This window comes from Collimonas humicola, from assembly GCF_018304945.1.
GTDB classification, from domain to species: domain Bacteria; phylum Pseudomonadota; class Gammaproteobacteria; order Burkholderiales; family Burkholderiaceae_D; genus Collimonas; species Collimonas humicola.
Genome location: NZ_JAGQEE010000002.1, coordinates 283,723 through 341,393, shown reverse-complemented (window position 1 = coordinate 341,393; position 57,671 = coordinate 283,723). Strand labels below are relative to the sequence as shown.

General features: G+C 62.7%; 50 protein-coding genes and 1 riboswitch (2 of these 51 only partly in view). Of the genes, 31 read left to right on the top strand and 19 right to left on the bottom strand.

Annotated features, from left to right (window positions below):
• From KHU30_RS10260 to KHU30_RS10210, 11 genes are all read left to right on the top strand, one after another.
• Positions 1 to 619 carry the 3' portion of an enoyl-CoA hydratase/isomerase family protein gene (locus tag KHU30_RS10260; RefSeq protein ID WP_211442552.1) on the top strand. The gene continues 167 nt to the left of window position 1, outside the view, so the window shows 619 of its 786 coding nt (coding positions 168–786); its start codon lies off the left edge, out of view; it ends in the stop codon at positions 617 to 619.
• Positions 620 to 706: 87 nt separating this feature from the next.
• Positions 707 to 1,999 carry a cytochrome P450 gene (locus tag KHU30_RS10255; RefSeq protein WP_211442551.1) on the top strand — a complete coding sequence of 431 codons (1,293 nt, stop codon included), beginning with the start codon at positions 707 to 709 and terminating at the stop codon, positions 1,997 to 1,999.
• Positions 1,984 to 3,192, top strand: a complete 1,209-nt coding sequence (gene bioF, locus KHU30_RS10250; protein ID WP_211442550.1) for an 8-amino-7-oxononanoate synthase — start codon at positions 1,984 to 1,986, stop codon at positions 3,190 to 3,192. Before KHU30_RS10255 ends, bioF begins: the two co-directional genes overlap by 16 nt.
• Positions 3,185 to 4,579 carry an adenosylmethionine--8-amino-7-oxononanoate transaminase gene (gene bioA / locus KHU30_RS10245; RefSeq protein ID WP_230411123.1) on the top strand — a complete coding sequence of 465 codons (1,395 nt, stop codon included), beginning with the start codon at positions 3,185 to 3,187 and terminating at the stop codon, positions 4,577 to 4,579. Before bioF ends, bioA begins: the two co-directional genes overlap by 8 nt.
• Positions 4,572 to 5,315 carry a dethiobiotin synthase gene (gene bioD / locus KHU30_RS10240; protein ID WP_211442549.1) on the top strand — a complete coding sequence of 248 codons (744 nt, stop codon included), beginning with the start codon at positions 4,572 to 4,574 and terminating at the stop codon, positions 5,313 to 5,315. Before bioA ends, bioD begins: the two co-directional genes overlap by 8 nt.
• Positions 5,316 to 5,350: 35 nt before the next feature.
• Positions 5,351 to 6,406 (top strand): biotin synthase BioB, encoded by a 1,056-nt coding sequence (gene bioB, locus KHU30_RS10235; protein WP_211442548.1) that lies wholly within the window; start codon positions 5,351 to 5,353, stop codon positions 6,404 to 6,406.
• Positions 6,407 to 6,425: 19 nt separating this feature from the next.
• The gene (locus KHU30_RS25720; RefSeq protein ID WP_211442547.1) at positions 6,426 to 8,456 is read left to right on the top strand and encodes an acetyl/propionyl/methylcrotonyl-CoA carboxylase subunit alpha; all 2,031 of its coding nucleotides are present in this window, start codon (positions 6,426 to 6,428) and stop codon (positions 8,454 to 8,456) included.
• Between the two features lie 158 nt (positions 8,457 to 8,614).
• Complete coding sequence (locus tag KHU30_RS10225; RefSeq protein WP_211442546.1) at positions 8,615 to 9,556, top strand: 2-hydroxyacid dehydrogenase; 942 nt, start codon at positions 8,615 to 8,617, stop codon at positions 9,554 to 9,556.
• 22 nt (positions 9,557 to 9,578) lie between these two features.
• Positions 9,579 to 10,487: a hydroxymethylglutaryl-CoA lyase gene (locus KHU30_RS10220; protein WP_211442545.1), complete on the top strand. Its 909-nt coding sequence runs from the start codon at positions 9,579 to 9,581 to the stop codon at positions 10,485 to 10,487.
• 85 nt (positions 10,488 to 10,572) lie between these two features.
• Positions 10,573 to 11,358 (top strand): basic amino acid ABC transporter substrate-binding protein, encoded by a 786-nt coding sequence (locus KHU30_RS10215; RefSeq protein ID WP_211442544.1) that lies wholly within the window; start codon positions 10,573 to 10,575, stop codon positions 11,356 to 11,358.
• 54 nt (positions 11,359 to 11,412) lie between these two features.
• Positions 11,413 to 11,895 (top strand): YbaK/EbsC family protein, encoded by a 483-nt coding sequence (locus KHU30_RS10210; RefSeq protein WP_211442543.1) that lies wholly within the window; start codon positions 11,413 to 11,415, stop codon positions 11,893 to 11,895.
• Positions 11,896 to 11,922: 27 nt separating this feature from the next.
• Here KHU30_RS10210 and creD read toward each other — a convergent pair whose 3' ends face one another.
• The 3 genes from creD to creB all read right to left on the bottom strand — a co-directional run bounded on the left by creD (position 11,923) and on the right by creB (position 15,564).
• Positions 11,923 to 13,248 carry a cell envelope integrity protein CreD gene (gene creD / locus KHU30_RS10205; protein ID WP_230427305.1) on the bottom strand — a complete coding sequence of 442 codons (1,326 nt, stop codon included), beginning with the start codon at positions 13,246 to 13,248 and terminating at the stop codon, positions 11,923 to 11,925.
• A gap of 169 nt (positions 13,249 to 13,417) precedes the next feature.
• Positions 13,418 to 14,869 carry a two-component system sensor histidine kinase CreC gene (gene creC / locus KHU30_RS10200; protein WP_211442541.1) on the bottom strand — a complete coding sequence of 484 codons (1,452 nt, stop codon included), beginning with the start codon at positions 14,867 to 14,869 and terminating at the stop codon, positions 13,418 to 13,420.
• Positions 14,866 to 15,564 carry a two-component system response regulator CreB gene (gene creB / locus KHU30_RS10195; RefSeq protein WP_230427304.1) on the bottom strand — a complete coding sequence of 233 codons (699 nt, stop codon included), beginning with the start codon at positions 15,562 to 15,564 and terminating at the stop codon, positions 14,866 to 14,868. Before creB ends, creC begins: the two co-directional genes overlap by 4 nt.
• A gap of 107 nt (positions 15,565 to 15,671) precedes the next feature.
• Between creB and KHU30_RS10190 the strand changes: the two genes are divergently transcribed.
• The 3 genes from KHU30_RS10190 to KHU30_RS10180 all read left to right on the top strand — a co-directional run bounded on the left by KHU30_RS10190 (position 15,672) and on the right by KHU30_RS10180 (position 17,900).
• Entirely contained in the window at positions 15,672 to 15,896 is a 225-nt protein-coding gene (locus KHU30_RS10190; protein ID WP_329956668.1) for a DUF1289 domain-containing protein, read from the top strand.
• Positions 15,893 to 16,807: an MBL fold metallo-hydrolase gene (locus tag KHU30_RS10185; protein WP_211442539.1), complete on the top strand. Its 915-nt coding sequence runs from the start codon at positions 15,893 to 15,895 to the stop codon at positions 16,805 to 16,807. Before KHU30_RS10190 ends, KHU30_RS10185 begins: the two co-directional genes overlap by 4 nt.
• A gap of 133 nt (positions 16,808 to 16,940) precedes the next feature.
• The gene (locus KHU30_RS10180; protein ID WP_211442538.1) at positions 16,941 to 17,900 is read left to right on the top strand and encodes an NAD(P)H-dependent flavin oxidoreductase; all 960 of its coding nucleotides are present in this window, start codon (positions 16,941 to 16,943) and stop codon (positions 17,898 to 17,900) included.
• 30 nt (positions 17,901 to 17,930) lie between these two features.
• On the opposite strand, the gene KHU30_RS10175 is transcribed toward KHU30_RS10180, so the two are convergent.
• The 4 genes from KHU30_RS10175 to hisC all read right to left on the bottom strand — a co-directional run bounded on the left by KHU30_RS10175 (position 17,931) and on the right by hisC (position 21,808).
• A complete protein-coding gene (locus KHU30_RS10175) occupies positions 17,931 to 18,662 on the bottom strand; it encodes an alpha/beta fold hydrolase (protein WP_211442537.1) in 732 nt (243 codons plus the stop codon).
• The gene (locus tag KHU30_RS10170) at positions 18,662 to 19,411 is read right to left on the bottom strand and encodes an META and DUF4377 domain-containing protein (RefSeq protein ID WP_211442536.1); all 750 of its coding nucleotides are present in this window, start codon (positions 19,409 to 19,411) and stop codon (positions 18,662 to 18,664) included. Before KHU30_RS10170 ends, KHU30_RS10175 begins: the two co-directional genes overlap by 1 nt.
• 50 nt (positions 19,412 to 19,461) lie before the next feature.
• Entirely contained in the window at positions 19,462 to 20,622 is a 1,161-nt protein-coding gene (locus tag KHU30_RS10165) for an MFS transporter (RefSeq protein WP_211442535.1), read from the bottom strand.
• A 97-nt stretch (positions 20,623 to 20,719) separates the two neighbouring features.
• Positions 20,720 to 21,808 (bottom strand): histidinol-phosphate transaminase, encoded by a 1,089-nt coding sequence (hisC, locus tag KHU30_RS10160; protein ID WP_211442534.1) that lies wholly within the window; start codon positions 21,806 to 21,808, stop codon positions 20,720 to 20,722.
• A gap of 288 nt (positions 21,809 to 22,096) precedes the next feature.
• Between hisC and KHU30_RS10155 the strand changes: the two genes are divergently transcribed.
• The 3 genes from KHU30_RS10155 to KHU30_RS10145 all read left to right on the top strand — a co-directional run bounded on the left by KHU30_RS10155 (position 22,097) and on the right by KHU30_RS10145 (position 24,878).
• On the top strand, positions 22,097 to 22,948 hold the full coding sequence (locus tag KHU30_RS10155; protein WP_211442533.1) for a mechanosensitive ion channel family protein: 852 nt from the start codon (positions 22,097 to 22,099) through the stop codon (positions 22,946 to 22,948).
• Positions 22,949 to 23,245: 297 nt separating this feature from the next.
• Entirely contained in the window at positions 23,246 to 24,295 is a 1,050-nt protein-coding gene (locus KHU30_RS10150; protein WP_211442792.1) for a type II asparaginase, read from the top strand.
• A 184-nt stretch (positions 24,296 to 24,479) separates the two neighbouring features.
• Positions 24,480 to 24,878, top strand: coding sequence for a GtrA family protein (locus tag KHU30_RS10145; RefSeq protein ID WP_230427303.1), 399 nt, complete (start codon positions 24,480 to 24,482; stop codon positions 24,876 to 24,878).
• 15 nt (positions 24,879 to 24,893) lie between these two features.
• On the opposite strand, the gene KHU30_RS10140 is transcribed toward KHU30_RS10145, so the two are convergent.
• Together KHU30_RS10140 and KHU30_RS10135 are read right to left on the bottom strand one after the other, a co-directional pair.
• Complete coding sequence (locus tag KHU30_RS10140) at positions 24,894 to 25,886, bottom strand: glycosyltransferase family 2 protein (protein ID WP_211442532.1); 993 nt, start codon at positions 25,884 to 25,886, stop codon at positions 24,894 to 24,896.
• Positions 25,887 to 25,932: 46 nt separating this feature from the next.
• Entirely contained in the window at positions 25,933 to 28,230 is a 2,298-nt protein-coding gene (locus KHU30_RS10135; protein WP_211442531.1) for a YfhO family protein, read from the bottom strand.
• A 383-nt stretch (positions 28,231 to 28,613) separates the two neighbouring features.
• Between KHU30_RS10135 and KHU30_RS10130 the strand changes: the two genes are divergently transcribed.
• Positions 28,614 to 29,192: a DUF4337 domain-containing protein gene (locus KHU30_RS10130; protein ID WP_211442530.1), complete on the top strand. Its 579-nt coding sequence runs from the start codon at positions 28,614 to 28,616 to the stop codon at positions 29,190 to 29,192.
• 65 nt (positions 29,193 to 29,257) lie between these two features.
• On the opposite strand, the gene ettA is transcribed toward KHU30_RS10130, so the two are convergent.
• On the bottom strand, positions 29,258 to 30,925 hold the full coding sequence (gene ettA / locus KHU30_RS10125; RefSeq protein ID WP_211442529.1) for an energy-dependent translational throttle protein EttA: 1,668 nt from the start codon (positions 30,923 to 30,925) through the stop codon (positions 29,258 to 29,260).
• Between the two features lie 114 nt (positions 30,926 to 31,039).
• Positions 31,040 to 31,930 (bottom strand): EamA family transporter RarD, encoded by an 891-nt coding sequence (gene rarD / locus KHU30_RS10120; protein WP_211442528.1) that lies wholly within the window; start codon positions 31,928 to 31,930, stop codon positions 31,040 to 31,042.
• Between the two features lie 443 nt (positions 31,931 to 32,373).
• Between rarD and KHU30_RS10115 the strand changes: the two genes are divergently transcribed.
• The 7 genes from KHU30_RS10115 (at position 32,374) to KHU30_RS10085 (ending at position 42,096) form a co-directional block, all read left to right on the top strand.
• Positions 32,374 to 33,414, top strand: a complete 1,041-nt coding sequence (locus KHU30_RS10115) for a LacI family DNA-binding transcriptional regulator (protein ID WP_211442527.1) — start codon at positions 32,374 to 32,376, stop codon at positions 33,412 to 33,414.
• A 307-nt stretch (positions 33,415 to 33,721) separates the two neighbouring features.
• Positions 33,722 to 35,398, top strand: a complete 1,677-nt coding sequence (locus KHU30_RS10110) for a hypothetical protein (protein WP_211442526.1) — start codon at positions 33,722 to 33,724, stop codon at positions 35,396 to 35,398.
• A gap of 155 nt (positions 35,399 to 35,553) precedes the next feature.
• On the top strand, positions 35,554 to 36,705 hold the full coding sequence (locus KHU30_RS10105) for an ABC transporter ATP-binding protein (RefSeq protein ID WP_211442525.1): 1,152 nt from the start codon (positions 35,554 to 35,556) through the stop codon (positions 36,703 to 36,705).
• 102 nt (positions 36,706 to 36,807) lie between these two features.
• A complete protein-coding gene (locus tag KHU30_RS10100; RefSeq protein ID WP_230411126.1) occupies positions 36,808 to 38,046 on the top strand; it encodes an ABC transporter substrate-binding protein in 1,239 nt (412 codons plus the stop codon).
• 178 nt (positions 38,047 to 38,224) lie between these two features.
• A complete protein-coding gene (locus KHU30_RS10095) occupies positions 38,225 to 39,085 on the top strand; it encodes a carbohydrate ABC transporter permease (protein WP_407928062.1) in 861 nt (286 codons plus the stop codon).
• Positions 39,085 to 39,936: a carbohydrate ABC transporter permease gene (locus KHU30_RS10090; protein WP_211442522.1), complete on the top strand. Its 852-nt coding sequence runs from the start codon at positions 39,085 to 39,087 to the stop codon at positions 39,934 to 39,936. Before KHU30_RS10095 ends, KHU30_RS10090 begins: the two co-directional genes overlap by 1 nt.
• 15 nt (positions 39,937 to 39,951) lie before the next feature.
• Positions 39,952 to 42,096 carry an alpha-galactosidase gene (locus KHU30_RS10085; protein WP_211442521.1) on the top strand — a complete coding sequence of 715 codons (2,145 nt, stop codon included), beginning with the start codon at positions 39,952 to 39,954 and terminating at the stop codon, positions 42,094 to 42,096.
• A gap of 103 nt (positions 42,097 to 42,199) precedes the next feature.
• On the opposite strand, the gene KHU30_RS10080 is transcribed toward KHU30_RS10085, so the two are convergent.
• The 4 genes from KHU30_RS10080 to KHU30_RS10065 form a co-directional block, all read right to left on the bottom strand.
• On the bottom strand, positions 42,200 to 43,438 hold the full coding sequence (locus tag KHU30_RS10080; protein WP_211442520.1) for a Bcr/CflA family multidrug efflux MFS transporter: 1,239 nt from the start codon (positions 43,436 to 43,438) through the stop codon (positions 42,200 to 42,202).
• 209 nt (positions 43,439 to 43,647) lie between these two features.
• Entirely contained in the window at positions 43,648 to 44,886 is a 1,239-nt protein-coding gene (locus tag KHU30_RS10075; protein ID WP_211442519.1) for an ArgE/DapE family deacylase, read from the bottom strand.
• A gap of 101 nt (positions 44,887 to 44,987) precedes the next feature.
• The gene (alr, locus tag KHU30_RS10070; protein WP_211442518.1) at positions 44,988 to 46,094 is read right to left on the bottom strand and encodes an alanine racemase; all 1,107 of its coding nucleotides are present in this window, start codon (positions 46,092 to 46,094) and stop codon (positions 44,988 to 44,990) included.
• Positions 46,095 to 46,163: 69 nt separating this feature from the next.
• Positions 46,164 to 47,450: a D-amino acid dehydrogenase gene (locus tag KHU30_RS10065; RefSeq protein WP_211442517.1), complete on the bottom strand. Its 1,287-nt coding sequence runs from the start codon at positions 47,448 to 47,450 to the stop codon at positions 46,164 to 46,166.
• 197 nt (positions 47,451 to 47,647) lie between these two features.
• On the opposite strand from KHU30_RS10065, the gene KHU30_RS10060 reads away from it, so the two are divergent.
• Positions 47,648 to 48,139: an Lrp/AsnC ligand binding domain-containing protein gene (locus tag KHU30_RS10060; RefSeq protein WP_211442516.1), complete on the top strand. Its 492-nt coding sequence runs from the start codon at positions 47,648 to 47,650 to the stop codon at positions 48,137 to 48,139.
• Positions 48,140 to 48,242: 103 nt separating this feature from the next.
• Entirely contained in the window at positions 48,243 to 49,634 is a 1,392-nt protein-coding gene (locus tag KHU30_RS10055) for an amidohydrolase family protein (protein ID WP_211442515.1), read from the top strand.
• Between the two features lie 66 nt (positions 49,635 to 49,700).
• Here the strand turns inward: KHU30_RS10055 and KHU30_RS10050 are convergent, their stop codons facing one another.
• The gene (locus KHU30_RS10050; protein WP_211442514.1) at positions 49,701 to 50,546 is read right to left on the bottom strand and encodes a pirin family protein; all 846 of its coding nucleotides are present in this window, start codon (positions 50,544 to 50,546) and stop codon (positions 49,701 to 49,703) included.
• Between the two features lie 28 nt (positions 50,547 to 50,574).
• Complete coding sequence (locus tag KHU30_RS10045) at positions 50,575 to 50,967, bottom strand: DoxX family protein (protein WP_211442513.1); 393 nt, start codon at positions 50,965 to 50,967, stop codon at positions 50,575 to 50,577.
• Positions 50,968 to 51,155: 188 nt separating this feature from the next.
• Between KHU30_RS10045 and KHU30_RS10040 the strand changes: the two genes are divergently transcribed.
• Together KHU30_RS10040 and KHU30_RS10035 are read left to right on the top strand one after the other, a co-directional pair.
• Positions 51,156 to 52,067 carry a LysR family transcriptional regulator gene (locus tag KHU30_RS10040; protein ID WP_211442512.1) on the top strand — a complete coding sequence of 304 codons (912 nt, stop codon included), beginning with the start codon at positions 51,156 to 51,158 and terminating at the stop codon, positions 52,065 to 52,067.
• A gap of 42 nt (positions 52,068 to 52,109) precedes the next feature.
• Positions 52,110 to 52,175: riboswitch (Fluoride riboswitch) on the top strand.
• A gap of 88 nt (positions 52,176 to 52,263) precedes the next feature.
• Positions 52,264 to 53,526 (top strand): voltage-gated chloride channel family protein, encoded by a 1,263-nt coding sequence (locus KHU30_RS10035; RefSeq protein WP_211442790.1) that lies wholly within the window; start codon positions 52,264 to 52,266, stop codon positions 53,524 to 53,526.
• A 9-nt stretch (positions 53,527 to 53,535) separates the two neighbouring features.
• Here the strand turns inward: KHU30_RS10035 and KHU30_RS10030 are convergent, their stop codons facing one another.
• On the bottom strand, positions 53,536 to 54,786 hold the full coding sequence (locus KHU30_RS10030; RefSeq protein ID WP_211442511.1) for an Hsp70 family protein: 1,251 nt from the start codon (positions 54,784 to 54,786) through the stop codon (positions 53,536 to 53,538).
• A gap of 124 nt (positions 54,787 to 54,910) precedes the next feature.
• Complete coding sequence (locus tag KHU30_RS10025; RefSeq protein ID WP_211442510.1) at positions 54,911 to 55,915, bottom strand: DUF2804 domain-containing protein; 1,005 nt, start codon at positions 55,913 to 55,915, stop codon at positions 54,911 to 54,913.
• Between the two features lie 183 nt (positions 55,916 to 56,098).
• Here KHU30_RS10025 and KHU30_RS10020 point away from each other — a divergent pair, with 183 nt between their 5' ends.
• Together KHU30_RS10020 and KHU30_RS10015 are read left to right on the top strand one after the other, a co-directional pair.
• On the top strand, positions 56,099 to 57,562 hold the full coding sequence (locus KHU30_RS10020) for a Wadjet anti-phage system protein JetA family protein (protein WP_211442509.1): 1,464 nt from the start codon (positions 56,099 to 56,101) through the stop codon (positions 57,560 to 57,562).
• On the top strand, positions 57,549 to 57,671 hold the start of the coding sequence (locus KHU30_RS10015; protein ID WP_211442508.1) for a DUF4194 domain-containing protein. Its footprint extends 606 nt past the window's final position; 123 of the gene's 729 nt are visible here — the first part of the coding sequence; its start codon is at positions 57,549 to 57,551; the stop codon falls past the right edge of the window. The genes KHU30_RS10020 and KHU30_RS10015 overlap by 14 nt, the downstream gene beginning before the upstream one ends.

Genomic DNA, 57,671 nt, shown 5'->3' with positions numbered 1-57,671 from the left:
GGACGGTCCGGCATTCTGCGCCGGCGGCGACCTCAACTGGATGAAGGCGATGGCGGATTACACGCCGGAGCAGAACCGTGCCGACGCGGCACAGCTGGCAAGCATGCTGCGCACTATTTACCAATGCCCCAAGCCCGTAGTTGCTCGGGTGCAAGGCGACTGCTACGCCGGCGGCCTCGGACTGGTTGCCGCCTGTGATATCGTGGTGGCCGTCGAAACAGCGCAGTTTTGCCTGTCGGAAGTGAAAATCGGCCTGATCCCGGCGACCATTTCGCCTTATGTCATCAAGTCCATCGGCGAGTCGGCCGCGCGCCGTTACTTTATTACCGCCGAACGCTTCTCCGCCGAGACCGCCCAGCGCCTCGGCCTGGTGCATGAAGTCAGCACGGCGGAAAAACTCGATGACAACGTCAACCTGCTGCTCAAGGCCTTGTTGGCGGCAAGTCCGAACGCGGTCAGCGAAGCCAAGCGCCTGGTGCGCGCGATTGCCGGGCAGCCGCTGAGCGAAACCATGATCGCCGACACCGTCGAAGAGATTGCGAGAATCCGTGCTTCCGCCGAAGGGCGGGAGGGCGTACGCGCCTTCCTGGAGAAGCGTAAACCGTCCTGGCTGCAGTGATTGCGGCGCGATCACATACAATCTCGTCCTTGCACTGGCGATTTTGAGGAAGCAAGTGCCAGGAAAGAGATTAAATGCGGATGACAAATGATTAACGAAGCTTTTTTGCAAGATCCCTATCCCGCCTACCACGCCCTGCGTGCCGAGGGCGCGCTGCATTGGAGCCCGGAATTTTGCGGCGGCGCCTGGCTGCTGACCGGCCACGCCGATGTCGCCGGCGTGCTGCGCGATCCGCGCTTCTCGGTGCGCCGCGCCGGCGGCTGGGCCAACAGCAGCGGGCCGGAGGCGCTGACCGAGCTGCGCGAATTCAAGCGCATCTTTTCGCGCTCGCTGCTGTTCGTCGACGCCCCGCAGCACACCCGCCTGCGGCAGGTGATGAATGCCGGCTTCAAGCCGGCGGCATTGCAAGAACTGGCGCCACAGATACAAACCATTGTCGACCGTTTGCTGGATCAGGTACTGGCAAAAGCTGCCGCCACGCCATCCGGGCAGTTTGCGCAGTTTGATTTTATGCGCGATTTTGCCCGTCCGCTGCCAGCCCTGGTAATCGCCGGCATGCTCGGCATCGCCGCCGAAGACCGCAGCGAATTCGTCGCCTGGTCCGACGATATCGCGGCCTTCATCGGCAGCCCGACGCCGACCCTGGAGATTGCCCGCGCGGCGCAGGTCAGCCTGATCGCGATGAACGAGTATTTCCGCCAGCTGCTGCCGCAACGGCGCGCGGCCCTGGGCGACGACCTGATGAGCCAGCTGATCCGCGCGGAAGCGACGGGCGGCATCATCACCACCAAGGAATTGCTGGCGCAATGCTGCACCCTGCTGTTCGCCGGCCATGAAACCACCCGCAACCTGCTCGGCAACGGCATGCTGGCGCTGCTGCAGCATCCTCGGCAATGGCAAGCGCTGCAAGCCGATCCGGCGCTGCTGCCGTCGGCGCTGAAGGAATTGCTGCGGTTCGACAGCCCGGTGCAATACACCGGCCGCCGCCTCAAGGTCGACGTCGAGATGCATGGCAAGATAATGAAAAAGGGCGACCTGGTGATCCCGCTGATCGGCGCCGCCAACCGCGATCCGGCCAAGTTCAGCGAGCCGGACCGGCTCGACATCCGGCGCAACGAGGGCGCCCATCTGTCCTTCGGCTACGGCCCGCATGTCTGCATCGGCGCCACGCTGACTTACCTGGAAGCGGAAATCGCCATGCGCAGCGTGATGCGGCGCTTGCCGCAGTTGCGGCTGGCCGGCGCCACGCAGTCGTGGGGCGGCAATGCCGTCTACCGCAGCCTGAACGCCTTGCCCTTGCAATTCGCGCATCCAGCGCAGGCGGCAAGTACGCCGGCAGTGGAAGCCGAAGTGAAAGCCAGTCCATGCCTGAGCTGCTGAACCAGATCCGCGCCCAGCTGGATGCGCTGCAAGAGCAAAAGCTGCTGCGCAAGCGCCGCATCGTCGACGGTCCGCAGGGGCCCTTGCTGGAGGTCGACGGCCGCCAGTACCTGGCTTTCTGCAATAACGATTATCTCGGCCTGGCCAATCATCCCGCCCTGCATGCGGCGGCACAGGCGGGGCTGGACAAGTACGGCGTCGGCGCCAGCGCGTCGGCGCTGATCAGCGGCCATACCAGCGTGGTGGAAGAGCTGGAGGAGGCGCTGGCCGATTTCGTCGGCATGCCGCGCGCGCTGCATTTCTCCACCGGCTACATGGCCAATATGGGAACCATCCCGGCGCTGGTCGGCGCCGGCGACATCGTGTTTTCGGACAGGCTGAACCACGCTTGCCTGATCGACGGCGCCCGCCTGTCCGGCGCCCAGTTCCGTGTTTATCCGCACAACGATGTGGCGCGGCTGGAACAGCTGCTGGCAAAGAGCGCGCATCCGCGCAAGCTGGTGGTTACCGACGCCATTTTCAGCATGGACGGCGACATCGCACCGCTGCCTGAACTGCTGGCCCTGTGCGAGAAATACGACGCCTGGCTGCTGGTCGACGACGCCCACGGCTTCGGCGTGCTGGGGCCGCAAGGGCGCGGCAGCGTCGCCCATTTCGGCCTGAAGTCGCAACGCATCGTGTACATGGGGACGCTGGGCAAGGCTGCCGGCGTGGCCGGCGCCTTTGTCGCCGGCGACGCGACCTTGATAGAATGGCTGCTGCAGCGCGCCCGTACTTATGTCTTCACGACCGCCAGTCCGCCGCTGCTGGCCAGCGCCTTGCTGGCGGCAGTCCGGCTGATGCAGACGGAAGACTGGCGGCAGCAGCATCTGCAGCAGCTGATCGCGCGCTTGCGCAACGGCCTGGCCAGCTTGCCATGGCCATTGCTGCCGTCGGCAACGGCGGTGCAAGCCATGATCGTAAAAGACAACCAGCTTGCGCTGGACTTGATGGAAGGCTTGCGCGGGCAGGGCATCTGGGTGCCGGCGATCCGGCCGCCCACCGTGCCGAAAGATACGGCGCGCCTGCGCATCTCGCTGTCGGCGGCGCACAGTAACGAACAAGTAGATCAATTGATCAGCGCATTGCATGTGCTGGCAAAGCAACATGCCGGCGCTGATGCGGGCGGCATGGCAAGGAATACCGTTGAATAAAAATATACCTGCGCATATACCTGTACCCAAGCCGGACCTGGTCCGGCGCAGCCTGGACAGCGTCTGGCATCCGTGCACGCAAATGCAGCACCATGAATCGGTGCCGCTGATCCCGGTCAGCCGCGGCCGCGGCGCCTGGCTTTACGACACCGACGGCAAGCGCTACCTCGATGCGATCAGCTCCTGGTGGGTCAATCTGTTTGGCCATGCCAATCCACGCATCAATGCCGCCCTGAAGGACCAGCTCGACCAGCTGGAACATGCGATGCTGGCCGGCTTTACCCATGAACCGGTGGTGCAGCTGTCGGAACAGCTGGCGGCGCGCACCGGCCATGTGCTGGGGCATTGCTTCTATGCCTCGGACGGCGCTTCGGCGGTCGAGATTGCGTTGAAGATGAGTTTCCACGCCTGGCGCAATGCCGGCTACGGCGACAAGCAGGAATTCGTCTGCCTCAAGGGCAGCTACCACGGCGAAACCATCGGCGCGCTGGCAGTCACCGACGTGCCGCTTTTCCGCGACGCCTACGGCCCCCTGCTGCGGCAGGCGCATGTGGTGGCCTCGCCCGATGCGCGCGCCGCGCGTGACGGCGAAAGCGCCGCCGACGTCGCCCATCGCGCCGCCGCGGTGCTGGAAAAATTGCTGCAGCAGCGCTCCAGCCACATCGCCGCCGTCATCATCGAGCCGCTGGTGCAATGCGCCACCGGCATGGCGATGCACGACCCGGTTTACCTGCGCGAGCTGCGCGCCTTGTGCGACCGCTACAAAGTGCACCTGATCTTTGACGAGATCGCGGTCGGCTGCGGCCGCACCGGTACTTTCTTCGCTTCCGAACAGGCCGCGCTGCCTGGCGAAACACCGGGTATGCCACCATTGTGGCCGGATTTCCTCTGCCTGTCGAAAGGCATCAGCGGCGGTTACCTGCCCTTGTCGCTGGTGATGACGCGCGATGAAATCTACCAGGCCTTCTACGACAGCGACGTGGCGCGCGGCTTCCTGCATTCGCATTCCTACACCGGCAACCCGCTGGCCTGCCGCGCCGCCCTGGCGACGCTGGCGATCTTCGAGGAAGACGACGTGCTCAACGCCAACCGCCTGCGCGCGCAAAAGATCACGGCAGCATTGGCGCCTTTGGCGCAGCATCCGAAAGTAAAGCACTTCCGCCAGCGCGGCATGATCTGGGCTTTCGACGCCGTGATCGACAGCAAGGCGCATGCAGCCACATTTTCGCGGCGCTTTTTCAGCAGCGCGGTGGAACATGAATTGCTGATGCGGCCGATCGGCAAGACCGTCTACCTGATGCCGCCGTATATCCTGGACGACGAAGAAATCGCCTTGCTGGGCGCGCGCACCGCCGCCGTTTTTGAAAGCGTGATCGCTCATGAATAACGTCGCCGGCAAGCAGGAAAAAGCCGCCTGGTTCATCGCCGGCACCGATACTGAAATCGGCAAGACGCTGATCGCCAGCGCTATGTTGCACGCGCTGACAAAAACCGGCGTGCGCAGCGTCGGCATGAAGCCGGTGGCCGCCGGCGCCGTATTGCGCGACGGCGTCTGGCATAACGACGATGCCGATATCCTGGCGGCGGAAGCCAGCGTGGCGCTGCCGCAGGAACTGACCACGCCGTTTCTGCTGCAGCAGCCGACCGCGCCGCATATCGCCGCGGCGCGAGAGAACCGGACCATCGAAGTCGCGCATATCCTGTCGTGTTACCGACAGCTGGCCGAGCAGGCCGATGCGCTGGTGGTCGAAGGCGTCGGCGGCTTCCGCGTGCCGCTCAACGAGCGCGAAGACACCGCCGACCTGGCGCAGCAGCTTGGCTTGCCGGTGGTGCTGGTGGTCGGCTTGCGGCTGGGCTGCATCAACCACGCCATGCTGACGGTGGAAGCGATCGCCGCGCGCGGCTTGCGCCTGGCCGGCTGGGTCGCCAACACCGCCGATCCTCATATGCTCAACGGCGACGCCAATATCGCCGCGCTCAGCAGCCGCATTCAAGCGCCGCTGCTGGGCCACGTGCCGCGCATGGATGCCTTGCCGGCCAAGGCGCTGACCGCGGCGGCGGCCAGCCATTTGAATTTTTCCAGTTTGCCGGGATGGCCTGAGCCAGCCGGCAATCGTTCTTAATAAACCTATTCCCTCAATACAAAGGAAGTCTGATCATGTCATCGCAACCAATTACACTGCATCCAGCCGCCAAGCCTATGGTGTTCCCTGAAGACGCCAAATGGCCGGTAGAGAAGGTGCTGGAACTGTTCAACCTGCCGTTCAACGAACTGATGTTCAAGGCGCAGCAGACGCATCGCGAAAATTTCGATCCTAACGAAGTCGAACTGGCGACGCTGCTGTCGATCAAGACCGGCGGCTGCCCGGAAGATTGCGGCTACTGCCCGCAGGCGGCGCGTTACGACACCGGCGTCACCGCGCAAAAGATCCTGCCGCTGGACACCGTGCTGGAAGCGGCGCGCCAGGCCAAGGCGCACGGCGCCACCCGTTTCTGCATGGGCGCGGCATGGCGCGAGCCGAAGGACCGCGACCTGGAAAAGGTCGAAGAAATGGTGCGTGAGGTCAAGGCGCTCGGCCTGGAAACCTGCGCCACCCTGGGCATGCTGGGCGAAGGCCAGGCGGAGCGCCTGAAGGGCGCCGGCCTCGATTACTACAACCACAACCTGGACACCGCGCCGGAAATCTACGGCGACATCATCACCACCCGCGATTACCAGAACCGCCTCGACACGCTCGACAGCGTGCGCGGCGCCGGCATCAAGGTCTGCTGCGGCGGCATCGTCGGCATGGGCGAATCGCGCCTGCAGCGCGCCGGCCTGGTGGCGCAGCTGGCCAATCTGGAGCCGTATCCGGAATCGGTGCCGGTCAACAATCTGGTGCAGGTGGAAGGTACGCCTTTGCATGGCATCGACCCGATCGATCTGTTTGAATTCGTGCGCACCGTCGCGGTAGCGCGCATCACCATGCCGAAGGCGCGCGTGCGCCTGTCGGCCGGCCGCCGCCAGATGGGCGAGGCGATCCAGTCGCTGTGCTTCCTGGCCGGCGCCAACTCGATTTTCTACGGCGACAAGCTGCTCACCACCGGCAATCCGGAAGTCGAAGAAGACCGCGCCCTGCTGGAGAAACTCGGCATGCATTCGCGCTCTTCGGTGTTCGACGCGCGCTGCGAAGTAACCGCTGACGCCGCCGCCAACAACACCCAGAAACAATAAATATAAAGGGGGAGACCGCATGTTTACCAAAATCCTGATTGCCAACCGCGGCGAGATCGCCTGCCGCGTGGCAGCCACCGCACGGCGCATGGGCATCAAGACCGTGGCCGTCTATTCCGACGCCGACGCCGGCGCCAAGCATGTCGCGGTATGCGACGAGGCAGTGCTGATCGGCCCGGCCGCGGCCAAGGAAAGTTATCTGCGCGCCGACAAGATCATCGAAGTGGCTTTGGCCACCGGTGCGCAGGCCATTCATCCGGGCTACGGCTTCCTGTCCGAGAATGCGCAGTTTGCGCAGGCCTGCGCCAAGGCCGGCCTGGTGTTCATCGGCCCGCCGGCCAGCGCGATTTCCGCCATGGGCTCGAAATCGGCCGCCAAGGCCTTGATGGAAAAGGCCAAGGTGCCGCTGGTGCCTGGCTATCATGGCGACAACCAGGATGCGGAATTTTTGCAGAGCGAAGCCGACAAGATCACCTATCCGGTACTGCTGAAGGCCAGCGCCGGCGGCGGCGGCAAGGGCATGCGCATCGTTGAGCAAAGCGCCGATTTCAAGGCTGCGCTGGCTTCCTGCAAGCGCGAAGCGATCAACAGCTTCGGCGACGACAAGGTGCTGGTGGAACGCTACCTGACGCGTCCGCGCCACATCGAAATCCAGGTATTTGCCGACAGCCAGGGCGACTGCGTCTACCTGTTCGAGCGCGACTGCTCGGTGCAGCGGCGCCATCAAAAGGTCCTGGAAGAAGCGCCGGCGCCGGGCATGACGGCGGAACGCAGGCGCGCCATGGGCGAAGCCGCGGTGGCGGCGGCCAAGGCGGTCGGCTATGTCGGCGCCGGTACGGTCGAGTTCATCGCAGATTATTCCAACGGCGAGGACGGTTCTTTCTATTTCATGGAAATGAACACGCGCTTGCAGGTCGAGCATCCGGTGACGGAAATGATCACCGGCCTCGATCTGGTCGAATGGCAATTGCGGGTTGCCTCCGGCCAGTCGTTGCCGCTGAAGCAGGATCAGCTGAAACTGAGCGGCCACGCGCTGGAAGCGCGCATCTACGCGGAAAATCCGGACAAGGGATTCCTGCCGTCGATCGGCACCCTGCGGCATCTGCGTACGCCGGCAGCAAGCACGTTTGAAGTCAGCCAGTCCGCCGGCAGCATCGTGCGCATCGATTCCGGCGTGCGCGAGGGCGACGCCATTTCGCCGTTCTACGATCCGATGATCGCCAAGCTGATCGTCTGGGGCACGGACCGGCAGCAGGCGCTGGCGGCGATGACGACCGCGTTGGCGCAGTACCAGATCGTCGGCCTCGCCAGCAACGTCAAATTCCTGCAGCGCTTGATCGAGAGCGAGGCATTTTCGCAAGCGGACCTGGATACTGGCCTGATCGAACGCCATCACGACGCGCTGTTTCCGGCTGCTGCGCCGGTGGCGATCGAAATACTGGCGCTGGCGGCGGCATCGCTGCTGCTGTCGGAACGCAATGCCGTCAAGAACGCCGGCAGCGATCCCTGGACCAGCACCGACGGCTGGCGCCTGAACAGCAACCTGCAGCGCCGGCTGGCCTTTACCGACGGCGACCAGCCCGAAGCGCTGGACGTCATGTATGAAGGCGGGCGCTGGCTGCTGCACCATGCGCAGCTGCAGGGCGAGAATTTCCGCCAGATGACTGTGCTGCACCAAGCCGGCAACGAGATTGAAATCAGCCTCGGCGACCGCACCGTGGCCGGCACCGTGGTGCGCGAAGGCGAGCAGTTCCACGTGTTTTACGCCGGCAGCCAGCACACGCTGGGCTATCTCGATCCGCTGCTGCACGCCGGCGACGCCGAAGCCGAAGGCGGCCGCCTGACCGCGCCGATGCCGGGCAAGATCGTCGCGCTGTTGGTGACCCAGGGCGAACAGGTGAAAAAAGGCGCACCATTGCTGATCATGGAAGCGATGAAAATGGAACACACCATCGCTGCCCCCGCCGATGGACTGGTCGAAGAACTGCTGTACGCGGTAGGCGACCAGGTAAGCGAATCGGCACAGCTGCTGGCATTCAAGCCAGCATAAGAAGTTAAGTGTAAGTGGGGTCAGAGTTTTTTTACGACAGCTTCATCGTCGTAAATTACACTCCCCGTGCGGCTCTGACCCCACTTAACGGCCTACGGAGTAAAGGCCATGGCATGCGCTTTATAGAAGCTAAAACAAGATAGTACGAGGACCAAACAGTGAAACTCCTGTGTTACGTACCCCCAGGCAGCGATTTCGAGACCTGGATCGCAGACTTCGGCAAAGCGCTGCCGCAAGCCGAAATCCGTTTCTGGCAGGAAGGCGACAATGCCCCCGCCGATTACGCCCTGGTATGGCGTCCGCCGGCAGCGATGCTGCAAGGACGCCACGATCTCAAAGCGATATTCAACCTTGGCGCCGGCGTCGACGCCATCCTGAAACTGGGCGACGCGCTGCCAGCCGGCGTGCCGCTGATCCGCATCGAAGACGGCGGCATGGCGGTCCAGATGGCCAGCTATGTCACGCATGCCGTGCTCGGCTATTTCGGCCGCTACGATGTTTACCGGCAACAGGCTGCGCGCCGTGAATGGCAGCCGTTGCCGGAACCTGACAAGCGCGAGTTCAGCGTCGGCATCCTCGGCCTCGGCGTGCTCGGCTCGCGCATCGCCGCGGCATTGGCGCATTTCGAATTCCCCCTCAATGGCTGGAGCCGCACTCCCAAGGATCTCCCCGGCGTGCGCAATTTTGTCGGCAATGAAGCGCTCGACGATTTCCTGCGGGCGTCGCGGGTGCTGGTCTGCATCCTGCCGCTGACTGACGCCACGCGCGGCATCCTCAACCGGGAAAACCTGCAAAAACTGCAGAAGGGCGCCGAGGGCGCATACGTGATCAACGTCGCCCGCGGCGGCCATGTGGTCGAGGCCGACCTGCTGGCGCTGATCCGGGAAGGCCAGGTCGCCGCGGCGACGCTGGACGTGTTCGAGCAGGAGCCGCTGGCGCCGGACCATCCGTTCTGGCAAGAACCGCGCATCAGCATCACCCCGCATATCTCAGCCATCACGGTGGATGAGGATTCGGTGCGGCAGATCAGCGACAAGATACGGTTGCTGGAACAAGGCAAAGCGGTGAGCGGCATCATCGATCGCCGCAACGGCTACTGATCGGCAAAACAGGAGACAGGCAATGACATTCCCCAGCAAAGTGAAAATCGTTGAAGTCGGTCCGCGCGACGGCTTGCAGAACGAAAAAGAAACCATCCCGGCCGATGTGAAAATCGCGCTGGTCGACCAGCTCACCAAGGCCGGCTTCGTCAACATCGAAGCGGCCTCGTTCGTATCGCCCAAATGGGTGCCGCAAATGGCCACCTCGGCAGAAGTCATGGCGGCCATCCAGCGCAAGTCGGGCGTGATCTATTCCGCCCTGGTGCCGAACATGAAAGGCCTGGAAGCGGCGCTGGCCGCCGGCGCCGACGAGATGGTGATTTTCGGTGCGGCGTCGGAAGCGTTTTCGCAAAAAAATATCAACTGCTCGATCGCGGAATCGATAGAGCGCTTCCGCGATGTCGCCAAGCTCGCCAAGCAGGAAGGCAAGCGCCTGCGCGGCAGCATCAGCTGCGTGTTCGGCTGTCCGTATCAAGGCGAAGTCGGGATCGATTCGGTGGTCGACGTGCTGCATCGGCTGCGCGACCTCGGCTGCGACGAAATCGACATCGCCGACACCATCGGCGTCGCCACGCCCAACAAAGTCCACAGCGTGATGCAAAGGCTGGTGCAGGAATTCCCCATCGAGCGCCTGTCCGGTCATTTCCACGATACCTATGGCCAGGCGCTGGCGAATATCTACGCCAGCCTGGAAGTCGGCATTTCGATCTACCATTCTTCCGTCGCCGGCCTGGGCGGCTGCCCGTACGCCAAGGGCGCGACCGGCAACGTGGCTTCGGAAGATGTGCTGTACCTGATGCAGGGTCTGGGCATCGAAACCGGCATCGACCTGGATGCGGTGGTCGACGCCGGCCAGTTCATTTCACGCCACCTGGGACGCAAGTCGGCCAGCCATGCGGGCAATGCGATTGCGGCCAAGCGCGCCGGCTGAAAGCTGGAAGGATGCTAGCCCTAGCCGGGCCTTAGTGCATAATCCCTCATATCAGTCTTGCCTATCAACAGAAAACGGAAGAACCATGAAACATACTCTTATCAAAACCGCCTTGCTGACCGTACTGGCCCTGGGCGCACTGAGCGCATGCAGCAAGCATGAAGACGCACCGGCCGCCGGCGCGGCGGTGAAAGAATATGTAGTGGGCACCGGCGCCACCTATGCGCCGTTCGAGTACGAGAACGAGCATAAGGAGCTGGTGGGCTTCGATATCGACGTGCTGAAGGCGGTCGCGGAAAAGGAAGGGTTCAAGGTCAAGTTCGTCAATACGCCTTTCGACGGCATCTTTACCGCGCTGGCCCAGGGTGACCGGGACATCATCATTTCCGGCCTGACGATTACCGAGAAGCGCAAGCTGACTGTCGATTTTTCGGATCCGTATTTTGAAGCCGGCCAGGTGATCGTGGTGCCTGACGATTCCAAGATCGGCAAGATCACCGATCTCAAGCCGCTCAAGGTCGGCGTCCTGCAAGGCTCTACCGGCGATGAAATGATGCAGAAGCTGGCCGGCGACAACAATGCAAACATCAAACGGTTTGAATCGACCCCGCTGGCCATGAAAGAGCTGGAAACCGGCGGCGTCAGCGCGGTCATCGCCGACAAGGGCGCGGTGGCGCATTATCTGTCCAACAACCAGGTCAAGGGCATCCACATGGTGACGGACGATAATTTCCCGAAAGAGTATTTCGGCATCGCGGTGCAAAAGGGCAATGCCGCGTTGCTGGGGAAAATCAATCAGGGCCTGGCAGCCATCAAGGCTGACGGCAGCTACGACAAGCTGCACGCCCAGTATTTTGACGCAGCCAAGTAAGACGCTGCCACGGCGGGTTGCCCGGCCCGCATTATTGGATAAGACGACGATCGTATGGAAAAATTACCGGAAAGCGCGCAGCGCGTTGCCGATCTGCTGACCACCATCGGACACGACAGGCCGGTCGTGATGCTGCCTGCAACCGGCAAGACTTCCGCCGAAGCCGCCGCCGGCCTGGGCTGCAGCGTGGCCGAGATCGCCAAGTCTATCGTGTTCCGGCGCCTGGCCGATGACGCAGCAGTGATGGTGGTCGCCAGCGGCAGCAACCGCGTCGATGAGGCCAAGGTTGCCGCCATTGTGGGGCCGCTGGGCAAGGCCGATGCGCGCTTCGTCAAGGAGCGCATCGGCTACGCCATCGGCGGCGTCTGCCCGATCGGCCACGTCGGCAAGACGCTGATGCTGATCGACCAGGACCTGTTGCAGCTGGACAGCGTCTGGGCGGCTGCCGGACATCCCCATGCCGTATTCAACCTGACGCCGCGGCAGCTGGTGAGCATGACTGCGGCGCCGGTGGCGGATATCGCGCAGCGGACCTGACGGCCGGCGCCTCAAGCCGTTCCCGCATCAGTCGCCTGGTGCGATTTTCAACGCCGCGGTCTGATACCAGTCGATCTTGCGGGTAACGATCATGATCACCGCCAGGATCACGAACAGCATCAGGCTACCCAGCATCAGCGCGTTGTCTTCCGAAATCAGCAAGCCGTACAAGGTACCGTACAACAGCGTCAGCATGGCGCCGAAGCCAAGCCCGCGCGCGGCGCTGCGCAGCACCTGGCTCAGGTAAAAGCTCAGCAGGCTGATGCAGGCGGCGCTGGCGGCCAGGTAAGCCATCCAGAAAGCGATATGTTCGGACAGGCTGACCAGTATCAGGAAGAAGATCGCCAGCCCCAGCCCGACCAGCAGATACTGGATGGGATGGATGGGCAGCTGCTTGATCATTTCAAAAATGAAGAAGCCGACGAAAGTGAGCAGCACGAACAGCAAGCCGTACTTGGTTGCGCGGTCTGCCTGCGAATAGATATTCACCGGCTCGGCCAGCTGGATGTCCAGGCTTTCCACGCCCGTCTTGTCGTCGCCGCCGCGCAGCTGGCGTTGTGCATTGGAGGCCAGCGACGACACCTCCCATACGGCATTGAAGCCCTGTTCGCTGACGTTGCGGGTACGCGGCAGGAAGCTGCCGCCGAATTGCGGATGCGGCCAGCTGGACGACAGTTCGAAACGGTTGCTGTCGCCTACCGGCGTGATCGCCAGGCTCTCGGTGCCGGCCACGGTCATGGCCAGCGAAACCTCCAGGCTGCCGCTGTCGTCCAGGCCGGGTTGCGGCAAGGAGGCATGCATGCCCTTGCCCAGGTTGCCTGCGCCTTGTTCCAGCGGCAAGGCCTGGCTGCCTATTTTCAGCAGCGGCGCGCCGAGCAGGCCGCGCACGTCGCTGATGCCGATGGCCAGGTAGGGATGGGCCAAGGTGATCTGTTCGGCGGCCAGTTGCGCGGCCGACGGCAGCTGGTACTCGATGCGGCCGTGGAAGCTGCTCTGCAATTCATACACGTGCACCTTGTGCAGGCCGCGGTAACGCTCGCCTGGCAGCAATTCGCCCTGCATCTGCAGGTCTTTCGGGAAAAACAGGTATTGCCGGCTTTCGCTGCGGCTGCGGAAAATTTTCTTGCCTTCGGCGTCTTGCGCCACTTCGTCGATCTTGATCTTGTACGGCACCACCAGCACCGGTCCGGTAATAGTCTGGCCGCCGGCATAGCTGGCAGCGATCGAGGCGATCGCCTCCTGACGGTGCTGCTGGCGGTCTTGCACGGTGTCGCGGATCAGGCCCAGCGGGATCAGGATCAGCAGGGTCAGCACAAAAATCGCCAGCAGTTTGAGTAGCAAAGGTCGGTTCATGGTCTCTCTCGTTCGGGTCAAGGTGACAGGAGGTCACGCTGGCTTCCAGTGTACGGAGCATGTGTGAATCGACAGAGGCGGTTCTGCGAGGCCGTTGCGGCGCTAATGTGAAGCCGGTGTGAAGTGGTCCAAAACAGGCCAAAGCAGACTAACGCCGGCCGACGCCGGCTCAGGCCGGGTCGGCAGGCAAGTTCAACTGCGCCTCGGCACCGCCTTCGCTGCAGTTGCGCAAGCTGACCCGGCCATGGTGCAGCTCCGCCACTTGCTGCACGAAACACAGGCCGAGGCCGGTGCTCTTTTCGTTGCTGCCCGGCCGCGGCAGGGAATAAAAACGTTCAAATACGCGCGCCAGCGCATAGGCGGGTATGCCGGGGCCGCTATCCCGCACCGATAGCTTGACGGTTCCCGGCTGCGAGAAATCGCTCTTGATGACGATCACGCTGTCCGGCGGCGAGAAATCGATGGCGTTGTCCAGCAGGTTGATCAGCGCCTGGCGCAATAGAAAAACCTCGCCGCGGATTTTCGGCTGCAGCGCCGACGCCGGCGGATAGATGTCCCTGCGTACGCTGACGCCGGCGCGCTGCAGGCGCGGTTCCAGCAGGCTGATTACTTCGTCCAGCAGCTCGCCGAGATCGATGGCGACGACGTTTTCCAAGGCTTGCCGGTGTTCGATCGCCGCCAGCGCCAGCATTTTCTCTATCAGTTCCGCCAGCCGTTGCGACTGGCTGCGGATATTGTGGGCGAAGCGGCGGCGCTGGGCCGTAGGCAGGTTTTCATCGAGCAGTTCGGCAGCGCCCTGGATCGCCGCCAGCGGACTTTTCATTTCATGGGTCAGGCTGTGGATGTAGTGCTCGACGTATTGCTTGCCTTCCAGCTTTTGCCGCATCGATTCCAGCGCCTGGCCCAGCTCGACGATTTCGCTGGCGCCCTTGGCCGGCGGCTGCACCCGTTCGCCGGCTGTCACCGCGCGCGCATAGCGCTGCAGGGCGCCCAGAGAGCGGCTGATCCACAAGGTCACCGCGAGCCCGACCGCCAGCGACAGGAACAGCAGCAGGGCGCCCCAGCGCAGGATGGTCCTCTCGCTTTGCGAGATCGCCGGCTGCAAGGTGTTGTTGGGCTTGGCCACGGTCAGCACGCCGATCATCTTGCCATTGTCGATGATCGGCGCCGCCACGTGCATCACGGTGCTGCGTTCGTCGCTGTCGACATCGCGCGTGGAACGCACGCCGTAGCTGCCTTGCAAGGTCAGGTAGACATCGTTGCGGCGCGAATAGTCCTGGCCGACGGCGCGGCCGGTGGAATCGAACAGCACAATGCCCTTGAGATCGGTCACATAGATGCGGTAGTCCAGCGTGGTTTTGCGGAAGCTCCAGATCTTGGCGTCGACGCCGCGGTGCGCATATTCGCGCACGCGGCTGGCGAAATTGCCGTCGGCGATGTGGTTTTGCTTCATGTCGTCGGCCGCCAGCTCGGCCAGGATGTTGGCGGTGTCGACCAGCGTGTCTTCCATCGCCTGCCGTACCGCTGGCTTGACCTCTGCCAGGAACACGCGCTGGATAAAGACCCCGGCCAGGCCGACGATCAGGAAATAGCCCAGCAGGATGCGGATGCCGAGCTTCATGGCGGCGCCAGTTCCAGCGAATAGCCGAGGCCGCGATGGGTGTGGATGGGATCGGCCGCGGGCGCCACGGCTTTGAGCTTGATGCGCAAGGTCTTGACGTGGGTGTCGACGGTGCGGTCGGTGCTGTCCGGCGCGTCATGCCAGATAGAATCCATCAGCTGGTTGCGGCTGAAGATGCCGCCCGGCCGGCTCAGCAGCATCTTCAGCAGCAGGTATTCATAACGCGTCAGCTGCAGGGCCTGGCCGGCATAGCGTATGCGCATGCCGAGCGTATCCATCTCGAAAGCGCCCAGCGTGACGATGGCTGCGGTGCTGCTCTCCGCTGCCGGCGCATGGCCCAGGCGACGCAGGACGACGCGGATGCGCGCCGCCAGCTCGCGTGGAGAGAAAGGCTTGACCATGTAATCGTCGGCGCCGATTTCCAAACCGATCAGGCGGTCGATTTCGCTGCCGCGCGCAGTCAGGAAAATGACCGGCAGCGAGGAAAACTTGCGCAGCTCGCGGCAGACATCGAAGCCGCTCATGTCCGGCAGGCCGACGTCCAGCACCGCCAGGTCGAACTGGCCGCTGCGCGCCTGTTGCAAGGCGGCGCTGCCGAGCAGGCAATGATGGACCTGGAATCCTTCGCTGCTGAGGGCGTAGATCACCGTGTCGGCAATGGCGCTTTCGTCTTCGGCCAGTAAAATGTTCAGCATGCGGGTGGTGCTCATGGAAGGCGGTGATGTCGCTTATTATATGGATAAGCACGACAACCGCCAGCATAGATAACATAAGCACTACAAAAAGCATCATCAGAGACCTTGTGAAAAACCAGCAAACCAAATCCGCCATGGTGCCTGCGGCTGCAGACGCCGGCATGGACTACAGCGTCTCGCCCTGCATCAACGTCTGCGTGATGAACCCGCAAACCGCCTTGTGCGACGGCTGCCAGCGCAGCCTGGATGAGATCGCCGCCTGGGGCAGCGCCGGCGAGGCGCAGAAGCGCGCCATCTGGCAGCTGATCCGGCAACGGCGCGCAGCGCGATGAGCGCAATCTCGTTACCGCCAACCATGCGCGTGCTGGAACGCGGCTGGCTGTCCTCCAACAACATCCTGTTCCTCGGCAGCGCGCAGACCGCGCTGGTGGACAGCGGCTATCTCACGCATGCGCCGCAAACCCTGGCGCTGGTGGCGCATGGCCTGCAAGGGCGGCCGCTGGACCGTTTGCTCAACACGCACCTGCATTCGGACCATTGCGGCGGCAACGCCGCCCTGCAACAGGCTTATGGTTGCCGGACCTCGATTCCCGCCGGCCAGGCCGAGCAGGTGCGGGGCTGGGACCGGGATGCGCTGAGCTATACCGGCACCGGCCAGCAATGCGCGCCGTTCACCTTCGACGACACCCTGCAAGCCGGCGACTGGCTGACCCTGGGCGACCTGCAATGGCAGGTACTGGCGGCTGCCGGGCACGATCCGCATTCCCTGGTTTTCTATTGCCCACGGCACGGCATCCTGATTTCCGCCGATGCCTTGTGGGAAAGCGGTTTTGGCGTGATCTTCCCGGAACTGGACGGCGAATCGGGCTTTGCCGAGGCGCGGGCGACGCTGGAGCTGATCGCATCGCTTGACGTGCAGCTGGTGATTCCCGGCCACGGCAGCCCCTTCACCGGCGTCGGCGCCGCGCTGGAGACGGCGTTTGCGCGGCTCGCCTATCTGGCCGCCGATCCGCAGCGCAATGCCGGCAACGCGATCAAGGTTTTGCTCAAGTTCCTGCTGCTGGAACGGCAACAGATCAGATTGACCGAGGTGGAGCAGATGCTGACCAGCCTGCCGCTGGTCGAGGCCGCCAACCGCCGCTATCTGCGGCGCAGCGGCGTCGACCTCGCCGAATGGACGGTGGCTCAGCTGCTGCGCGCCGGGGCGGCGGAAGTGCGCGACGGCTGCTTGTTAAACCGCTAATGCGGTGTTGTGGCAATATCGGAGCGGGGCGGCCGATAGCCCGGTTTAGAGGACAAAATCTAGCACGATCGTACTTTTTATTCTAGGCTTCCCCCTATAATCAGTCATCCAATTCCCAATTCAAGAGGTTGTTATGGCATTGCCAGCTGCGTTGCAAAACCTGAGCCTTCCCGTCATCGGCTCGCCGATGTTCATCGCCAGCGGCCCGGCCCTGGTGGCCGCCCAATGCAAGGCGGGCATCGTCGGTTCCTTCCCCGCCCTCAACGCCCGGCCGGCGGAATTGCTGGATGTCTGGCTGACCGACCTGCAAGCCGAGCTGGCTGCCTACCAGGCCGAGCATCCCGGCGCCAAGGTCGGCCCGATTGCGGTCAACCAGATCGTCCATCAATCGAATGACCGCCTGGCGCACGACGTCGCGGTATGCGTCAAGCATCAGGTCCCTATCATCATCTCCAGCCTGCGCGCGCCGCCGCCGGAAATGATGGATGCGATCCACAGCTATGGCGGCATCGTGCTGCACGACGTGATCTCGATCCGCCACGCGCAAAAGGCGCTGGAGGCCGGCGTCGACGGCCTGATCCTGGTAGCCGCCGGCGCCGGCGGCCATGCCGGACCGCTGTCGCCGTTTGCACTGGTGGGCGAAGTGCGTAAATTCTTCAAGGGTCCGATTGCCTTGTCGGGCGCGATCGCTACCGGCGATGCGATCCTGGCGGCGCAGGCCATGGGCGCCGACTTTGCTTATATCGGTTCGCGTTGGCTGGCGACCAAGGAAGCGCATGTCGACGATGCCTATCGCCAGGCGATCGTCGAATCGACCGCGGCGGATGTGGTGTACACCAATCTGTTCACCGGCGTGCACGGCAACTACCTGAAGAAATCGATCGTCAATGCCGGCCTCGACCCGGACAACCTGCCGGAAGCGGATAAATCGAAGATGAATTTCGGTTCCGGCGGCACCGGCGCCAAGGCCTGGCGCGATATCTGGGGCGCCGGCCAGGGCGTCGGCCTGATGGACGACGTGCCGAGCGTGGCGCAGATGGTGGACCGCCTGCAGACCGAATATCAGGCGGCGCGCCGCCGCCTGGCTCTGTAATCCCGCGCTGCTGCCGTTTCCCTATTCCTCTTATGCCGGCAAGGCGTCGATGCCGGTCAGCCAGCCGGATAGAATCTGCAGCAGCTGCTGCGGCTTTTCCAGCGGCGTCATATGCCCGCAGTTCTCGACCAGCGCCATGCGCGCCGTGGCGATCTGCTCCAGCATCTGCCGTGACTCGGCGACGCTGCTGAGCTGGTCGTTGCTGCTGGCGACGATCAGCGTCGGACACTGGATCTTGTGCAGTTCGGCGTAACCGTCGCTGCGCAGGGCCGACAACTGGCGGATGAAGACTTCCTTGCCGTTGCGCAGCGCCATCGCCTGCAGCCGCTCCAGCAGCACGCGGTCATGCGCCAGGTCGGGATGCAGCGAAGACGCCAGGGCGCGGCTGGTGAGACCCTTGAACGGCACTTGCCTGGCCAGTTCCAGCTGCATCTTGTTGCCGGCGATCTCGCGCGGGTCCTGCTGCCGCGCCGAAGTGTTCAGCAGCGCCAGCGCCGTCACCCGCTCCGGCGCCTGCTGCATGATGGCCTGCGCCACATAGCCGCCCATGGAAAAGCCGATCAGGACGAAACGCGGCGGCGCCTGCCGCAGCACGCGCGCCGCCATGGCGCTGATCGAATCGTCCTGGCCGAGATCGCCGAAGTGCAGCTGGCCCAGCTGCTGCAGTCCTTCGCGCATGTCGTCCCACAGCGTTTGATCGAGCATGAAGCCGGGCAGCAGCAACAGCTGCCGTTGCTCATTGTTATTGACCGATGAAGCCATTATTTCTTGACCACTTCCTGTTCCACGATCATGTCGAGCGTCCACTTGATCGAACTGGCGTCGGCCGGCGGATTGAGCACCGGCTCTTCCAGGATCCGCAGCCGATAGGCGATGCCGGGTTCGAAATTGAAGCCGGCGATATTGCCGTACCAGAGCTGCCACGGATCTTCCTTGCGCTCGCGGATCTGCAGGCAGGTGGTGCGCATCACGCCGGCGCTGCACGGCGCTTTTTGCGAAGCGACGTAGACGAACTTGATCTTGGCGGCGGCGCTCGGCTTTTCGCGCTGATAGAAGCTGAGGGTCTGGCCGTCCACGGTTTTCATTTCCAGCACCGGGCCGCTGATCTTGTAGTTGTCGACGGCTTGCAGCTTGTCGAGGAAATCGGCTTCGAACTGCATCGCCGGTGGCGCGCAAGCCATGCGCGTGGTCACGGCTTCGACGATGGTCAGCTGGCCGGCGGCGCGCACCGAGTAAGGGGCGGAAAATTGGTTGCAGCCGGCGCGGCCGCTGACCCGGCCCTTGCCATCCTGCATGTCGAAATTGAGGATCACCGGTTCGCCATTGTCGCCATGCGGGACGGTGTGGCCGGTCCAGCCGGTCAGTTCCCAGCGCACGGCGGACAGCGCCGGATCGTTGCCGGCCGCCGGCGGCGTACCGGCGCAAGCGGCCAGGGTAAAGCCGACGGCGGCGCTGACGGCCAGCCCGCGCAATACGGAGCGCGGCAGTGAAGAAATCGGGGCAAGCGTCATGGGGACTCCTGTGTGAAGGTGGGCCAGGGCACATTCTAGCCCAGTGCGGTCTACTCGAGCCATTTGGCGCGGCTCGCCGCCAGCGCGACCGCCGCGCACAGCACGCCCACCAGCGACAGCGCCGCCGTCAGTCCAAAGCCATGCGCGATGAAACCGATGGCAGGAGGACCGATCAGGCCGCCGGTATAGCCCATGGTGGTGACGCCCGCCAGCGCCGTCGGGCCATGGCGGCCGGCGGCGCTGAAGATGAACGGAAACACGGTGGCGACGCCGACCCCGGTCAGCGCAAAGCCGGCGATGGCGAGCGGGATTTCGCCGGCGACCAGCGCAATCAGCATGCCGATGCCGGCCGCCAGCGCGCCGCTGGCGACGATGCGGCGGGCGCCGAACGCTTCTTTCAGCTTGTCGCCCACCAGCCTGGTCAGCAGCATCATCCCGGCGAAGCAGGCGAAAGCCAGCGGCGCCACGCCGTCGCCGGCCAGCAACCGGTCCTTCATGTAGACGCCGCTCCAGTCGGCCACCGAACCTTCGATGATGGCGCCGCCGAAGGCGACCATGCCGAGCGCGATCAAGGGGCCGTGCGGCAGCGCGAAGTGCTTTTTGCCGGCGATGTATTGCGGCCGGTCGTTGGGCAGGGCGCGATAGCAAAGACGTAGCGGGATCAATGCGCAACTGGCAATCACGGCAAAGTGCAGCAAGGGTCCGACGCCGAGGCCGGCGATGGCGCTGCCCAGCAAGGCGCCGGACAGCGTGCCGACGCAGAACCAGGCATGCAGCTGCGACATGATCGAACGGCCGGCGATTTTTTCCGCCTCGGCGCCGAGGGCGTTGATGGCGACATTGAAGCAGCTGGAGCACACGCCGAGGCACAGCATGACCAGCATCAGCAGCGGCAGGCTGGGCGCCAGCGCCAGGCAGGGGATAGTGAGCAGCAGGGCCGCGCCGGCATACCAGCAGCCGCGGCGGGCGCCGTAGTGGCCGATCAGCCAGGCTGCCAGCGGAAACGAACTGACCGCGCCGATGCCGCCGCCCAGCAGGAACAGGCTGAGGCCGGCCGGATCCAGCTGCAAATGGTCGCGCAGCGCCGGGATGCGCGAGACCCAGCTGGCGTAGATCACGCCCAGCAACAGGAACAGCAACGGCAGCGCCGCCCGGCGCATGCGCGGATCGGCGGCATTGGCGGCATTGGATGGCGCGGCAGGGTTGGACATTGGGTGAAGGAAAAGTGACGGCGTGTGCAAGCCCAAGCCGTACAGATAGCGGAATCAGCGCGGCCGGCGGCACCGGCGCAGCCGCGCTGAGGCAGGGTCAGAAATCGGCTGGCAATGCCTGCAGGTGAAGCTGCAAGGCATCCAGCAAAGCCTGGCAAGCCTCATCCGTGCCGACCGTGATGCGCAGGAACTGGGTGATGCGGGCGCTGCTGAAATGGCGCACGATGATGCCGTCGCCGCGCAGGCTGGCAGCCAGCTTGGCGGCGTCATGGCGCGGATGGCGCGCGAACACGAAATTGGCGGCCGACGGCAGCACCTCGAAGCCGAGCGCGGCCAGTCCCGCCACCATGTGCTCGCGGCTGGCCATGACGGCGCGCCGGGTCTTGTCGAAATGGGCCTGGTCCTTGATGGCGGCGGTGGCGCCGGCGATCGCCATGCGGTCCAGCGGATAGGAATTGAAGCTGTTCTTGACCCGTTCCAGCGCCGTGATCAGGTCCGGATGGCCAATCGCAAAGCCGACCCGCAAGCCGGCCAGCGAGCGCGACTTCGACAAGGTCTGCACCACCAGCAGGTTGGGGTAGCGCGTCACCAGCGGAATCGCGCTGTCGCCGCCGAAATCGACATAGGCCTCATCGACGATCACCACGCAGTCGGGCTGCCCCGCCACCAGCCGCTCGACTTCGGCCAGCGGCAGCAGGCAGCCGGTAGGCGCATTCGGATTCGGGAAAATGATGCCGCCGGCGGCGACGCCCAGGTAATCGTCGACGCGCAGGCTGAAATCCGCCGCCAGCGGCACCGTGCGGTGCGCCACTTCATACAGGCCGCAATAGGTCGGGTAAAAGCTGTAGCTGATGTCCGGGAACAGGATCGGTTCTTCATGCTGCAGCAGGGCCTGGAAAGCATGCGCCAGCACTTCGTCGGAGCCGTTGCCGACGAACACGTGGGCGCTGGTGATGCCATGCGCGGCGTTCTGCTCGGCCAGCGCCCGCTTGAGCAGCTCAGCCTCGGGATCGGGATACAGGCGCAGGCTGTCGCCCGCCTCGGCGGCGATCGCGGCCAGCGCCAGCGGCGACGGTCCGTAGGGATTCTCGTTGGTGTTGAGCTTGATCAGCCTGCTCAGCTTGGGTTGTTCGCCGGGGGTGTAAGGCGTCAGGCGGCTGACGATGGGACTCCAGAATTTGCTCATTGTGTCGCTAGGGAAATTTACGCGGGCCAGATAGGGCGAATCGGCATATGGTAGCAAGCTTATGAAGTTAACGTCGAGGGCGAGTTAATCCAGGCGGGGGCGGGAACCATGCATCCATGTACAGATCAATGTAGATCTTGCTTTTTCTTCGGAAATCGCTCGCAGCAAGCTCTGCGATGGGGCGGACGCAAGACCGTTCGGCTGGTTGCGAAAAGGCAACTGGTAACATAGAGAGCTTGGTACGCGGACCCGGTCCGCACTATTTCACAAAAGCAACAGGAGCTGTCCTTGAACATATTAGCTGTCAATCAACTCACCACGCTCTGGAATTTCCTTCTTGAATCCTCCCTGCACTACGGCCTGAATGCGGTGCTGGCCATTTTCACGCTGGCGGTGGGCTGGTGGCTGTCCTCGCGTTTCGCCAATGCGCTCGACCGCGTCATGACCCGCGCCAGCCTTGACGCCACCCTGCGGCCGGTGCTGCGCAGCGTGTTGCTGTGGATGGTGCGGCTGGTGACGCTGGTCGCCGTGCTGGGGCAGTTCGGGGTGCAGACCGCGAGCATCGTCGCCATCCTCGGCGCCGCCGGCCTGGCTATCGGCCTGGCCTTGCAGGGGACGCTGCAAAACATCGCGGCCGGCATGATGCTGCTGTTCCTGCGGCCGTTCCAGGTTGGCGAATACATCTCCAACGGCAGCATCGAAGGCACGGTCGATGAAATCGGCCTGTTTGCCACCAAGCTGACCAAGGCCGACGGCATCTGCCTGTTCGTGCCCAACAATCAGCTCTGGAATAGTGCATTGACCAACTTCAGCCGCAACAATACGCGCCGTATCGACATGCCAGTCGGCATTCATTACAGGGACAATCCGGCGGTGGCGATCCAGGCCTTGCAGAAACTGCTGCTGGCGGACGAACGGATCCTGGCGACGCCGGCGCCGCTGGTGGTGGTCACCGACCATGCCGAGAGCGCGGTGATGCTGAACATGCGCGCCTGGACCACCACGTCTGAATACTGGGCGGTGCGCTGGTCGCTGGCACAAAACGTGCAAGCGGCATTGGAGTCGGTGAACTGCTCGATCCCGTTTCCAACCCGTCAGCTGCATATCACGCACGCAGCCGAGGTGCATCCCGCAGCGTGAGCGATGTCGTTGACCGGCATTTCTTTTTGATAATAAAATTGCACACCCGCAAGCCTGACCGCTGCGATGTCTATAACGGTTATGCATAAACCTATGCATAGTTGGCATAGGTTGACTGTCCACTTTCCGTTACAGTTTCGCTGCGTGACGGCGCATTTGCAGAATGTAGAACTGTCGCGTGACCGCGGCTTGTTTTTTTTTTCCCAGCCTAGGCTGTGGTCCACAACTATTAACAAAATCAGGAGATTTATGTCTACCCGCAAACTTACACTGCGCAGTTTCCATTCTTACGCATTGATGATGTTCGGCGCTTTATTGCTGTCGACTTCCGTGGCGCAGGCGCAAGACCAGGCCAAACTGCCTAACGTCGTGATCCTGGCGACCGGCGGCACCATCGCCGGCACCGGCGCCGACAGCACCACGACCGTGGGCTATACCTCGGCGACCGTAGGCGTGGAAAAGCTGATCGCAGCGGTTCCTGAGCTGAAAAAGGTCGCCAACGTCAAGGGCGAGCAGGTATTCCAGATCGCCAGCGAAAGCATGACCAACGACCACTGGCTGAAGCTGGCCAAGCGCGTCAACGCGCTGCTGGCGCAACCGGATGTGGACGGCATCGTCATCACCCACGGCACCGACACCATCGAAGAAACCGCTTACTTCCTCGACCTCACCGTCAAGAGCCGCAAGCCGGTGGTAGTCGTCGGCGCCATGCGCCCATCGACCGCGATCTCGGCCGACGGTCCGATCAACCTGTACAACGCGGTTTTGCTGGCCGGCAGCAAGGATGCCATCGGCAAGGGCGTGCTGGTGTCGCTGAACGACCAGATCAATTCCGCGCGTGAAGTGAGCAAGACCAATACGTCGACCACCGACACCTTCAAGTCGACCGAACTCGGCATGCTGGGCTACATCCAGGGCAACAAGGCTTACTTCTATCGCCAGTCGACCCGCAAGAACACGGTCGATACAGAGTTCGACATCAGCAAGCTGGACGTGCTGCCGCAGGTCGACATCATCTACGGCTACGCCAACATGACCCGCGCCGCACTCGATGCGCAAGTCGCTTCGGGCGCCAAGGGCATCATCCAGGCCGGCGTCGGCGACGGCAGCATCGCAGCGCAAATGAAAACGCCTTTGGTGGAAGCGCGCAAGAAGGGCGTGATCATCGTCCGCGCCAGCCGCGTCGGCCAGGGCATCGTAGCCCGTAACGGCGAAGCCAACGACGACGAACTGGACTTCGTGGTGGCCGATACGCTGAACGCGCAAAAGGCCCGCATCCTGCTGATGCTGGCATTGACCAAGACCAAGGACACCAAGGAAATCCAGCGCATGTTCTACACCTATTGATCATGCGTTTGTGATCCAGGCAGCTAAAAGCCGGTTGAATCAGAGTCTTGATTCAACCGGCTTTTTGTTTTCCGGCGCGCGTTTTCAACGCATCTCTTGGCGCAGCCGCCGGTGCTAAGATGGCTGCCGCATCAGCGATAACCCGATTTCTGCGCATGGCAGGAGTCCGAAACAGAGGCCGCAATTGAACATCCGTAGAGAACTCCTCATCTTTGGCATCGTCGGGACGGCAGGATTCCTGGTCGATGCGGGCGTGCTGTATCTGCTCAAGGGATGGCTGGGTTTGTACTGGGCGCGCGTGCCCTCTTTCATTTGCGCAGCGACAGCGACCTGGCTGCTGAATCGCCGGTTTACCTTCCGCAATCGCGTATCAGGCATGTCGATGGCTCAGGAATATGCAAGGTATTTCGGCCTGATGCTGGGCGGCGGCGTGGTCAACTACCTGGTCTACGCGATCGCGCTGTCGCTGCTTCCCGCAGGCGCTTACCGGCCGCTGGCAAGCGTGGCGCTGGGCAGCATCGCCGGCATGTTCGTCAATTATTGCTCTGCGCGCTATTTTGTCTTTCGCAGGAAGCCGGGATGACTTTCCTGCCCGTGTTCAGACAGCTTCGCGGCCTGGCGGAACTTCAGCGCGCTCCGACCGCGCCAGCCAGCGCAGCTCGAATTCAAGACGCTGCTGATGCGCCACTGAATCCAGGATCAGGCCGATGCCCAGCGCCATCACCGAGGCAATGCACAGGCCGGTCGCCAGGATGGCGAGCGGGACGTGATAGATGTAGCGATATTGAATCCAGTCGTCGAACACCGGCACGCCGGCGGCAAAGCCGGACAACAGCAGAATGAGGCTGAGCACGCTGAAAAACGCCAGCGGCCGGTAGTAGCGGAAAATCTGGGCGATCGCAAACAGCACCCGGGTGCCGTCTGACAAGGTATTGAGCTTGGAAACGCTGCCGTTGGGCCGGTCCTTGTAGGCGACCGGTATTTCGACAATGCGCAGGCGCTTGTGCAAGGCATGCAAGGTCATGTCGGTTTCGATCTGGAAGCCCTCCGCCAGCACCGGGTAAGTCTTGACGAAGTCGCGGCTGAATACGCGGTAGCCGCTCATGATGTCGACCAGCCTGGCGCGGAACAGGCGGTTCACCATCCATTGCACCAGGCGGTTGCCGAAACCGTGGAATGAGCGCTGGTTTTCACGCGCATAATCGCCGCCCGACTGGCGGTCGCCCACCGCCATGTCGGCCCGGCCTTCGATCACCGGCGCCATCAGTTCACGGGCCTGGTGCGCGGGGTAGGTCAGGTCGGCGTCGGCCAGCACGTAGATGTCGGCGTCGATTTCGATGAACGCGCGCCTGAGCGCGCTGCCCTTGCCTTGGCGGGTTTCGTTTACTACCCGGCCCGGGCATGCCAGTTCGCGCAACACCTGCTCGGCGCATTCGCGCGTGCGGTCGCTGGAATTATTGTTGACCACGTAGATGGCCGTTTCCGGCAGGGCGGCGTGGAATGCCCTGACCGTGTCCGCGATGGTCAGCTCTTCGTTATAGGCCGGCAGGACAACGGCGATGCGCTGTTTCGATACGGCTGGGTTTGACATACATCTCCACCTGTTGTGTCCTCCTCCGTCGTTGCGGAGTCGGTATTCATTTATCTTGGGATCGACGCTGCGCCAGGAATTGCCGGACCACCAATCCTGCCGCAATCAGCAGCGTCAGCAATGATAACCACAAGCCGTAGCGGAAGGTCGGCGAAGAGAAGCGGAATTCAACCTTGTGCCTGCCTGCCGGAATCGCCACTGCCTTGCCCAGCAGCTGGGCGCTGAATACCGGCGTCGCCTGGCCATCCACGGTGGCGCGCCAGCCCGGATAATTGGCGTCCGTCAGGAACAGCCAGCCCGCTTCGCTAGCGTCCACATCGACCGCATAAAAGGTTGGCTGCTTGGCCAGGACCTTGACACGGATAGCATCTGGCTTGTTGCCGGCGTTCGAGAAGGGCGGCAGCGCCTGCCCCTCGGCTGCTTCGATAAGCAATTCCGGCTGGCGCGGCGTTTGCAGCAGCTGCAGCGCCTCGTCGTCCGAGCGCACCGGGCGATAGCGGGTAAAGGTCTGGAACAGCGGCTGCGCGGCGGTGTTTTCCATGATCCACATATCCAGGCGCTCGTCGTGCACCGCCACCTGGAAGCCGGGCGCAGTCAATTGCCGGTCGGCGGAAATGAAACGGACGCCGAGCAGATCGATGGCGCGCTGGCCAGGCCTTGTTTTGGCGCGGCCCTCCATTTCATCGTCAAACACCGGGATCAGCAGAGCCCTGCCGCGCAAGGGCAAGGCCAGCGCGCCGTCTTCCGACGGCGTATCCCAGCGCAAGTTGCTGAGCGCGGCATTCGAGGACAATGCGCGTTCTGCATTGTTATCCAGGCCAGCGACGTGAGAGTTGCGCAAGGCATAGGAAATAGCCAGGCTACGGTTGATGAATTTTGTGTCCTGGATCGGATAACGCTGCGCCAATGCCGTCAGGGTTGCCGGCCGTTGCAGCAGAGAGATATCGCCGAAATGGATCAGGTGCAAGCGTAGCGCAAAACACTCCAGCGCCAGCAGCAAAAACATCAGCAACGGGATGCGGCCTGCCTTGCCGCAGGCAACCAGGATGAGGCTGGCAATCGATGCCGCGGCGGCGATGGCCAGGTGCTGCCACTGTATCGTCCTGTCGAAACTGATGGCGATCAGGATGCTCCATGCCGCCGCGAAGATAGCCGCAAGGACCCATGCACGCCAGTTACGCCGCCACGTTGCGGCGGCCGGCTGCGCATAACTGCCCAAGCCGTCGATGGCGAAGGCAGCCAGGACAGCAATCCCGACGCCGGCAACTTCCAGGTAGGACTGCGTGGTCCTGAAGAAATGCAAACCGGGCACCAGATGCCAGTCGTACACAATGCGGAACAGGGGCGATGTTTTGCCCGCGCCAAGCTGGATCAATATGAGCACCGCAAGCAAATATCCTTTTGCGCGCCATGACGACCTGAACAGCGGGAACAGCGACGCCAGCATGCAGACCAGCAAGCTGCCCACGCCGGGAATCTGGTCGAGCTTGTCGCGCGCCAGCGCCAGCTGGTCGGGGGCATATAACAAGCCGCGCAGTATCGCCATCGGCAAGAACTCAAAATACAGTCCCACGCCAGCGCTGCGGTGCGATAAAGATACAAGCTCAAGCAGAGGCAGCAATTGCACTGCGGAGAGCCCCAGGAACAGCAATGCCGCAAGCATTGCCGTCGCCATCAGTTGACGTCGCCGGGCTTGCCAAAAGTTTTTGCCGTCTGTGCAAAACGGCATGGGCAGCAAAGAAAATACCGCGTACAGCACAGTCGCGTGCACTAGCTGAGGATAGCCTGCCAGGATCATCATCGCCGCCGCCATCGCCAGCAGCACCGCATGTTTGACAACCGGCTTCTTCAGCCAGGCTTCCGTCGCCGCCAGAGCCCAGGGAACCCAGGCCAGCGTGCCGGAAATCGTCAGGTTATTCTGCTCCAGCAGCCAGGCCGTGGAAAAGGCCAGCGCCAGCGCGGCAAAGCCGGCCGACCAGACGCTGCGCTCCAGGATCCGGCACAGCACGAAGACGCCGCTGGCGGCTATCAGCATGCATGCCAGATGGAAGATATTGGCGCCGATGACCGGCGGCAGCAGCCAGGCCAGCAGGATATTGAGCGGACTGGCAAAACCGCCTTGTCCTTCCGCAAACAGCGGATGGCCGCCGTAGACCTTATCGGTCCATAGCGGCGTATCGCCGCCATGCAGGAACCGGGAATGAAAATCGAACAGCGGCAAGCCATGGATGATCGAATCGCCGTGAATCAGGCTCTTGCCGCCGATCAGCGTTGGCCACCAAAAAGCCAGGGTAAACAAGAGCAAGACGAAAAAAACCAGCAGGGATTTTTTATTATTTGTCATATTGCGAGAACGATACTGATACTCTTGGGCTAGCCGCCTGCCGGAAATTCACGCCATCGATGACGACTAAAAATCATCTGTTTCGATAGCAATCGGCTATGAATTCTATCCCAATAGCAATTTTACAAAGCGGGAATATCGGGCCAATCCGGCAAACTAGAGTCCCGGATCGGTATGTGCATCGGGCGCTTCCAGGCTGCTTGATCAGTTGCTGCGCGGTGCTTCTGGCCCGTGATCGGCGGCGCAGGGGCGTTGTTTCAGGAGGAAACGCGCGATTTTATTTGCTGGGGCAATCGATATTTGCTTAAAGTAGAATTTCTAGCGGCCTTAATATTGCATAATGTAAATTAAATTTGTCTTCCACACTTAATCATCGCCTAACCATGTCCGAAGAATTCGAAGTCCCCAGCCCGCACGAACACCACCTGGAACACGTCACCGAGCACGCCCACGGCAGCGGCGACAATTTCGCCGGCAAGATCGCCGTGATGACCGCCATCATGGCGACCATCGGGGCCATGTTCAGCTACCAGGCCGGTTCCACCGAAAGCGAAGCGGCGATGAACAAGAACAACGCCGCCATCAAGAAAACCGAAGCGTCCAATCAGTGGAATTACTACCAGGCCAAATCCAGCCGGCAGAACCTGGCCGAACTGGCGACTCATATTCCGGGCGTCGATGCGGCGCACTACGCAGCCGAGGCGCAGCGCTACAAGGGCGAAAAAGAAGTGGTGCAAAAGAAGGCGCAAGCGCTGGAAGAAGAGGCCAGCGCCTGGGATGAGAAATCGGAGCAGGTCTTGCACCAGCATCACCGCTGGGCGCAGGCGATGATGGCGATCCAGATCGCCATTTCGCTGGCGGCGATCACGCTGCTGACGCGCAAGGAGTGGCTGAAGAAGGTAGCCTACGGCGCAGCGGGAGTCAGCGTGGCGCTGGGCATCCTGGCCTGGCAGCACATCTGACTTCAACGCCGGGATAAAAAATAAAGGGGAGGCACATCGTGCTTCCCCTTTTTGTTTTACATCTGTCAGCGCGTCACAGGCTTGTAGCGGATGCGCTTGGGCTTGGCGCCTTCTTCACCCAGGCGCTTGCGCTTGTCGGCTTCGTATTCCTGGTAGTTGCCGTCGAAGAACGACACTTGCGATTCGCCTTCGAAGGCCAGGATGTGCGTGGCGATACGGTCCAGGAACCAGCGGTCATGGCTGATCACCATCACGCTGCCGGCGAATTCCAGCAAGGCGTCTTCCAGCGCGCGCAGAGTTTCCACGTCAAGGTCGTTGGACGGTTCATCCAGCAGCAGCACGTTGCCGCCCTGTAGCAGGGTCTTGGCCAGGTGCAGCCGGCCGCGTTCGCCGCCGGACAGGTTGCCGACGATCTTTTGCTGGTCGCCGCCCTTGAAGTTGAAGCGTCCCAGGTAGGCGCGCGACGGCATTTCAAAGCGGCCGACGGTGAGGATGTCGGCGCCGCCGGAGACGTCTTCGAACACGGTTTTCTGGTCCGCCAGCGAGTCGCGCGACTGGTCGACGATGGAGACGCGGGCGGTGGTGCCGATCGCTACTTCGCCGCTGTCCGGCTGTTCCTTGCCGGTGATCATCTTGAACAGGGTCGATTTACCGGCGCCGTTAGGGCCGATGATGCCGACGATGGCGCCGGCAGGGATGCGGAAGCTGAGGTTGTCGATCAGCATGCGGTCGCCGAACGATTTCGACACATTCTTGAATTCGATCACTTCATTGCCCAGGCGCTCAGCGACCGGGATGAAGATTTCCTGGGTCTCGTTGCGCTTCTGGTACTCGTGTTCGCTCAGTTCATTGAAACGGGCCAGGCGCGCCTTGCTCTTAGCCTGGCGGCCTTTCGGATTCTGGCGCACCCATTCCAGTTCCTTGGCGATGGTTTTCTGGCGCGACGATTCGGTTGCTTCTTCCTGTTTCAGGCGATCGCCCTTTTGCTCCAGCCAGGAGCTGTAGTTGCCCTTCCACGGGATGCCGTGGCCACGGTCCAGTTCCAGGATCCATTCGGCGGCGTTGTCGAGGAAGTAGCGATCATGGGTGATGCCGACCACGGTGCCCGGGAAGCGTTGCAGGAACTGCTCCAGCCATTCGACCGATTCGGCGTCCAGATGGTTGGTCGGTTCGTCCAGCAGCAGCATGTCGGGTTTCGACAGCAGCAAGCGGCACAGCGCCACGCGGCGCTTTTCACCGCCGGAGAGGATGCCGATCTTGGCGTCCCATGGCGGCAGGCGCAGGGCGTCGGCGGCCATTTCCAGCTGCAGGTCCAGGTTGCCGTCGCCGGCGGTGGCCAGGATGTCTTCCAGGCGCGCCTGTTCGGCTGCCAGCGCGTCGAAGTCGGCATTTTCATCGGCATAGGCGGCATACACCGCATCCAGCTTGGCTTGCGCTTCAAACGCTTCGCCCAGTCCGCCTTCGACGGCCTGGCGCACGGTCTGCTCCGGATCGAGCTGCGGTTCCTGCGGCAGGTAGCCGATGTTCAGGCCCGGCATAGGGACTGCTTCACCCTGGATGTCCTTGTCGATGCCGGCCATGATTTTCAGCAGGGTCGACTTGCCGGAACCGTTCAGGCCCAGCACGCCGATCTTGGCGCCGGGGAAGAACGACAGCGAAATATCTTTCAGGATCTGGCGTTTGGGCGGCACGATCTTGCCGACCTTGTTCATTGTGTAGACGTATTGAGCCATGAGGAGCAGTGATATTAAAAGTAATGCGGTGAATAGGGCGGCCCTTGATAACGAGCCGCAACTGCCAAGAATAACTTATGCGTGCCGGGTTGACGAGTTGTTAAGCTTCAACCTTCAGGCCGACGCGCCTGGGCGTATTTTAAACGTTCGCCACAGTCCCTCGGCCGAATACAGCGCCAAAGCGCACCAGATGACGATAAAACCGTTGAGGCGGTCGCCGTCCAGCTGCTCGCCGTACAGCCAGACGCCGAACAGCAATTGCAGCGAAGGCGTGATGTATTGCAGCACGCCGACCAGCGACAAGGGAATGCGGCGGGCGCCGGCGGCGAACATCAGCAAGGGAATCGAGGTGATCGGCCCGGCCGCCGCCAGCAGCCATTTGGTGGAGGTGGAGGCGCTGCTGAAAGTGTTGTGGCCCTGCAGCGAGGTATAGCCCAGGAAGGCCAGCGCCAGCGGCAGCACCAGCGCGGTTTCCAGCGCCAGGCCGGGCAGCGCGCCGAGGCTGGCGGTCTTGCGCAGCAAGCCGTAGCCGCCGAAGGTCAGGGCCAGCGTCAGGGCGATCCAGGGCGGATGTCCGGCTTGCCAGGTCAGCCACAGCACCGCCGCGGCAGCGATGGCGATCGCCAGCCATTGCAGCGGCCGCGGCCGTTCGTGCAGGAACACCAGGCCGAGCGCGACGCTGACCATCGGGTTGATGAAATAACCCAGGCTGGCTTCGACGATGTGATTATTGTTGACCGCCCAGATGTAAGTGGTCCAGTTGGCGGTCAGCAGCAGGGCGCTGGCGACGAAGCCGCCGATCACGCGCGGCTGGCGCAGCATCGGCCCGACCCAGGCCCATTGCTTGCGCACGGTCAGCACGATCATCAGGAACAGGAAGGACCAGAGGACGCGGTGGGCGACGATATCGACCGGCGGAACCTCCGCCTCCAGCGCCTTGAAATAAATCGGGAACAGGCCCCACAGGACGTAGGAGGCGATGGCGTAGAGCATTCCTGCTTGCATGGTGTGATCGATCTAGAGTGAGGAGCGGCGTCGGATTGTTTTATTGGCGCCTGTCTGTGACGCGCTGTGAGCGGACGGCATATGGCATTTTACGCAATAAGCGATGATCCCGAATTCCAGCGCAAAAATACGGTTGCAGCAGAGGGGCAAGGATCGGCTTTTCACGGCTGCTGGAAATGACGCGCGGCTGTGCGCGGTCGGGACAGCTGCCGACAGGCACGGAACAGTTTGCGCAAATTCTTGCGTATCGGCATTAAAAAAACTTGACGGGGCCGATTGGAGTCCCTAATATCTAAAGCAAGTTAGTAAGGATCAAGATGTCGCTGAAGAGCGGAATTTGAAGCAATTGCCATTGGTGCATTAATAATCGCGGACATTGAGAAAGTCCTTTTTTTTAAAGCATTACTAACACGTGTTAGTGATAAAAGACAAAAGCGGAAATCATGAGTAACGTAACCAGTAATCAGGTGGCAAAGCTCGCAGGCGTATCGCGTACGACGGTTTCCTTCGTTCTCAACGATGTGCCGGGCATGGGCATCAGCCAGGAGACCCGCGAGCGCGTATTGACCGCCGCCAGGCAGCTAGGCTACGTCGCAAACGCCATTGCCCGTTCGCTGGCCAGCGGCGCAACCAAGACGGTCGCGCTGGTCATGCCGCATCGCGACCACATCAACATCGACATCGACGCCTACCTGCCGCGATTTCTGGCCGGCATCAACCTGACATGCCATGCCAGCGGATACAAAGTGCTGTTTGAGCCGGTTGAAGAAAGCAGCCGGCCAGGCGCATTTGCGGACCTGGTCGACAGCCGGCGCGTCGACGGGCTGATCGTCCTCAATCCGCGCGGCATCGACGATGCCTATCTGTGCGAACTGGCTGGCAATGCATTCCCGCTGGTGGTGTTCGGCTCGAACCTGCCTGCCCACCAGGGCGTCTGCAGCATTGATGCCGATAACCGCGACGCCGCGCGCCGCGCCACCAGCCATCTGCTGGCGCTCGGGCACCGGCAGATCGCCCATCTCGGTTATGCGTCGGACGAAAATCAGATTCCGCGCGAACGCCTGCGCGGCTTCCACGACGCCATGCAGGCGCATGGCGCGGACATCAACCCGGCATGGATCGCGTATGGCAACTACAGCGCGCAAAGCGGGTATGACGCCATGCGCAGCATGCTGTCGCGGGCGCCGGGCATGACCGCGCTGTTTGCCGGCAACGACACGATCGCATTCGGCGCAATGGCAGCCTTGCGCGATGCCGGCTTGCGGATTCCCGAGGATGTGGCGATCGTCGGCTACGACGATATTCCGCTGGCAGCCTTCGCGGCGCCGCCGCTGACCACGATGCGCACGGAACCGTACAAGGACGGCAGCGATGCGGCGTCCATCTTGCTGCAAGCGATCGCCGGCGAGCCGCTCGACAAGGCCTATGTGCGGGATGCCGCGCCATTGATTGTGCGACGCTCCTGCGGCAGCGGTAAAGATTGACGCGCACCGCAGAGCGCCCACCTACGGTGCGCAGCAGCGCATCTTTGCTTAACCAGGCATCAAAGTCGTCTCGCTGAAGGTGGATCAGGCGAGGCGGCCAGCATCGCATTTCGTCATACGCACGACTTCCACTGCATCAGCTGTGTTCCCTGCTTATTTATAAGATTTTCCCTCAAGAAAAGGAGACGGAATAATGAACAAAGGCTTAAGGAAATTGAAGAAAAACCGCGCCATGGAGACGTGCCACGGCATCAGCGTAGCGACGGACCTGCAGTTGCGAGGCCGTGCGAGGTTTCAGAAAAAAAGCATGTTGATCGCGCTGGCGATCGGCGGCCTTCTCTATGGCGGCGGCGCGGCTTCCCAGGAGCTGACAGCGAGTTCGAGCAGTGCCGCGGCGGGGCTGGCGACCGGTTTCAACCAGGCAGTGGCAGAAGCACGGTCGCTGGATTTTACGAGCGCCAACTATCCGCATTTCGTCGCACTGGGATGGCCGAGCACGGATGCCAGGTGCAGCCAGTCGACGCTGCAGCCGGGGTACCTGGCCTCGATTCCCAATCGCTGCGCCTACTATTCAAGAGACTACGTGCACTATGCAACCGGGGCATATTTTCTCGGCATGTATGAGCAGAACTATCAAATGGCCGACCATTTCGCCACGCTCTATCACACCGACATCGTCAACGCGCCGTACTGGGCGATTGGCGCCAACGGCAAGCAGTATGAACAAAACGACGAGTCGCCGGCGCCGTTCGAAATCGGCGAGAATATCGCCAACATGTATCGCCTCACGGCCGACCAGCGCTATCTCGGCGCCGATTTCACGAACTACATCAACAACATCAACAACGGTTTTTCAAACACCGAGAGCAATAAATATATCAACGCCGACGGTTTCAGGATGGCACGGCTGGATCACGGCGAGGCAGCCACCTACAATGAATTCGTCGGCAACGCCGGGGTGCCGTCGACCACGGCCATCGTTCTCGGCGGCGACATGGCGGCCAGCGAAATCGCCTACTATCGGAACGTATCGAACTACCCGGCGCTGAAAGCGGCCAGCGACGCCACGAATATGACTGCGAAGTTCAATACGCTTTCGTCGAACTTCAATTCGCACTGGAGCAACGTCAACGGCAGCGGCCATTTTGCAGTCGCACTCACCGGCGTGACAAGCACGGCATATTCAAGCGCGAACTACAATACGCTGAGCTATTACGACCACTACGCAGAAGAACCGAACCTGTTCCCCTTGTACAAAGGGATCATCACCGATGCCGGCAACCTGGCGGCGCAGGCGAACTACGTCGACAGCAACGCCGAAAGCCTCTATCAAGCCGCAGCCAGCCAGAATCCAAATTACGGCCTCAACTCGCCCGGCGTCGAATCGCACACTTATTTGCCTACCGCTTTCTATAATGCGGGCATGCTCGATACCGCCTGGAAGTGGCTGACCAGATTGGCTGCACGGCAGGTGTTTGATAATGGCAACGCTTATCCCGAGGTCAGCTTTGCGCTGATATCGGACGTCATCACAAAAGTGCTCGGAGTCGATTTCGATGCGCCCAACAACAAGCTGGTCACGCTTGCCAACAATCTTCCATCCGCATTCAAGAACGGGGACTACATCAAGGTCAGCAATATCCCGATTCATACCAGCAACTACACCGTGCATGTAGGGGTCACCCAGGCCTTGGATGCCGCCACCGGCAGGCCGGCCATCACGCTGGATTACGCGAAGGATCCGTCAGCGCAGCAAGACGGCACCGGGCTGTACTGGCTCCCGCGTTTCAAATTGAATTACGGCAGCCACTGCAATGTGCTGACTACCTACGCAAACAATTCCACACAGGCCAATACCTACAACCTGGTCTGGGACGGCAACAGCCGGACCTACACCTGCAATGGCGACAAGGGCGGCATCTATCTGTACCCCAACGATCCCAACTATACCGTGACCAGAATGCTGGTGACTGCCAGCCAGTAACCGGAAGCGCATTACCAAAGAAATCCGATAAGGCCTTTGGGCGCTGGCGCCGTGGCAAATGCTTGCCCTGGCGCCGGCGCCGCCTCTGGCCAGTTATCGATAATGACATGCGCCCGACGCGCAGCGCACCAGGCAGCACATGAGGAGACAAAATAATGGCAAGCATCACCCTGAAGGGCGTGTCCAAAGCCTATGGCAAGCACGATCCGGTCGTTCGCAATGTGGACCTGCACATTGCGCAAGGAGAGTTCTGCGTATTCGTGGGCGCTTCCGGCTGCGGCAAATCCACGCTGCTGCGGATGATCGCCGGCCTCGAAGAGATCGGCAGCGGCGAGTTGCTGATCGACGATTGCCTGATGAATGATGTGCCGGCAGCGCGGCGCGGCGTGGCGATGGTGTTCCAGAGCTACGCCTTGTTTCCGCACATGACGGTGTACGAAAACATGGCGTTCGGCTTGACCCTGGCGAAGGTCGACAAAGCCGTGGTGCAGGGAAAAGTCATCAGCGCCGCCCGCATTCTGCAGCTGGAACATCTGCTGGCGCGGCTTCCCAAGGCGTTGTCCGGCGGCCAGCGCCAGCGCGTGGCAATCGGCCGCGCCATCGTGCGCGAACCGGGCGTATTTTTGTTCGACGAGCCGCTGTCCAACCTGGATGCGGTTTTGCGGGTGCAGACACGCTACGAGATTGCCAAGATACACCGCGAAATCGGCAGGGCGTCTACCGTCTATGTCACGCACGACCAGGTCGAGGCGATGACCCTGGCCGACCGCATCGTGCTGCTGAATTCGGGCAGCGCGCTGGCGCGCTCCGGCAGCGTCGCCCAATGCGGCGCTCCGCTGGAACTGTATCACCACCCTAAAAATCTGTTTGTGGCTGGCTTTATCGGTTCGCCCAAGATGAATTTCATTCCCGCCAGGCTGATCGCTGCCAGCGAGAGACTGGCGCGGGTGCAGCTCGCGGCGGGAGAGCTGCTGGAAGCGCAGGTCGATGCGCGCCGTTTGCCGGTTGGTTCGCCGGTGACGCTTGGCATCCGCCCCGAGGACGCCAGCGCCGGCAACGGCACGCAGCACCTGGTGCGCGAAGTGCAATGGCAGGAGCGGCTGGGAGATGCGACTTATCTGTACCTGCGCAGCGGCGACGAGCAAGCACCCTGGATCGTCAAGGCGCCCGGCAACACGCACGCCGATCCGGGTCAACGGATCCCGCTGTCGCTGCCGCGCTCAGCCATGCATCTCTTCGATGCCGAGGGTGAAGCGCTGCCACGCCGCGTTGAAGCTAGCGACAGACTGGCGCCGCTCGCCGCATAGCAAGACGCCGCTGGTCCGGGCGAATGGAGGCGGAAGGGGAGACCTTCCAAAAAACTGCGTCGACCTGACGCGATGAATCAAAAAAATAAAAAGGAGACTGTAATGAAAGCACGCTCGACATTGCTAGTGAAATTATTGCCGCTGTTGTTTTCGGCAATGGCCTTGTCCGCCAGCGCGGGGACGCTGGTCATCAATTCCGACGCATCCGATCCGGCCGCCAAGGCTGCGCTGGACGCCATCATCAAAGGCTTCAAGGCGGAAAATGCCGATGTCGAGGTGAAACTCAATACCTTCGATCATGAGGGCTACAAGACCTCGATCCGCAATTTCCTCACGGCCAATCCGCCGGACGTGGTCAACTGGTATCCGGGGCACCGCATGGCGCCGTTCGTCGACGCTGGCTTGTTCGAAGACGTCTCTGACCTGTGGACCCGGCAAGGCCTGGATGAAGCGCTCAAGCCAGCTGTTGCGGCGATGACCATCAACGGCAGGAAATGGGGCATCCCCTATCTGTATTACCAATGGGGCATCTACTATCGCAAGGACATTTTTGCGAAACTGAACATTGCTGCGCCCAAGACCTGGAAAGAGCTGCTGGCTGCCAGCGCCAAGCTCAAGCAGAACGGCGTCACGCCGTTTGCCATCGGCACCAAGCAGACCTGGACCACGGCTGCCTGGTTCGATTATCTCGACTTGCGCACCAACGGCTATCAATTCCATATGGATCTCACCAACGGCAAGGTGCCCTATACCGACAAGCGTGTGAGCGCTGTGTTCGATCGCTGGGACGAGCTGGTCAAGCCTGGTTATTTCTTGCCGAACCACGCCTCATATACCTGGGAAGAGGCGGTGCCGGCCATGGTCAAAGGCGAGGCCGCCATGTACCTCATGGGCAATTTTGCAGTAGCCCCGATGAAAGCTGCAGGCCTGACCGAAAGCAATCTGGGCTTCATGCAGTTCCCGGCAATCACGCCAGGCCTGGCGATGGCGGAAGAGGCGCCGATCGAATCGGTGCATATCCCGGCGCAGGCAAAGAACAAGGCAGATGCACGACGTCTGCTGACGTACATGTCGCGTCCCGACGTGCAGGGCAAGGTCAGCCAGATACTGGAAGAACTGCCGGTCAACGTCAAAGCCAGCGAGCCGGTCGATCCCTACCTGAAGGCCGGCTTTGACCTGCTCAAGAATACCAGCGACCTGTCGCAGTATTACGACCGTGACGCGCCGGCGGAAATGGCCAAGGCAGGCATGGACGGCTTCCAGCACTACATGCTGAAGCCGGAGTCCCGCCAGAAGGTATTGGAGCGTCTGGAGCAGGTGCGCCAAAGCGTCTACAAATAAGAACTGCGGCGGCAGCAGCTGCAGCTGCTGCTCTCAATCCATTTCCCGGCGTGATTCAGGCATTTTCCCTGAACAGCTTCTCAGGACAACTTTTATGTTGACAGCAACTCAAAGAAACCTTGTTGCGGCGACCGTCGCGCCGGCAGCCCGGATATCTTTCTGGCAGTGTCATCAGCGGCTGATCGCGCCATGGCTGTTTCTGGCGCCGGCACTGATCTTGTTTACCGTGTATGTGATTGCGCCGATTTTCCAGACCATTTCCCTTAGCCTGTATGCCTGGGATGGCCTGAGCCAGGCTCGCTATATAGGATTGCATAACTACATCGAACTGTATGACGATCCGGATTTCTGGCTATCGTTGAAGAACAACCTTATCTGGCTGTTCGGCTTCCTGCTGGCGCTCCCGGCGGGACTCCTGATGGCGCTGTTCCTGAATCAGGCGGTGTTTGGAATCCGGCTGGTCAAGGCGCTGTTCTTCTTTCCGTTTGTGATTTCGCAGGTGGTGATCGGGCTGGTGTTCAGCTGGTTCTACGATCCCAGCAACGGCCTGCTGTTCCATATGCTGCATTTTTTCGGCATTTCGCCGGTCGCGGTGCTGTCCGACGAAAGATTCGTCACTTACGGCATCGTGGCCGCCGGCCTGTACCCGCAGATCGCCTACTGCATGATCCTCTACCTGACCGGCCTCAACAACTTGCGGCCCGATTTGATCGAGGCGGCGCGGCTGGAAGGCGCCAGCGGCTGGCAGATGCTGATCAAGGTCGTCCTGCCGCAATTGCGCGCGGCCACCTTCATTGCGGTGGTGGTCACGATCGTCGGCGCCTTGCGCAGCTTCGACATGGTTTCCATCATGACCCAGGGCGGCCCGTACGGCTCGTCTCGCGTCCTTGCCTATTACATGTATGAAGAGGCGCTGAGCGAATACGGCTATCGCATGGGTTACGGCGCGGCTATCGCCACGGTGCTGTTCCTGATCATGCTGGTCTATATCAGCATGGTGCTGGTCCGGATATACAAGCAGGAAAAGGAGCATGGCTGATGTTCCCTGCACCAATCGAAAGAAGCAGCCAGCCGTTCCAGTGGCTGTATCGCATGTGCCTGGTGCTGGCGCTGCTGGTCTGGCTGCTGCCCCTGGTCGCCGTGGCGCTGACCTCGGTGCGCGGCCCGGCCGACATCAATATCGGAAATTATTGGGGGCTGCCAAGCCAGTGGCAGATGGGAGAGAACTATCGGGCGGTGTTCAGCAACACGCCGCTGACCCGCTATATCCTCAACAGCATCCTGATCACGGTACCGGTTGTCGCCGGCGCGGTGGCGCTGAGCTGCCTGTCCGGATTCGCCCTCGGAATCTACCGTTTCCGCTTGAACCTGCTGGTGTTTTTTCTGTTCGTCGGCGGCAATTTCGTGCCGTTTCAAATCCTGATGGTGCCGGTGCGCGACCTCAGCCTGCGGCTGGGCCTGTATGACTCGATACTCGGCCTGGTGCTGTTCCATACCGCTTTCCAGGCCGGATTCTGCACCTTCTTCATGCGCAACTTCATTCGGGAACTGCCTTACGAACTGATTGACGCCGCGCGCATTGAAGGCGCTTCCGAATTCGAGGTTTTCTGGAAAATCGTATTGCCGCTGGTGAAGCCGGCAATTGCCGCCGTCTCGGTGCTGATCTTCACTTTCGTCTGGAACGATTATTTCTGGGCGACGGTGCTGATACAGGGCGACCACGCCATGCCGGTGACGGCGGGGCTGAAGTCCCTCAATGGCCAGTGGGTGGCGCAATGGAACCTGGTCTCGGCGGGTTCGATCATTGCTGCGCTGCCGCCGGTACTGGTCTTTTTTCTCATGCAAAAGCACTTCATCGCCGGCTTGACGATGGGCGCAACCAAAGGATAGGCGAAGGTAGCAAGAATGACTGAATCAAAATTGATGCACTTGAGCGGCCGCGACTTGAGCATGGTGCTCGAACAGGTTGCCGGCGCGCCTCCTGCCTGGCGTCACTTCGGCGCCAGGAGCCATGTCGCCGGCGGCGCTTGGCCGGCGGCGAGCGCGCGGCCGCATCCGCCGACGCTGCTGGATAACGATCCGGCGCTGAGCGTGCTGCCGACCCATGGCTTCGGCTGGTTCAATCAGCCGGCATTAGCGGGAAGCCGGCCTGGCAGCATCGGCGACCTCGACTGGGCGCAGAGTTTTGTCCTCGATCAGGTGGAACAAGGACAGCATGCTTTGCAACTTGGCTTGAGCGACCGGACGGCCGGGCTTGGCCTTATCGTCAGTTACGCGGTGGATCCCGATAGCGACGTGGTCAGCATCTGGAGCGAACTGGAAAATCGCGGCGCCACGCCGTTCCGGCTCGACTGGCTGGCTGCCGCCTGTGTGCCGCTGCCGCCAGAGGCCGACCAGGTGCTGGGTTTTGCCGGGCGCTGGACCCTGGAGTTCCAGGAAATGCGCGAGACCTTAGGGATTGCCGCCTGGCGCCGCGACAGCCGGCGCGGACGCACTTCTCACGATGCTTTCCCGGGCGTGATTGTCGGCAGCGGATTGGCCGACGACGCAGGCTGGACGCTCGGTGCGCATCTGGGCTGGAGCGGCAACCACACCGTGCTGATCGAACCGCTTAACGATGGCCGCCGCCAGCTGCAGATGGGGGAATGGCTGGCTGCGGGAGAGGTGCTGCTGGCCCCCGGCGAGCGCTATCGCACGCCGACCGCCTATCTTTCTTTCAGCGCACTGGGATTGAATGGCCTTAGCGCCAATTTTCATCGCTTCGTGCGGCAACGCGTGCTGAGCTGGCCGGGGCAGCGCATGGCTCCCAGGCCGGTGCATCTGAACACCTGGGAAGCCGTGTATTGCGATCACGACCTGGATGGCCTGAAGGCGCTGGCCAGTGCCGGAGCGGAAGTCGGCGTCGAACGTTTCGTGCTGGATGACGGCTGGTTTCAGCGCCGCGACAACGACAGGGCAGGACTTGGCGACTGGTGGCCGGATGCGCGCAAATATCCGCAGGGATTGACGCCGCTCATCGACCATGTGCGCAAGCTCGGCATGCAGTTCGGCTTGTGGGTTGAGCCGGAAATGGTCAATCCCGACAGCGACTTGTTCCGCGCCCATCCGGATTGGGCGCTGCAGCTGGAGGGGCGCGCGTTGGTGACCGGCCGCAACCAGCTGGTGCTCGATTTCGCGAACGCACAAGTGACGGAATATATTTTCGGCAAACTTGACGGCTTGCTGCGGACTTATCCGATCGCCTATCTGAAATGGGACATGAACCGAGATCTGGCTGCCGCCGGGCACCATGGCCGCGCTGCGTATCACCGCCAGGTGCAGGCGCTTTACCGCTTGCTGGGCGACCTGCGCCGCGCCCATCCGGCGGTCGAGATCGAAAGCTGCGCCTCGGGCGGCGGACGCGCCGACTACGGCTTGCTGGCGCATACGCACCGGGTCTGGACCAGCGACTGCAATGACGCCCTGGCTCGCATCGCTATCCAGCGCGGCTTCCTGCGTTTCTTCCCGCCCGAGGTAATGGGCGCGCACATAGGACCGGCGGTTTCCCACACCACGGGCCGGCGGCATGACATGGCATTTCGCGCCGCGGTCGCAATGTTTGGCCATCTCGGGCTGGAACTGGATGTCAGGACGCTGGATGCGGCTGAAAAAGCCGAGCTTTGCCGCTGGATTTCCCTGTACAAGGAATGGCGCGGCCTGGCGCATGGCGGCAGCTTGCGGCAGGGCGGGGCGGATGACGGCGCCTTGTCGTGGCTGCATGTCACCGCTGTCGATCAGAGCGCCGCCCTGTGCGCCGTTTATCGGCGCCGCGAAGACGTCACGCGCTACATGGCGCCGTTGCATCTTGCCAGCCTTGACCCGGACCGCAGCTATCGCCTGCGCGCATTCGACGTGCCGCATGCGCCGCACTACACGCGCCAGACTGAACTCTTGCAAGCCTTGACGGATGGCCAGCTGATACTGTCCGGCGCCACCTTGCGCGACTTCGGATTGCCGCTGCCGCCGCTGCCGCCGGAGTCGGCGATTGTCATCGGGATCAGCGCGGTGTAACCGGGCGTAGAGGTCTTGCCGGATCTCCGCGGGTTGAGGCAACGGCGCAATTACGGCCGTTGCCTCTTTTTTTACGGATCAGATTCATGCATCGATTCCTTGTTCAGGCATGAGGTTTGCTGCGCAACAGACGCTGATGCTCCGGCCGTGCGGCGAAGCGGTGCAGCAGCAAGCCGCCGACGCCGCAGATCGCCATCACTACCATCAGCGGCAATGCCGTGCCGTCATGCCACAGGCTCATGCTGATGCCGGAAGTGATGCCGAGCGCGAACTGCAGGGTGCCCATCAGCGCCGACGCCACGCCGGCCTGCTTGCCCTGCTGCGACAAGGCGATGGCGGATGCGTTCGGGCTGATGAAGCCGTAGCTGGCGAGGAAGCCGAAGAAGCCGATCAGCAGCACCGGCAGGCTGTTGACGCCGCAGGCTACCAGCAGCGCCACGCTCAGGCTCAGCATGGCGGGTATCCACAGCGCGCGGCCGAGGATGGCGTCGAGCGAGTAGCGCCCGACCAGGCGGGCGTTGACCTGCGATGCGGCGATCAGGCCGAAGGCATTGGTGCCGAAGACGAAACCGAAATGCTCGGGCTTGATGCCGTGCAGTTCGATCAGCACGAAGGAAGAACCGGTGATGTAGGCAAACATGCCGCCCTGGATCAGGCCGCCGACCAGGCTATAGGCGACGAACTGGCGGTCCAGCAGCAGGCGGCCGTATTGCTTCAGGGTGCGCCCCAGGTGCAGCGGTTCGGCCTTGTGGCGGTCCAGCGTTTCCTGCATGGTGTAGTGGATCGCCAGCAGGCAGAACAGGCCGAAGCCGGCCAGGCCGCCGAAGATCACGCGCCAGCCCCACAGCTTGAGCACGGCGCCGCCGATCAGCGGCGCCAGGATAGGCGCCAGGCCCATCACCAGCATCATCAGCGAGAAGGCCCTGGCGGCGCCGGTGGTGCCGAGACGGTCGCGGATCACTGCGCGGCCGATCACCATGCCGGCGCAGCCGCCCAGGCCTTGCAGGAAGCGGAACAGTATCAGCGCCGTCACGTCCTGCGACACCATGCAAGCCAGCGAACCCAGCAGGTACAAGGTCATGCCGACATACAGCGGCGGCTTGCGGCCGAAGCGGTCGCTCAATGGTCCGTAGAACATCTGGCCGACCGCCAGCCCGACCAGGAAGGCGGCCAGGGTCAGCTGCACCAGGTTGCTGCCGACCCCGAACTGTTGCGCGATGGTAGGGAAGCTCGGCAGATACATGTCGATGGAGAGCGAGCCGATGGCGGTCAATGCGCCAAGCAATAAGAGCCAGCCCGGGAGCAATCTCTCCGGTGCTGAAGTTGCGGTTGTGTTTGTCATGGAATGCTTAGGGTTGCGCCAGTTGCCGGCGCCGGGTTAAATATTTGAAGCGGGTGGAATGCGCTGGCAGGAACTGCCGGGCGGTTGCGAAAAAATGCTTTGTGCGCGCAAGCGAATGCTTATGTTACAGGAACCTCGGGATTTCTGCCGGCCGCTCCCCGGCGTGAGGCGCCGGCGGCCGTTTTCCGCAGCCGCCAGCAAATAGCGGTTTACGCTGCCAGGAAATCCAGCAGCGTCATGGCGATCACCTTGGTGGCCTTGCGCAAGTCATCCAGCGCCAGGTTTTCATCGGCTTGCTTGGCGTTGGATTCCATCAGGGTGCGCGGGCCGGCGCCGTACAGCACGACCGGAATCCCATGCTCGCCGTACAGCCTGGCGTCGGTGTAGAGCGCCGATCCATTGGCCGGGATCGCTTCGCCCAGCACCGCCAGCGCATTGGCCTGCACGCTGGCCAGCAGTTTTTCGTGGCCCGGCAGGGGACGCAGCGCGCGCGCCAGCAGCAGGCGCTTGATCTCGACCCGGATGCCGGGCAAGCCGTCGACCGCGGCGGCGATCATGGCCCGCACCTCGGCCTCGACCGCGGCCGGATCTTCTTCAGGAATCATGCGGCGGTCCATCTTCAGCACCACTTTGCCCGGCACCACATTGGTGTTGGTGCCGCCGTCGATGCGGCCGACGATCATGGTGGGATGGGTGATGCCGGGAATCGCCGAACTGATTTTTTTCAGCTCGGGCAGCTTGGCGTAGATCGCCTGCAGCACCTTGGTGGCGGCCTGCAGGGCGTCATGGCCGGTTTCCGGCATCGAGCCGTGGGTAGCCTTGCCATGCACCGTGACTTCAAACTGCAGGCAAGCGTTATGGGCAGTGACGACGTTGTAGCTGAAGCCGGGACCGATCACCAGGTCGGGCTTGGTCAACTGGTTTTCGAGCAGCCAGGCCGGCCCGAGCAAGCCGCCGAATTCTTCGTCGTAGGTGAAGTGCAGTTCCAGCGCGCCCTTGAGCGGCACGCCCAGCGCTTCCAGCGCCCGCACCGCGAAAATATAGGTGGCGAAGTCGCCTTTGGAGACCGTGGTGGCGCGGCCGTAGATGCGGCCGTTTTCGATCTCGCCGCCATACGGCTGCTTGCTCCAGCCTTCGCCCGGCGGCACTACGTCGCCATGGGCGTTCAACGCCAGCGTCGGACCGGCGCCGGCATATCGGCGGCGGACGATCAGGTTGGTGATGCTCTCCATGCCGTAGTCCTTGACGGTGGCGGCCGGCACCGGGTGCTTCTCTGCCTGCCAGCCCCAGGCCGCGATCAGCTCGGCCACCGCATCGGCGTGCGGCGCGTTGTTGCCGGGCGGGGTGTCGGTGGGGATGCGGACGATCTTTTGCAGGAACCCGACTTCTTCGTCAAAGTGGCTGTCGATCCAGCTGGCGAGCTCTGCGGATAACGCTGTGTTAGTCATGGCGGCGAAGGGGAAAGTGACAGAAGTAGTTGATTCTACGACTTTGGCGCCATGAGAGGGAAAACGTGCGGGCAGATTTTCTGCCCGCGCTGCGGGCCATGTCAGCTGCCGATGTATTCCCGGTAATAGCGGCGCCCGAGGCCGGTCAGGATTTCATAGCCGATGCTGCCGGCCAGCCGCGCCACGTCGTCCACCGCGCGATGCGGACCGATCAGCTCCACCAGCGCCCCGGCCTGCACGCGCTCGGCGGCGATGCCGGTGACATCGATGGTGATCGAATCCATGGAGACCGTGCCGACCATCGGCGCCGGCTGGCCGTCGATGAAGGCGATGCCGCGGTTGCTCATGCTGCGCAGCCAGCCGTCGGCATAGCCGACGCCGACGGTGGCGATCTGCCGTTCCTCGGTGGCGCTATAGCTGATGCCGTAGCCGACGTGGTCGCCGCGCTGGATGGTGCGGCTCTGGATGATGCGGCCATGCAGCGCCACGACCGGCTGCAGGGGATTGGCGGCGCCGGCCACCGGCGCGATGCCGTACAGCGCCGCGCCCGGACGCACCAGGTCGAACTGATAGTCGGGGCCGAGAAAGATGCCGGAAGAATTGGCCAGGCTGGCGGCGACCTGCGGCAGGCGCTGGCGCCAGGCCTTGAAGCGCGCCAGCTGGCTGGCGTTCATCTCGTGGCCTTGATGCTCGGCGCAGGCCAGGTGGCTCATCAGGAACAGCGGCGGGATGCTTTTCATGAAGGCAGGATTGGCCAGCCAGGCTTCCGCTTCTGCCGCCGGCAAGCCCATGCGCGACATGCCTGTGTCGACCTGGAAAATGGCCGGCAGCGGCCGCTGCAGGGTTTGCGCCAGCGCATGCCAGGCTGCGATCTGCTGCAGGCTGTTGAGCACCGGGGTCAGGCCGTGGGCGATCAGTTCACGCTCAGTGCCGGGCGGCGCGCCATGCAGGACGAAAATCTCGGCGGTGGCGGGCAGGTGCGGACGCAGTGCGATGCCTTCATCCAGATGCGCCACGAAGAAATGGCGGCAGCCTTCCGCCGCCAGCGCCGGTCCGACCTTGTCGGCGCCCAGGCCGTAGGCATTGGCCTTGACGGCAGCGGCGCAGGCGGCCTTGCCGGCCTGCTGCCTGAGCAGGCGGTAGTTGCTGCGCACCGCATCCAGGTCGACTGTGAGGATTGCGCCGGCATGTGCTGCTTGTGGGTTCATCGGGTCTCGCTCAAAAATCGCTCAAAAAACTGTGTGGATCACATTTGCTGCACGCCGGCCTGGGGCGTCTCAGGCATAGGCGGGATGCGCCGTTTGTCCGAAGTCCTTGCTGTAGCGGCCGACCGCCAGGTCATCCGCGGCGATCGCCGGCCGCTTGCCGGAAATCAGGTCCGACAGCAGCTGGGCCGAGCCGCAGGACATGGTCCAGCCTAGCGTGCCATGGCCGGTATTGAGGAACAGGTTGCGGATATGGGTGGCGCCGACGATCGGCGTGCCGTCCGGCGTCATCGGCCGCAAGCCGGTCCAGAAGCTGGCGGCGGCGGTATTGCCGGCGCCCGGGAACAGGTCGTTGACCACCATCTCCAGCGTGGCGCGGCGTTTCGGCTTGAGCGTCTTGTTGAAGCCGACGATTTCAGCCATGCCGCCGACCCGGATGCGGTCGTCGAAACGGGTGATGGCGATCTTGTAGGTTTCATCGAGGATGGTGGAGACCGGCGCCGCTTCGGCATCGACAATCGGCACCGTGATCGAATAGCCTTTCAGCGGATACACCGGGATATCCACCAGCGAACCGAGGAAGCCGGTGGAGTAGGCGCCCAGCGCCACCACGTAGCTATCCGCCTGCAGGTGCTCGGAGCCGCACTGGACGCCGGCGATTTCGCCGTTGGACAAGGTCAGCGCATCGATCTGCACGTTGTAGCGGAAGCGCACGCCCAGGTCCTCGGCCATTTTCGCCAGTTTGGTGGTGAACATCTGGCAATCGCCGGTTTCATCGTTGGGCAGGCGCAAGGCGCCGCTCAGCTTGTGCTTGACCGCTTCCAGCGCCGGCTCGGCCTGCGCCAGCTGGTCCGGCGTCAGCAGTTCGAACGGCACGCCGGTTTCTTTCAATACTTCGATATCCTTGGCTGCGTCGTCCAGCTGCTGCCGGCTGCGGAACACCTGCATGGTGCCGAGCTGGCGGCCTTCATAGGCGATGTTGGTATCGGCGCGCAAGACCTTGAAGCAGTCGCGGCTGTATTCCGCCAGGCGCACCATGCGTTCCTTGTTGACGGCGTAGCGGGCCGAACTGCAGTTGCGCAGCATCTGCCACATCCAGCGCAGCTGGAACAGGGTGCCGTCGGGAGTGATGGAGAGCGGCGCATGCTCCTGCAGCATCCACTTCAGGGCCTTCAGCGGGATGCCGGGCGCGGCCCACGGCGAAGCATAGCCGGGCGAGATCTGGCCGGCGTTGGCGAAGCTGGTTTCCTGCGCCGGGCCCGGCAGGCGGTCGATCACGGTCACTTCATGACCGGCGCGCGCCAGGTAATAAGCACTGGTGACGCCCACCACGCCGCTGCCAAGGATAAGTACTCGCATCTTGAATCTCCGTAACGCCTGTTCGTATCTTACTGCGCGCAGGAAATCCGGCGGGCTGGCGATACGGAATGCGTAGTAATGAATTGTTTTTGATTTGCAGTAATAAGCCCTATGCTATTAGCAATTTCCCAGCATTTGTTACTGTATAAATCGACAAATTCAGGAATTAATACTAAAAATTTCCCCTCAGGCCCCTCATGAGAATCTACAAGGAATCCAACCGCGCCCTCGACAAGCTGGACCGCCACATCCTGCGCCTGCTGCAGCAGGACGGCCGCATGTCGATGAAGGACCTGGGCGAACAGGTCGGGCTGTCGATCACGCCCTGCATCGAGCGGGTCAAGCGCATGGAGCGCGACGGCGTCATCGACGGCTATTACGCGCGCATCAATCCCGCCGCGGTCGGCGCCAAGCTGCTGGTGTTTGTCGAGATTACGCTGAACCAGAAATCGGCCAACGCCTTCGAGCAGTTCCGCCGCGAAGTGCTGCGCATTCCGGAAGTGCTGGAATGCCATCTGGTGTCCGGCGATTTCGATTACCTGATCAAGGCGCGGATCCGGGAAATGGCGGAGTACCGCAAGCTGCTCGGCGACATGCTGCTGCAGCTGCCGGGGGCGGCGCAGTCCAAGAGCTATGTGGTGATGGAGGAAATCAAGGAGACGCTGGCCTTGTCGATGGAAAGCAGGTAGCGCCTGCCGAACGGTTTCCACGGCATGGATTAGAATGCCTTGGCGCAATAATTCCCATAAGAAAACTGCGCGCCGGCCATCAACGTGCACAAGGAGACCGTAATTGAAATTGCCTGTCCTCATCGCAGCCCCCCTGTTTTTATTGTGCGCGCAGGTCCTGGCGCAAGCCGCTGCGCCGCCGCCGGCTTCAGAGAACATTGCGGTCACCGCCTTCGTCGCCGTCAATCTGCTGCCGATGGAGACGGAACGCGTCCTGCCCGGACAAACGGTGCTGGTCGAGCACGGCAAGATTACCGCGATCGGCGCGGCGCTGCCGATTCCCGCCGGCGCCCGCATCGTCGACGGCCATGGCAGCGCATTCCTGTCGCCAGGGCTGGCCGATATGCATACCCATTCGGACACCAGCGGCGACCTCAAGGTCTACCTGGCGAATGGCGTTACTACCGTGTTGAACATGGGCGAGGCCTCCAACGGCTTCATCGCCCAGGTCCGGCCCGAAGTCAATCGCGGCAAGATCGCCGGGCCGCATGTGTACGCCAGTTTCATGGTCGACGGTTCGCCCCGCTACGGCCATTTCGTGGTCAGCAATGCGGAGCAGGCGCGCGCCGTCGTCGGGCTGGCGAAAACCAACGGTTACGATTTCATCAAGGTGTACAACAATCTGTCGCCCGAGAGTTTCGCGGCGCTGGCGGACGAAGGGCGCAAGCAGCACATGCCGCTGGTCGGCCATGGCGTCACGGCGGTCGGGCTGGAACGTCAGCTCGATGCCGGCCAGGTCATGGTGGCGCATGCGGAAGAATTCATGTACACGACATTCTTTCATCCCGGCCAGGACGGCAAACCGGTGCCGGCCGACGCCGCGCCGGACAGCGCCGAAATCCCGGCGGCCATCGCCTTCGTCAAACGCAACCATGCTTTCGTTACCGCCGATCTCAACACCTACGCCACGATTGCCCGGCAATGGGGCAAGCCGGCGGTGGTCGAGCGCTATCTGCAGATGCCGGAAGCACGCTACCTGGCGCCCGACCGCCGGCTGCAATGGCGCGGCGAAGACTATGCCCGGCGCCAGGGCGATCTCGGCGCCAGGCTGGCATTCCTGCAGCTTTTCACCAAGCAGATGGCGGACGCCGGCGTAGCCCTGATCGCCGGCACCGACGCGCCGACGATTCCCGGCCTGGTGCCCGGCTATTCGCTGCACGATGACCTGCAGGAGCTGGAGCAGGCCGGCCTTAGCCGCTACCAGACGCTCGCCGCCGCTACCCGCGTGCCGGGCGAGATGATCCGGCAGTCTTTGCCCAACGCCGAAGCGTTCGGCACGATCAAGGTCGGCAGCCGCGCCGACCTGATTCTTTCCGAGAAAAATCCGCTGGACGACCTGGCGACATTGCGCACGCCGCTGGGCGTCATGGCCAACGGCAACTGGTATCCGCAAACCGCGCTGCAGGCATTGCTGGAACAGGTAGCCGGCAAGTATCGAAGCGCGTTCGTGCCTTAGAAAAAAAGCGGGTAAAGGCATGCGCCCTTACCCGCTTCAGCACGACCAGCACGACGTCGCGGCTGCTTACATCCGGCCATCCCGGAAGTCCTGGATCGCCTGTTCCACCTGTTCGCGGGTATTCATCACGAACGGTCCCCATTGCGCGATCGGCTCATTCAATGGCCGCCCGGCGATCAGCAGGAAGCGGCTGTTGCTTTCTGCCTGCAGGCTGACGCCGGCCGCTTCGGCGGCATTGCTCAGGATCGCCATGCGGCCTGCCGGCGCGCTGCGGCTGTCTTCGCCGATGCGCAGTCCGCCTTCGTACACATACAGGAAAGCATTGTGGCCGGCCGGGATGGGCAGGTCCAGCTGCTGGCCTGCGTCCAGCTGCACGTCCAGGTAGAGCGGCTCGGTGTGCGGCCTTTGCACCGCGCCGGCGGTGCCGAAAGCCTCGCCGGCAATCACTTTCACCTTCACGCCAGGCCGCGGCGATACCTGCGGAATCTGCTCGGCCTGGAGGTCGCGATAGCTGGGTGCGATCATCTTGTCGCCCGAGGCCAGGTTGAGCCACAGCTGGAAGCCGCTCATCAGGCCGTCTTCCTGTTCCGGCAGTTCCGAATGCACCAGCCCGCTGCCGGCGGTCATCCACTGCACGCCGCCGGCCTGCAGCAAGCCTTCGTTGCCGGCGTTGTCGCGATGGCGCATGCGGCCAGCCAGCATGTAGGTGACGGTTTCAAAACCGCGGTGCGGATGGTCGGGAAAGCCGGCCAGGTAGTCTTCCGGCTTGTCCGAGTGGAAATTGTCCAGCATCAGGAACGGATCCAGCCGGCGCTGCAGATCGTTGGTCAAGACCCGCACCAGGCTGACACCCGCGCCATCCTGGGTGTTGATGCCGGTGACCAGGCGTTCGAGTTGGCGATTGAATTTCATGACTTGCTCCGTTCCTTGAAGAGTTTATTTACGCTGGCTTTTTCGCGCTTCCGTCATCCGTTGCCGCCAGCATCAGCAGCGCGCCGATGATCGAGATGTTTTTCAGGAAGTTGTTCAGCTGGTTCTGGAAATTGGCCGGATCGGCTTCCCAGAAACGGTGCGCCGTCAGGGTTGCCGCTACCGTGAACAGCGCCACAATGATGGCGACCGGCCGCACGTTCCAGCCGGCCATGATGGACAGGCCGCCGCCGACTTCGACCACGATGGTGGCGGCGACGGCGAAGGTCGCCAGCGGCACGCCGAGGCTGGCCATGTAGCCGGCCACGCCGGAAAAGGCGGTGATCTTCAGGATCCCGGAAATGAGAAACAACGAGGCCAGCAGGACGCGGCCGATGCGGTACAGGTTTGGCGAAGTTTGCATGATGTGTCCAATCTATAAATAGATGTAAAACGGGGTTATGAGACCGAGGTAAGCAAGCGCTTGCTGGCGCCACCGGTTATCGGCTACTGATTGCAGCGAACGAAACCATCTTAATCCTCTTGAGTTCTGCAAGATATTGTCTATCTTGCGATAATCTATATCTAATTATTAGATAATGTTGGGGCGCCATGAATATCGAGAGACTGTCGCTGGATCAACTGCGGGTATTCGCCCAGGTCGCCGACAGCGGCAGCTTCCTGGCGGCGGCGCGGGCCCTGGGCCGGGCGCAATCGGCGGTCAGCTACGCTGTCAGCACGCTGGAAAACCAGCTCGGCGTGCCCTTGTTCGACCGCGGCAGCTACCGGCCGCAGCTCACTGCCGCCGGCACCGAACTGTTGCGCGATGCGCGCCAGGTGCTGGGCCAGGTCGACGCCATGCAGGCGCGCGCGGCCGCCTATTCGCAAGGGCAGGAGCTGGAGATTACCCTGGCGTTCGACGTCTTTTTCCCGACCACGGCGCTGGTGGCCTTGCTGGCGGATTTTCGCGCGGCTTTTCCCGGCGTCACGGTGCGCCTGGAGATTGAAGCGCTGGGCGCCGTCGCCGAGCGGGTGATCGACGGCGAGGCGATGCTGGGCGTGCTCGGCACCTTGCCAATCGTGCCGCCCCATCTGTTGCATGTCAGTTTGCCGAGCGTGCTGCTGGTCGGCGTGGTGTCGCCGGCCCATGCACTGGCGCAGATCAAGGGCCGCATTCCCGGCCATGTGCTGGAGCGGCAGGTGCAGCTGGTGCTGAGCGACCGCAGCGCGCTCACCGCCAACCAGGATTTCTCGGTGCATTCCTCGCTGGCCTGGCGCATGAGCGATCTCGGCACCAAGCATGCCCTGCTGCGCGCCGGCATGGGCTGGGGCTATATGCCGAGCCATGTCATCGCCGACGACCTGGCCAGCGGCCGCTTGGTGACCATCGTCACGGCGGCCCATCCGCCCGAGGGCGCGGCGCTGCCGATGCAATGCGTGTACCGGCCGGATCGCCAGGTCGGCCCGGCGCTGACCTGGTGGCTGGACGCGCTGGCCAGGCTGACTACTTTCGATCCGGGCTGAATCCAGGTTGCGCCGCCGCGCGCGCTCCGGCACAATGGCGCTGCTGCAATGGGAGATGGCATGCCTCCCTGAACCGCTGCGCAAGCAGCTGATGATGCCTACAAAGTCCTGAACGGGATTTGTGGGCGTGCGTTTTCGGTTTACCTTGCCTTGCCGTTCAGGTTTGAGTTCTTCAAATCTTTTGCTTCTCCTTATGATGAAAAAAACAAAATATCCCGAACAGCTGCTGATGCTGGCGTATCTTGCGCGCTGGCTGGTCCTGGCATCTTTGGTGGGCGCGCTGGCCGGCCTGGCGTCGGCGCTGCTGCTGTTGTCGCTGGAGTGGGCCACCGATACCCGCAATGCGCACCGCTGGCTGTTGTGGCTGCTGCCGCTGGCCGGCCTGGCGGTGGGCTTGATCTATCACTTCCTCGGCAAGTCGGTGGAGGGCGGCAACAACCTGCTGATCGATGAGATCCACGACCCCAAGCGCATCGTGCCGAAACGCATGGCGCCGCTGATTTTCGTGGGCACGGTGATCACCCACCTGTTCGGCGGCTCCGCCGGGCGCGAGGGCACCGCGGTGCAGATGGGCGGCGCCCTGGCCGACGTGCTGACCCGCATCGCGCGCCTCGGGCCGGAAGACCGGCGCATCCTGCTGATGGCCGGCATCAGCGCTGGCTTTGCCTCGGTATTCGGGACGCCGCTGGCCGGCGCCATCTTCGGCCTGGAAGTGCTGGCCATCGGACGCCTGCGCTACGACGCCATCCTGCCCTGCTTCATCGCCGCCATCATCAGCGACCAGGTCCCGGCTTTGCTGGGCGTGCACCACACCCACTATGCAATTCCCTTCGTGCCGCATTTTGGCCTCGGCGTCTTTTCCGCCACGCTGCTGGCGGGGATCGTGTTCGGCCTGGTCGGCATGGTGTTTGCGCAGGCGACCCATGGCTTGTCGCGCCTGGTCAAGCGCTTGATCAAGTTCGCGCCGTTGCGGCCGTTTGCCGGCGGCGTTGCGGTGCTGCTGCTGGCCATGCTGCCGGCCACCGACAAGTATTTGGGACTGGGGATTCCGACCATCGTCGAGGCCTTCGAGAAGCCGCTGCCGCTATACGACTTCGGCGGCAAGATCCTGTTCACGGTGGTGACGCTGGCTTCCGGCTTCAAGGGCGGCGAGGTGACGCCGCTGTTCTATATCGGCGCCACGCTGGGCAATGCGCTGGCGCAGATCTTGGCCATGCCGGTTCCGCTGCTGGCCGGATTGGGGTTTGTGGCGGTGTTTGCGGGAGCCGCCAATACGCCGATCGCCTCGACCGTCATGGCGATGGAATTATTCGGACCGGAAATCGGCGTACTGGCGGGGATCGCCTGCGTGGTCAGCTATCTGTTTTCCGGCCACACCGGCATTTACCATGCGCAGCGCCTGGGCCAGGCCAAGCGGCATGCGCCGGATGAGCGCAGGCCGGATCCGGGGCTCGAATAAAGAGGCCGCTCAGCCGAACTTGCGCACCGCATCCAGCGCCAGGCCGGCGCCGATGCTGCCGAACAGATCGCCTTCCACGGCTTTTGCTGACGGCACCAAGGCAGCGATCTTGTGGCGCAGCAGCTGCACGCCGCTGGAGCCGCCGGTGAAGAACACCGTATCGACCTGGGCCGGCGTCACGCCGGCGTCGCGCAGCAGCTTGGTGACGGTATCTTCGACGCTGCCCACCAGGTGGGCGATGCTGGCGTTGAACTGTTCGCGCGTCAGGTTCAGGGCCTGGCCGGGGGCGATGCGGTCCAGGCTCATCTGCACCGTTTCGGCATCCGACAGGCCGATCTTGCCCTGTTCCACCTGCAACGCCAGCCAGTGGCCGGCGCGCTGTTCGACCAGGTCGAGCAGGCGGCCGAACTTCTCGCGCTCGACGGTCTCGCGATGCACGTCCTTCAGCTGCAGCCAGGCCTTGCGGGTATAGATCTGGTTGATGGTGTGCCAGGTCGCCAGGTTGAAGTAGTAGCTGGACGGCACTTCGCTATTGTTTTGCAGGCGGCTGCCCAGTCCCAGCATCGGCATCACGCTCGACAAGCTCAGGTATTTATCGAAATCGGTGCCGCCGATATGGACGCCGCCGGTGGCCAGGATATCGTCGCGCCGTTCGCTGTCGGCGGCCCGCTGCGGCGACAGGCGCACCAGCGAAAAGTCCGAGGTGCCGCCGCCGATGTCGGCGATCAGCACCAGTTCCTCGCGCTGGATGGTGGATTCATAGTCGAAGGCGGCGGCGATCGGTTCGTACTGGAAAGCGATGTGGCGGAAGCCTACCGAGCGGGCGATTTCCGCCAGCGTGTCTTGCGCGCGCTGGTCCGCCGCCGGATTGTCGTCGACGAAGAATACCGGACGGCCCAGCACCACGCTCTGGAATTCCTTGCCGGCAGCGCTTTCCGCACGTTGTTTCAGTTCCGCGATGAAATGGGTCAGCAAGGCGCGGAACGGCAGCGCGCGGCCGCCGACTTCGGTCTGGGCGTCGATCAGGCTGGAGCCGAGCAGGCTCTTGAGGGAGCGCATCAGGCGCCCTTCGTAACCGGTCAGGTAGGCGCCCAGCGCGGCGCGGCCGAAACTGAAGGCGTCGTCTTCGGCGTTGAAGAAAACCACCGAAGGCAGGGTGACCTTGCCGTCTTCCAATGGCAGCAAGGCATTGTGTCCGGGCCTGCTCCAGCCAACCGTGGAATTAGACGTGCCGAAATCCACGCCACAAGCATTTGACATCGCCATACCTCGCACACAAAATTGGCCGGCAATGGTATACCAAACGTATGGGCTGCGCAGGGGAAATGCAGCAGGTGTTGGAAATTTGCAAATCGCCAGTCGCTTAAGTTGGCTAAAGGCAATGTTACCAGCGCGAGAAGTGCTCCTCGGTCACGCCCGCCAGGCGTTCCACCGGGCGCGGCGCGGCATCGGGTCCAGGCTTGACCCAGCCGCTGAAACTGCCGATCGGCTGTATATAGCGGGTGGCGGCGATCAGCAGGTTCTTGTTTTCCCGGCGCGCGCCCTCCGGCATGAATTGCAGGTCGAGCAAGCCGTCGTCGGTATAGATATGCCAGGGCGCCAGCGGCGTCGCCGCATCGTACTCGAAACGCGCTTGGCCGAGCGCATGCAGCCGGCCGTCCAGCCACAGCACGTTTTCCTGCTGGCCGAAATAGCCGGCCTGCAGGTTGAAGCCGATGTCCAGGCCGTGGGCCGAGGCCCAGCGCCATTCGGTATCGCGCGCCAGCAAGCCGTTGGAATAGTCGAAGCTGGCGACGCCATCCTGCAGATCGAAACGCTGTCCATCCACCAGCACCTCGCCGCTGAGCGTCATGCCGGGCGATTTCTGGGTCGCATGCACCGAGCCGTTGACGATCGGACCCACCGCCAGCAGCAGCGGCGCGGCGCGGCTGTCGTCGAATTCGGCCTCGATGCTGAATTGCGCGCTGTGCAGGCTCAGGCGATGCTTGCCGCCATGCGCGGCGGCCGGCGGCTGATAGCTGACGCGGTGGCCGAAGCAGCTGAAGCTGCTGGCGCCGTCGGCACGGTTGCTGACCCGGGCGCTCAGGCCGGGTATGCCGTCCTGCGAAAAGCCGGCGATCTGCTTGCCTTGCTGGCGGTCGAAGACGTAGGCGAAGGCGGTATTGGTCCAGCCGACGTCGACAATTGCGATGCCGCAGAACAGCTGCGGGGTCGACAGCGCCACGTATTGCCAGCGCTTGTGGTGGAAGCGCCGCCACAGGCTGCTGCGGGCATAGGGCGCAGCCAGCGCCGACCAGTCGATGGCGCCGGTGCGGCCGGCATAGCGGCCCATGCGCGGCTGGCCGGCTTCATCGATGACGTTGGCAGGGGCGGCGGGCAGGTTTTGCATGGCAATCTCAGGTTGCATTGTGGAAATGGATGTTACGGATACCTTGGCGTCCTGTCTACTGTCTAAGCTACCTGCTGGCAGGCCTGAGCCTTTACAATGGCGAGTTAGGCAAATCGGCCGGCGCGCTGCTTACGGCTGCCGGCGTCGATAATTCGTTTTTTGCAACTTTTGCGGGCAATCCGATTGTTTTTTGAACCAGACCGACTAAATTTCTTCAGGCCCCTGGCCGGCAAGCACCGCGGCGTGGTGGTGGCCTGCGTCCGTGCGCTCTATGAGCGGCTGCACGGGCCGAGCGCCGACTATGGCCAGAACCTGACGCGCGACGGCTTGCGCGACCTGCTGCTGCCGGTGGTGCAGCAGGCGTTGCAACGAGTGTTGCAAGACCCGCGTCAGACCCCGCAGCAGCAGGACGAGGCGGCCGCCGGACTGGCCGACGACGATCTGATCCCGGCCGGCGCCGACGACCAGCAAAGCAGCAGCGCGCTGCTGCGCACCTTGCTGCGGGACGGCTGGCTGGAAACCTTCGGCGACCGCGCCGGCCTGGTCACCGCCTATCGCTTCACCCGCGCCGGCAAGCTGTTTGCCGAAGCCTTCTGGGCCATAGACCGGCGCAGCGCCCGCACCCGCCAGCGCAATGTGCGCAGCTGCCGCAACGCGCTCAACGCCGCGCTGCGCAATGTCGATGCCTACGATCTGATCGATGCCTACGACTATGCCGAAAAAGTCATCAGCGATTTGTCCGAGGGCGTCGATTATTTCCAGGAACTGGTGCGGCGCCTGATGCTGGAAGCATCGCAAACGCCGTGGGACGGTTTCATGGAATTTCTCGACCGTTTCGAGAAAGAATTCAAGAAGCAGCTCACCGCCGACAGCATCGAGCGCCACCGCCAGGCCATCCGCGACCTGATCGCGCGCCTGCACAGCCTGGAACACGACAAGGCGCGGGCGCTGGAAGACCAGCTCAACGATATCGCGCGCTGGGCCAGCCAGGAGCGGCAGGGGCCGTCGACGCTGGACTGGATGCTGGACCGCATCGAAGAAATGGTGGAAGCCGCCTGCACCACCAAGCATCCTGAGCTGATCAAGGCGATGAGCGTCTACATGCAGCGCGCCGCCAGCATCGTGCAGCAAGCCCTGATGCTGCGCGGCGGCCACACCCGCCAGGCCTACAGCGTGGCGATCAGCAAGACAGCCAGGCTGAGCGGTGTGGCGCAGGATGCCTTGCTGGAACGGCTGGGCGCGGCAATTGCTCCCGCCGAAATCCGCTTGCTCGATCCGGCGTCCTTCAAACTGCGCAGCGCCTCGCAGCGGCGCAAGGCGTTGACCGTCACCGCGCAGCCCAAGGTCACGCGCGACGCCCGCCTGGCGGCCGCCATGTACCGCGCCGAAGCCGATGCCTTTGCGCTATCCAACGACGACATCGTACATCGCATCCGCGCCGAGCTGCGCCTGCGCGACCGCCCGATCCGCCTGTCGACCTTGCCGGTGGCGACCACCACCGACGTCCTCAACAACATGCAAATCGTGGAAGCCGTGCGCGGTGCGCGCGATGAACGGCTCACCGTGCAGAAATTGCCGAGCAAGCTCTGGAACGAGTTTTATGCCGGCGACGATTACCAGATCGAGATGAAACATGACACTGATTGAAGCATTGCAAGAGCAGCTGGCGCTGCACAACCTGCCGCTGGAACGGTTCCGCGAGATCGTCGGCCGCCTGTTTGCCGCCGGCATCGTGATCCGCGAAGAAGACGGCGTC

Coding starts and splice junctions, on each gene's coding strand:
- creD (WP_230427305.1), bottom strand. CDS start 13,248: ATGAACCGACCTTTGCTACTCAAACTGCTGGCGATTTTTGTGCTGACC.
- KHU30_RS10170 (WP_211442536.1), bottom strand. CDS start 19,411: ATGACGCTTGCCCCGATTTCTTCACTGCCGCGCTCCGTATTGCGCGGG.
- KHU30_RS25720 (WP_211442547.1), top strand. CDS start 6,426: ATGTTTACCAAAATCCTGATTGCCAACCGCGGCGAGATCGCCTGCCGC.
- KHU30_RS10175 (WP_211442537.1), bottom strand. CDS start 18,662: ATGGCTTCATCGGTCAATAACAATGAGCAACGGCAGCTGTTGCTGCTG.
- creC (WP_211442541.1), bottom strand. CDS start 14,869: ATGAAGCTCGGCATCCGCATCCTGCTGGGCTATTTCCTGATCGTCGGC.
- KHU30_RS10110 (WP_211442526.1), top strand. CDS start 33,722: ATGTTGATCGCGCTGGCGATCGGCGGCCTTCTCTATGGCGGCGGCGCG.
- bioD (WP_211442549.1), top strand. CDS start 4,572: ATGAATAACGTCGCCGGCAAGCAGGAAAAAGCCGCCTGGTTCATCGCC.
- KHU30_RS10035 (WP_211442790.1), top strand. CDS start 52,264: ATGAAAAAAACAAAATATCCCGAACAGCTGCTGATGCTGGCGTATCTT.
- KHU30_RS10050 (WP_211442514.1), bottom strand. CDS start 50,546: ATGAAATTCAATCGCCAACTCGAACGCCTGGTCACCGGCATCAACACC.
- KHU30_RS10060 (WP_211442516.1), top strand. CDS start 47,648: ATGAGAATCTACAAGGAATCCAACCGCGCCCTCGACAAGCTGGACCGC.
- rarD (WP_211442528.1), bottom strand. CDS start 31,930: ATGCAAGCAGGAATGCTCTACGCCATCGCCTCCTACGTCCTGTGGGGC.
- KHU30_RS10100 (WP_230411126.1), top strand. CDS start 36,808: ATGAAAGCACGCTCGACATTGCTAGTGAAATTATTGCCGCTGTTGTTT.
- KHU30_RS10180 (WP_211442538.1), top strand. CDS start 16,941: ATGGCATTGCCAGCTGCGTTGCAAAACCTGAGCCTTCCCGTCATCGGC.
- KHU30_RS10115 (WP_211442527.1), top strand. CDS start 32,374: ATGAGTAACGTAACCAGTAATCAGGTGGCAAAGCTCGCAGGCGTATCG.
- KHU30_RS10140 (WP_211442532.1), bottom strand. CDS start 25,886: ATGTCAAACCCAGCCGTATCGAAACAGCGCATCGCCGTTGTCCTGCCG.
- KHU30_RS10150 (WP_211442792.1), top strand. CDS start 23,246: ATGATGTTCGGCGCTTTATTGCTGTCGACTTCCGTGGCGCAGGCGCAA.
- KHU30_RS10130 (WP_211442530.1), top strand. CDS start 28,614: ATGTCCGAAGAATTCGAAGTCCCCAGCCCGCACGAACACCACCTGGAA.
- KHU30_RS10105 (WP_211442525.1), top strand. CDS start 35,554: ATGGCAAGCATCACCCTGAAGGGCGTGTCCAAAGCCTATGGCAAGCAC.
- KHU30_RS10165 (WP_211442535.1), bottom strand. CDS start 20,622: ATGTCCAACCCTGCCGCGCCATCCAATGCCGCCAATGCCGCCGATCCG.
- bioB (WP_211442548.1), top strand. CDS start 5,351: ATGTCATCGCAACCAATTACACTGCATCCAGCCGCCAAGCCTATGGTG.
- KHU30_RS10090 (WP_211442522.1), top strand. CDS start 39,085: ATGTTCCCTGCACCAATCGAAAGAAGCAGCCAGCCGTTCCAGTGGCTG.
- bioF (WP_211442550.1), top strand. CDS start 1,984: ATGCCTGAGCTGCTGAACCAGATCCGCGCCCAGCTGGATGCGCTGCAA.
- KHU30_RS10255 (WP_211442551.1), top strand. CDS start 707: ATGATTAACGAAGCTTTTTTGCAAGATCCCTATCCCGCCTACCACGCC.
- KHU30_RS10215 (WP_211442544.1), top strand. CDS start 10,573: ATGAAACATACTCTTATCAAAACCGCCTTGCTGACCGTACTGGCCCTG.
- KHU30_RS10085 (WP_211442521.1), top strand. CDS start 39,952: ATGACTGAATCAAAATTGATGCACTTGAGCGGCCGCGACTTGAGCATG.
- KHU30_RS10135 (WP_211442531.1), bottom strand. CDS start 28,230: ATGACAAATAATAAAAAATCCCTGCTGGTTTTTTTCGTCTTGCTCTTG.
- KHU30_RS10220 (WP_211442545.1), top strand. CDS start 9,579: ATGACATTCCCCAGCAAAGTGAAAATCGTTGAAGTCGGTCCGCGCGAC.
- KHU30_RS10030 (WP_211442511.1), bottom strand. CDS start 54,786: ATGTCAAATGCTTGTGGCGTGGATTTCGGCACGTCTAATTCCACGGTT.
- KHU30_RS10025 (WP_211442510.1), bottom strand. CDS start 55,915: ATGCAAAACCTGCCCGCCGCCCCTGCCAACGTCATCGATGAAGCCGGC.
- KHU30_RS10080 (WP_211442520.1), bottom strand. CDS start 43,438: ATGACAAACACAACCGCAACTTCAGCACCGGAGAGATTGCTCCCGGGC.
- KHU30_RS10040 (WP_211442512.1), top strand. CDS start 51,156: ATGAATATCGAGAGACTGTCGCTGGATCAACTGCGGGTATTCGCCCAG.
- KHU30_RS10075 (WP_211442519.1), bottom strand. CDS start 44,886: ATGACTAACACAGCGTTATCCGCAGAGCTCGCCAGCTGGATCGACAGC.
- alr (WP_211442518.1), bottom strand. CDS start 46,094: ATGAACCCACAAGCAGCACATGCCGGCGCAATCCTCACAGTCGACCTG.
- KHU30_RS10065 (WP_211442517.1), bottom strand. CDS start 47,450: ATGCGAGTACTTATCCTTGGCAGCGGCGTGGTGGGCGTCACCAGTGCT.
- KHU30_RS10185 (WP_211442539.1), top strand. CDS start 15,893: ATGAGCGCAATCTCGTTACCGCCAACCATGCGCGTGCTGGAACGCGGC.
- creB (WP_230427304.1), bottom strand. CDS start 15,564: ATGCTGAACATTTTACTGGCCGAAGACGAAAGCGCCATTGCCGACACG.
- hisC (WP_211442534.1), bottom strand. CDS start 21,808: ATGAGCAAATTCTGGAGTCCCATCGTCAGCCGCCTGACGCCTTACACC.
- ettA (WP_211442529.1), bottom strand. CDS start 30,925: ATGGCTCAATACGTCTACACAATGAACAAGGTCGGCAAGATCGTGCCG.
- KHU30_RS10210 (WP_211442543.1), top strand. CDS start 11,413: ATGGAAAAATTACCGGAAAGCGCGCAGCGCGTTGCCGATCTGCTGACC.
- KHU30_RS10045 (WP_211442513.1), bottom strand. CDS start 50,967: ATGCAAACTTCGCCAAACCTGTACCGCATCGGCCGCGTCCTGCTGGCC.